Source organism: Streptomyces sp. 796.1 (genome assembly GCF_047525675.1).
Lineage (GTDB): Bacteria > Actinomycetota > Actinomycetes > Streptomycetales > Streptomycetaceae > Streptomyces.
This window is the reverse complement of sequence record NZ_JBLIWA010000002.1, coordinates 79,875-132,329: the sequence shown is the minus strand read 5'-3', so window position 1 is coordinate 132,329 and position 52,455 is coordinate 79,875. Positions and strand designations below refer to the sequence as shown.

Genomic DNA, 52,455 nt, shown 5'->3' with positions numbered 1-52,455 from the left:
CACCGCGAACGCGCCCACCACGGCCTCATCCCCGACGACGGCATCACCCGTACCGGCCCGCCGGCGGGGCCCCGGCCGCCATCCGAGCTGTGGCGGGCCGTACGCACCGTCGGCAGTACGGACTACCTCCGGCAAGCCGCTGTCCTCCTCGGTGCCGGGGTGCTCGTCGTCATGGCCCTGGCCGCGATCCTCCACTGAGGCACGACAAAGCCCCCGCCGCATCACTGCGGCGGGGGCCTCGTGCTGCCCGGGCTACGGCCGCCACTCCGGGTGGTAGCCGGGCCGGTCCGCGTACGGCAGAGCGAGCACGCGGACCGTCTCGCACCAGCCCCCTTGGCCGCTGTACTCCATGGAGTGCCCGCACTCCTCGCAGCCGTGCCCGAGGCCGTTACCGTCCTCGCCCTCCCAGCCGCCGACGACGTGATGCAGGTCGAGCAGCCGCCGCTTGGCATCGACCTCGCGCAGCACCCGCGCCGGATCCTGGGCGGCGATGAAAGTGGCGAGGTCGCGAGCGGCAGGGGTCCGCTCCATGGAGGCGATGTGCACCACGGACCAGAACGTTCGGGCCGTCTCGCCCTCGCGATCGTCTCCTACGGCATCCCACTGGTCGTAGGGCTGCCGCTCCGTCGCCGCCCGCGCGACTCGCTCGTCCTCGTCAAGCTGCTCACGTAGCCACTGCACCAGGTCATCCATCCTCGGCCTCCATCTCCGCACTCGCGACGCTAGCCGCCTACAACCTGCGCAGGTAGGCGCAGCGCCGGCACCTTGGGCTTGGGCAGAGGTCCCGGTTGCGGTTGTCCTTCCGCCAATCCGTGCACCCCGGCTCAGCCAAGGCCGCGATCTCGGCCGCAGTCAGCGGCCGGTCGGGGCTGGTACGGGCCGGCCGGGCGGACGCAGGTCGCGGCGTGGCGGTCTCCGCCGGCGGCTCGTAGCCGGCCGCACTCAAGTCGCGCACTAGGTCAGCCGCAGCGGGGGAACCGGTGTTCACCAAGGCCCACTCCTGCACGATCTGCAAGATCGCCTGGGCGTCTGCGCTCAGGCGGGATGCCCGTTCCGTAGTCATTGTTGTTCTCCTTCGCCGGCGGCCTTCCGGGGCCGGTCTTTGCCTGAGCCCGAGTAGCCACGCTCGATGTCCTGCACCGTCCCCAGGGACACCCCCAGGCGGGCAGCGATGGCCCGGTACGGCACCTTGTCCCGCCTGAGGGACAACACCAACTCTCGCCGCTGCGCCTTCCATGCGGCGGTGCGCTTCGCCTGGTCGACCATGACCCGGCTCATCGCTCGCGCCCGCGCCTCGGGGTCCCCGATGCGCTCGATCGCGTCGAGGGCTTCCATCACCCGCTGCACCTCCTCCTCGCTCATCCGGCCCCTTCGGGTTGGGCGGGCCGCTTGCCAAGAGTGTATGGGACCCCATACGCTCTTTGGAAGTAGCCCAGCTACTGATGCACAAAGACCCCGGCCCGGCGCTGGAACGCCATACGGGCCGGGGTCAGCCATCCACCTGCACTACCAGGACGGACAGCCATGACGGATCGTATCCACGCCACCCCTCCCGAGGACACCCGCCGGCTCGTCGCCATCGGCACCAGCAGGCCGGTCGCCGGCCGACGCCTGACCATCCGCGCCACCCCCGCCGGCATCACCGGCACCAGCCGGCCGGCCCAGCCCTCGCCCGCGCTGGCCGCCGCCCCCAACGCCAACATCCAGACCGTTCTCCAGGACCTGAACGCGACGATCCCGCACCTGAGGGGCGTGTCCCTGGCCAACGCGCTGGAGCTGCGCACCCGCCTCCAGACCGAGCAGCACCGCCGCGCGGTGACCCGATGAGCGCCACCCCGGCCGACACCCCGCCACTGCGCACCGACCTGGACGACTACCGCGAGGCCCAGGCCCGCGCCGAGCAGGACGCCGCCGAACGCCGCACCCTGCTCGGCCTCGCCACCAGCCACGGCAACGAGGCCGCCGGCAGCCGCTGAACCCGCGCCGGCCCGCCCCGCTACCCGGGGCGGGCCCCGACCGGAGACCCCACATGCACACGCCCGACCCCACGAACGCCCGCATTGCTGACGCCCACGCCGAGGTACGCGCCGAGATCGCCCGCGCCGACACCAAGAGCGCACTGCTCCTCGCCTACGACGCCGGCCTGGCCGCCGGCACCTGGGCCACCGCCCACGCCGGACACCCGGCAGCCACCATCACCGCCGGCCTCGCCGGAGCCGCGACCCTGGCCAGCGCCCTCCTGCTGCTCGCCGTCGTCCTCCCGCGCCTGCGCCCGCCCGGCAGCCAGCCCGCCGGCGGCTTCCCCCGCTGGGCCGGTCTCACCGCCCAGCAGTTCCGCACAGAGATGACCGTCGACCAGCGCGACCGCGACACCGTCGGCCTCGCCCGCCTCGCCGTCCGCAAGATGGCGCTCTTCGCTCACGCGGTGCGCGCCTCCGCCGCCGCCACCATCCTCCTCGCCGCAGCCGGCCTCCTGGCCGTCGCCCTGTAACCGACTCCACCCGATCACCGGGCCCACGCCGGCCCGTGCCCAACCATGCCCAGGAGCGCCCGTGAAGACCCGCGCCGAGACCCGCACACGCACCGTGCCGCACACCATCAACGGCGAGACCCGCATGGTCCCCGAGGAGTACACCGTCCGCGTCCCCGTCCCCCCACGAGACTGGGACCACACCGTCCTCGTCGGCGTCCAAGCCGGCGCCGCTGCGTTCGTCGCCGCCTCCGTCGCGTGGACCACCGCCAACGTCGGCGACCTCCTCGCCGCCACCGTCCCCGCACCCATCGCCTACACCGTCGCCGCCGGCTTCGACGTGCTGTGGATCGGCTGCATGGCCCTGGAGTGGCTCAGCCGCTACGACGCCGACCGCGCCCGGGCACCCCGCCGCGCCGGCCACGCCGCCCTGGGCATCGCGATGGCCGCCGTCATCGTCCACGGCCACATCGTCGGCGCCCTCGCCGCAGGCATCACCGGCGCCCTGGTCTCCGCCCTCGCCAAGGGCCTGTGGACCCTGGCGAACCAACACACCGCCCACCAGCTCGACCCGCGCTCGCAGCAATGGCTCGCCATCCGCCGCGCCGAGATCGGCGCCCGACTCGCCCTGGCCGGCGAGCAGCGGCAACTCGCGCGCCTCGACGCCCAGTACGCGGCCCTCGTCGCTTCACAGCAAGACACCCCGGACACCGACCCGGACAGGCCGGACACCCGCCCTGGACAGTCGAACACCGCTCTCTCAGGCCCCGCCCGGACGATGATCCTCGCCCGCGCCCGCACCATGCCCGACGCGACCGCCCAGGACATTGCCGGACATCTAGCCGGACACGGCATCCAGGTGGACACCGGCACCGTCCAGGCCGTCCTGGACAACGCAGACAACACGCTGCCGACCAGGCAGGACACCACTGTCCGGCCCCTGCGGCCGGCAGCGGGTGCCACCGTGTCCGACACCGTTCGCCAGGCCATCGCCACCGGCCTGTCCCGCGAGGAAACCGTGGCCCATGTCCGTGCTGTCCATGGACAGGACACGGCCCGGGACACCATCGTCCGGACCCACAACCGTCTCCTGGACAAGCTGGACAAGGGGGCGTCGTGAGCATCGACCCTGGGGCCGACGAGCTCCGCATCCGCGAACTCCTTGTACGGCGCGGCATCGGCCCCGACGCGCAGCCGACCGCCACCGCCACCGAGCCAGCCGACGAGCAGCCGCCGGAGGAACTGCCGGCAGAGACGCCGCCGACCGCCGGCCCGCCGGCCGACCCGGACGGCTGGTGGGACGAGATCTTCGCCGGGCCCGACGCCACCGCCATCACCACCCCCGCTCCACCGGCCGGCGGCGGCCGACTCCCGGCGCCCGGCGACATGATCGACCTCGCACCCGCACCAGAGCCGGACCCCGTACCCCCGGCCTGGGCAGCACCACCGGCGCCACCGGTGCCCCCCATCCCGCCGAGGCCGTCGACACCGCCCACACCCGCAAACACTCCGGCCGACGACACCGACGCCCTGGACCAGGACGAGCAGCCCCCCGGCGGGCGCTGGACCGTCTGGAAGAACCGCTACGCGCCCGACCAGCCACCAGCGCCGACCATGCAGCAGATCAGCATCGAGACCGTAGAGGAAGTCCACGCCGGCCTCACCCAGGCCACCCAGGCCACCGTGACCGACGCCGCCCAGCGGCAGCGCATCGCGCACGTCGCCCACGCCGGCAGCGCCGCCGCCCTCGGCTGGTACCTGGGCATCGGGCCCTGGATCCACGGCCGCCTGGAACACGCAGGCGAGACCGACCCCAGCGCCGGCACCGAACTCGGCCTCGCCGTCATCGCCCTCGCTGCCCTCGGCGAATGGGCCACCCACGGCTGGCGCGACCGCGAACGCCACCCCATCACCCGCATCGTCGGCTGGCTCGCCCGCATCCCCCTGGCCACCGCCGCCCTCGCCCTCGCCCTCTACGGCGGCGGCTCCACCGCCTGACCCCGAAGGACACCATCACCATGGACGTCAACCTGGCCGCCGACACTGGCGCCAACGCGCTCGGCGGGCTCGGCTCCGGCGGCGCAGCCCTCGTCCTCACTGCCATCCTCATCGCCGGCACCAAGGACAAGGGCACCGATCACGCTCTCAGCAAGAACGGGGCGGTCACCGTCGGGCTCGGCGCGGGCACCGCAGCAGCAGGCGCCGGACAGATGTGGGGCATGCCTTCAGACATCGTCCTCAGCGTCCTCACCTCAGCCGGTGTCGGCAGCGGTGACGGCTCGCTCGGCGACGTCACCATGCCGGCCGTCTCCCTCGTCTCCGTCCTGCTGACCTACATCCTCAAGCTCAAGCCGCGCACCGCCGGAGTCACCGGCTGGGCGATGGCCGTGATCTTCGCGCAATCCGGCGGCGCCTGGGCCGAGATCAGCACCACGATCGGGGAGATGATCGCCCAATGGGCCGGCTGACCCAGCACGCCCACCGTGTCGGCGCGCCGTTCCGTACGGCCTGGGACGGCGTACGCCCCGTCCTCCGCGTCGGCAACGTCCCCTGGACCCTCCTCTCCGGCTCCATCGCCATCGCCCGGCACGCCATCACCTGGTGTCTGAAGGCCACCGACCGGCCCGGTATCGCCTACCGCGTCCTCGGCCTCGTCATCGCCATCGGCACCCTCGGCAAGGCGATCACCCTTACTCCCATCCTGATGGCCCCCACGATGATCGTCTGGGGCGCCGCCGCGCTCGTCGTCCAGCCCCCGGAGAAGACCGTCGGCAACGCCAAGGCGAAGGGGAAGAAGGGGCCCGCACGGGCGGCAGCGAAGACCCTCCGCCGAAAGGCCACCAACACCCGATCGAAGGCCGCCGCGGACACCCCCGACGACGCCACCGAGGAGCCCCCCGCACCGGCCCCGTGGCCACCCTCCCGCGAGACCCTCCACGACCACATCCGACAGGCCGCCGGCCCCCACCCCGGAGCGCACCTCCGCACCCTCACCGCACACCTCCGCGAGAAGGGCGCTCCGGCCGGCTGGGGGATGGCCCAAACCCGCGCCCTATGCACCTCCCACGAGGTGCCCGTACGGGGCTCTCTCAGGGCCGCCGGAGCGGTGTCCCCCGGGGTCCACCTCGCCGACCTCCAGAGCCCCGGACAGCCCCTCCCCGAGAAGGAGCCCCAGGCCCCCGCTCAGGCCATGTAGCGCACCAACTACATGCGCCCTGACCTGCAACAACTACACGCCAGCTACACGGAACTACACACCCAACTACACCGCCAGGAGACGCCATGAACACGAACCAGGGCCTCAGCGACGCCGACATTGAGGCCCGGATGGCTGCCGCCGCCAGCGCCCACGCCGCCGGCCGGCACCGCGACGCCACGCACCTCTACGACCAGCTCGCCAGGGACATCCAACGCAGCCGCGGGCAGTTCGACCCCCACGCCCTCGACGCCTTCGAGGCGGTCGCACGCGTCATCGCGTCCCTCGGCAAGTAGACGCCCAGGCGGCCTGCAACAACTTCCGGACTACAACAGAGAAGAGAGCCCCATGGGCACCTACCACTGGATCATCACCCTGCAGTTCACCACAGCACAGGGCCTCGGCATCTACACCAACGACGGCGTCTACGACCAGCGTCTGGGTGCCTCGCGAGCCGAGGTCTACGAGGGCATCAGGCGCGACCTGGCTGCCCGCGACCCTCGCCTGGTCGACGCCAACACGCTCTTCTTCGCCCTCGAACCGAACGAGCTGTAGGAGGCGGCCCCCATGGAGTACTGCGAGGAGTGCGGCTGGTGGACCAAGCCGGACTGCGGCCATTCATTGACGGCAAGCTAGCCACCCGCCCGAACTCAGCTCGACGGAAGGACAACCCTTGATCATCACCGGACACGCCACCCGGGCAGGCACGAAGCCCCCCTCCGCAGACGGCCACCACATCCACCGCCGCGGTGAACGCGTCACCGCAGCAGTCGTGGACGGCGCCGGCCACCGCCCGGAGACCGTAGATCTCGCCCAGCACGCACCGCCCGTGATCGCCCTCACGGGCATGGTCATGGGCGGCCTCGTCGGCCTGATCACCGCCGGCCGGATGTGCGACGCCTACGACCAGCCACCGCACCTGTCCGCGATCTACGCCTCGGTGGAGCCGGACCTGCCCACGACCATCCATTGGGTGGGGGACTGCAGGGCCTACGGCTGGAACGGCCATCGACTCAAGCTCTACTCCACCGACCAGACCATGGGCCAATGGCTCCGGATCAACGGTGGTGCAGCCGTCGAACTGGCCGCCGAGGACCACGACAACTGGACGCGGCTCGGCCTAGGGCAGGCCACCGAAATGACCTGCCGGCAAGCTGAGATCCCCGAGGGCGAACGCCTCGTGCTGCTCGTCTCCGACGGCGTCTCCGACCAGGTGCCCCCGGAGGTCGCCGAGGCCCTGTGCCGGCAGCACGCCGACGACCCGCAGGCTCTCGCCGACGCGCTCGTCACCGCAGCCGAGGACGGAGAGGAGGACGGGGAGGTCTACCGCGACGACGCCACCGTGGTCGTCATCCGCCGCGAGACCGACTGACGCTGCCACACTGGCAGCACGCGCCGGGTCGCGCCCGGCAGGCCCCGCCCGCGCACCCCGTCGCAGGCGGGGCCACCCGTTGTCAGACCCCCGCCGTACCGTCGACAGTGCCCCCGCCCCGATGTCCCCCGGGCGGGGGCACCGGCATCTACAGCCCGCCCGACAACGCCTCCAACAGGTCCGCCAAGTCCACCAACAGGCCCAGCAGCCGCGCTACCCGAACCCTGTCGAATCTCCGTGCCGCCATGATCCACCTCTCAGCCGTGGAAGCCACAGATGGCTTCTCAGCTGTAGTGGGTGTGGCTGCGGCACATGTGACGGTTCGCAGACGAAGAGGTCGCACCAGCCGCTACGCTGCCGATCCCCCCACACGCCACGCCCGACGCGACCGCCCAGGGGACACGCATGCGCTACCGCACCGCCATCACCACCGCCGCACTCCTCGCCCTCCTCCCGCTCACCGCCTGCTCCGACGACAGCGGCGGCAGCGGCGACAAGGGCGCCCCGCACACGGAACCCGGGACCAGCGCCCCCGCCGACCCGTCGGCCGACACCAGCAAGGGCAAGGGCCTGCCCCTCGGCAAGGCCGCGCCCACCATCGGCGCCGGCGGCACCGGTAGCCTGGAGATCACCCCCACCGCCGTCACCTACACCCCCACCGCCAGTCAGGGCATGCTCAAGCCGGCCAACGGCCGGTACGCCGTGATCGCCTACAAGGCGCGCTCCGTCACCGCGGTCGCCGCCGACGAGACCGCGCCGGCCGACTCCGGCGGCTGGACGTGGACCGCACCCGACGGACAGTCCGTCACGACCCTCGACGGGGAGGCCACCTCCGTCACCCCGGCCGGCTACACCAACAGCGGCCCCGTGCAGCCGGGCGCCTACCAGTGGCGCAGCGTCGCCTTCGACCTCACCCCCGCCCAGGCCAAGGGCGGCCAGCTCGTCTACACCGACGGTGAGCAGAAGACCCACACTTGGACCATCCCCGCCACCGACAGCGGCCCCGAAGCGGACAAGCTCAAGAAGGCCGTCCTCGGCTGAGCTTGACCCAAGCGATCACATAGCCCATCATGGGCCGCAAGTCCGGCGTGCCCGGACACAGAAGCCACCGCAACGGCCCCCTCGCCTCGCTGCCAGGGGGCCGTTCGCATGCCCGCACACGCGCCCCCAGGGGCGCCCGCAGACCACCGTGGGGCTGGTGGAGGAGAAGGGGCCGCCCAGGCCGGGCACCCGGGCGGCCCCAACCACCCCAACCGCGACCCAGGGGGTAGACCGTGAACGATCTCGCGACGTTCCTGCGCACACGTCTGGACGAGGACGAAGCAGCAGCTAGGGCGGCAAGCCCTGGCCCATGGCACGTGAACGCTGAGGCCGACGAGGTCTTGGCGGTCGATGGGATCACCGTGTGCGACGGATTCGCACTCAGCGGCAGGCAACTCCGCGCTACCACCGAGTACATCGCCCGACACGACCCAGCGCGCGTCCTCGCCGAGGTCGATGCTAAGCGGCGCATCCTAGACATCCACCAGGTGACCAGCTACGACAACTCTGAGTCAGGCGCCGACGAGGGATACGGATGCCGCGAGTGCGGCTGGTCGGCCGAGTACAGCGACCAGGGCGGATGGTGCGAGACCCTGCGCCTCCTCGCTCTCCCGCACGTCGACCACCCCGACTACCAGGACACTTGGCGATCCTGATCCGAGGAGGTGCAGCCCATGCCCACCGCACCTCCCACACGCTGCACCGACCCCGAGTGCCACGACCTAGCCACCACGCGCGGCCGATGCGACGCACACCAGCCCATCCCCTGGGCAGGACGCGACGACAAGGCCAGCAGGTACGGCATCAGCTCAGGGACCTGGCGCAAGCTCAAGGGCAGGGCCACACGCAGGGACAACGGCTGCTGCTACGCCTGCGGGGCCGAACCCCCCGACGACCCCGACCAACCAGGGCACGTCCTCGACCACATCACGCCCATCAGCGAAGGCGGCTCCGTCACTTCCCTCGACAACCTGGGGCTGCTCTGCGTCACGTGCGACGAGGTCAAGAGCAAGGCCGAAGCCGCCAGGGGCAACGCCCGACGACGAGCCAGGAGGTGACCAACGTGCCCGAGATGACCACCGCGCAAGCCCTCAGCAGCTACTACCGCGAACTCACCCAGGGCGGAGTACCCCACGAGACCGCCCACGAACTCGTTCTCGAAGCCGGACACCAACTGCTGGGCGAGGGCGACCTGGTCGTGCGGACCACCGCGACCGGCGAGCTCCTCCGCATCACCACCCTCCCCACAGACACCTCCGAGGTGACCCCGTGACCGAGCTGACCATGCCCGTCCAGGTCGCCATCCACTGCACCGACGGACCCCCACCACCTGCACCCTGGGCGAGCTCACCCTCGCCAACGACTCCGGACAGGTCACCGAGACCGACGTCCGACACGCCCTGGGCAGCCTCCTCCAGGCCGCCGGCACCCACCTGACCACCAGCGGAACCACCCCCTCCGCACCCGGGGCAGAGCAGCCGACGCGGCCCAACCACGGCCCGTCGTCACCCTCCGTAGGGGTAGGGGTGTCGTCATCACGACCATGATCGCCAGGGGACCCGCCGCGGTTGCCTGGGATCGCGCACGCTCACCTCGCCGATAGGGGGTCTCCTGGGGCATCGTCGCAGGTCAGGGGGCTGTGGCCTGGTGGGGTGCTGGTGAGGGGGCCGGGGTGGGGTGTCGACGGGTGGCTGGCGACTGACGGAGGGGGTGACGGAGGGTGGCGAAGGCGGCGGCGCCGGCGGCGCTCAAGTTGATCAGTGGCCGATCCCCCGGGAGAGACAGCGGAGGCCGGCCGGTCAACCCTGGGCCGGCCTTCAAGCGGGTCCCGCCGGTCGCGCCGGAGTGGTTGAGCGAGGAGGCGCGGGCGGAGTGGGATCGGGTGCTGCCGGAGCTGTCCCGGCTGGACCTGGTGAAGGAGTCGGATCGGGCGGCGCTGGCCGCGTACTGCGAGGCGTGGGCCGTGTTCCGGTCGGCGACGGAGACGGTGCAGCGCGAGGGACTGACCATCGAGGCGAAGCAGGGCACCCTGGCGCACCCCGCGGTCGCGATCGCGCGCAACGCCGGCCGGGAGCTGCGGTCGTGGGCCAGCCACTTCGGGCTGACCCCCTCGACTGAGCAGGCTCTGGCTCGAAGCGGGGGCGACGACGATGACGACGAGGCGAACCCGTACGCCGGCTCCGGCTGAGCCGGCCGCCCTGGGCATCGCGCCGGAGATCGTCTGGTACCTGGAGTCGCGCGGCATCCCGCTGCCGGACTGCCCGCCGAAGGTGCAGACCCCGAGTCCGGGTGAGGCGCCGGGCGCGGTGTTCGACCCAGACCGCGTGGACCGCCTGCTGCGCAGCTTCCATCTGCTGCGGCACACCCAGGGCAAGTGGGCGGGCCGGCCGCTGGACCCGGACCCGTGGCAGGTGGCGTACATCCTGGCTCCCGTCTTCGGTTGGGTGCGGTGGGATGACGAGGCCGAGGGGTACGTGCGGATCGTCCGCAAGTTGTACGTTGACGTCCCCAGGAGGAACGGGAAGACGACGTTGTCGGGCGGCATCGCGGTGTACCTGATGGCGGCGGATGGTGAGCCGGGCGCCCAGGTGTACGCGGCGGCGACCAGCGAGAAGCAGGCGCGCTACACGTTCGATCCGATCAAGACGATCGCGGAGCGGGCGCCCGCGTTGAAGGGCAACGTCAAGGCGTTCACCAAGAAGATCACCCACCCGGCCAGCGGCTCGTACTTCACGGTCGTCTCGTCGGTGGCGGAGGCGCTGCACGGCGCGAACGTGCACGGCGGGATCATCGATGAGCTGCACGTCCACAAGTCGCCTGACCTGGTGGAGACGATCGAGACCGGTACCGGCTCACGCCGGCAGCCGCTGGTCGTCATCATCACGACGGCCGACGAGGGCAAGCAGGAGTCGATCTACGACCGGCGCCGGCAGTACGTGGAGCAGCTCGCTCGTGGGTCCCTGCACGACCCGGACACGTACGGCGTGGTGTGGGGTGCGGATGACGACGACGACCCGCATGCCGAGGCGACGTGGCGGAAGGCGAACCCTGGGTACGGGGTGTCGCCCTCCGCGGCGTACCTGCGGGGCGCGTCGGCGGAGGCGCAGCAAAGCCCGGCCGACTTGGCCAAGTTCCTCCGGCTTCACCTGGGGATCAGGACGAAGCAGTCCACCAGGTTCATCCGGCTGGAGGACTGGGACGCGAACGCGGGCATGGTGGATGAGCAGCAGCTCGCCGGCCGCGACGCGTACGGCGGCCTGGACCTGGCCAGCACGAGCGACCTGTGTGCGCTGTGCTGGCTGTTCCCCGACGATGCCACCGGCACGCTCGATGCCGTGTGGCGGTTCTGGACGCCGGAGGACAACCTTCGGGCGCTGGACAAGCGGACGGCCGGCGCGGCGTCGCGCTGGGTCCGGGAGGGCTACCTGGTCGCGACGCCGGGCAACGTGGCCGACTACGACTGGATACGCGAACAGATCCGCCGGGACCGGGACCTGTTCAAGGTGAGGAGCCTCGGCTACGACCCGTGGAACGCCTCCCAGTTGACGAACGACCTGGTGTCCGAGCGGGCCCCGATGGTCAAGGTTCGGCAAGGGTTCGCGACCATGAGCCCGGTCTTGAAGGAGATCCAGAGGCTCGTGCTCCAGGGCAGCCCGGAGGCGCCGGCGCTGCGGCATGGCGGGCACCCGGTGGTCCGCTGGTGCGTGGACAACCTCGCGGTGGCGATGGACCCGGCGGGCAACGTCAAGCCAGACAAGGCGTCGAGCGGCGACAAGATCGACGGGGTGTCGGCCCTGGCCACGGCGATGGCGGAAGTCGTCGCCCGCCCGCCGAGGCGCAAGAGCAGGTACGCGGACGAGGACGAGATCATGGTCGTGTAGCGGCCGGAGCGGGAGGTGGCCGTGTTCGCGTGGCGTCGTACGGCGGTCCGGAAGCGGGTCGTGGTGAACCTGGCCGAGCGCGCGTTCCGCGGCGTGCTGTGGGCGCAGCGGGGCCCGCTGCTGGTCCTGCGTGATGCGGAGCTACTGGAGGCCGGCCGCGAACCACAGCCTGTGGATGGCGAGGTCGTCATCGAGCGGGCGCGCGTGGAGTTCACGCAGGTGCTCGCGAGCGGGGGTGGCTGATCGTGGCGTTCGTCGTCTCCTCCGGCCGGCTCGCGGTGACGGGCGCCGGGGTGCTGCCGGGGTACGCGGCGGCGCCGTTGCCGGCGGCTCCGTGGGAGTACGAGACCATCTGGCGCACGCAGCCGCAGGTCCGGACGGTGGTGGGCTTCATCGCCCGCAATGTGGCGCAGCTCGGAATCCATACGTTCCGGCGGCTGTCGGACACCGACCGGGAGCGGCTGACCGATCACCCTCTGGCCCAGCTCCTGGCGGCGCCGCTCCCGGGGTTGACGCAGTACCGGTGGATCGAGCGCCTGGTGTCCGACGTCGCGCTGTACGACGACGCGTACGGGATCAAGCTCAAGCTCGACGGCCGGCTGCGCATCCTGCCGGTGCCGCCGACACTGATCCGCCCGTACGGCGGGACCTGGGTCGCGCCGGATCACTACGAGACGGCGGGCGGCCGGGACTTCGCGCCGGATGAGGTGGTGCACATCCACGGCTATCGGCCGGATGCGCTGACCCACGGGTCGTCGCCGATCGAGTCGTTGCGCGATCTGTTGCTGGAGTCGAGCGAGGCGGCGAAGCAGCGGTCGGCGATGTGGCGCGGCGGGGCCCGGCTGACGGGTGTCCTGGAGCGGCCGATGGACGCCCCGGAGTGGAGCCCGGCCGAGCGCCGCAGGTTCAGAGAGATGTGGCAGACGTTCTCCCAGGGCGGCGGTGCCGAGGGCGGCACGCCGATCCTTGAGGATGGGATGCGGTACTCGCCGGTCGGCTTCACTCCGGAGCAGGCGAGGTATATCGAAGCCAGGAAGCTGACCAGGGAGGAAGTGTCGGCGGCGTACTTCATCCCGCCGCCGTTGATTGGAATTCTGGATCATGCCACCTACAGCAACATTCGCGAGCAGCACTCCCATCTGTACCAGGACACGCTGGGTCCGTGGTTGGTGATGCTGGAGCAGGAGATCAGCGCGCAGATCCTGCCTGACCTGCCGGACAACCAGGACGTGTACGCGGAGTTCAACATCGCGTCCAAGCTGCGCGGCTCCTTCGAGGAGCAGGCCGCGGCGGCGAGCACGGCGACCGGGCGGCCGTGGATGACGGTCAACGAGACCCGGGCCAGGAACAACCTGCCGGCCGTAGATGGCGGCGACACGTTGATCGTGCCGATGAACGTGACCGAGGGCGGCCTGGCCAGTCCTCGGGATACGGCGCCGGACTCGGCCGGGGGCGCGGCCCCAAAAGCGGGTGGCCTGGTGCTGGCGAAATCGGCAGCCAGGCCGGCCGACCTGGGGGACTTCGGCTCGCAGCGGGACGCGCTGGAGACGTCGCTGTCGCGGTGGACTGAGCGCCAGACGGACCGGCTGCTGGCGCAGGCCGGCGCGAAGGCCGGCGGGGTGCCGGCGCTGGTGGAGATGTGGGCCGTCGGCCGTGACGATCGGTTGGCGCAGCTCGAAGCGCTGCTCGCCGACCACGGGTACCGGCTGGCGCAGGTCGGCGCGTGGGAGACCCTGGACCGTTGGAACCCCGAGGCGAAGGGGTGGACGCCGGACGCGATGCTCGCGTGGGTGCTGGCTGCCGCGGCGACGCATGCGGCGCAGCAGGAAGAGGCCGCGAGCGAGGCGATCGCCGAGGTGGAGGCGGAGCCGGGTGAGAGCTGGCAGGACACGCTGCGCGCGGCCGGCACGGGCCTGGTGGTCGCGGCGGCCGGCCGGGCGTTGACGGCGGCCACTGAGCTGCGGTCGTTCGGCGGGCATGATGCGGCCGGCGCGTCCGGGCTAGTACGGAAGGTCTGGCGAACCGGCGGCCCGGCCCCCCGGCCGACGCATCGGGCGCAGAACGGCGAGATCGTCTCGCTCGACGACGTGTTCTCCAACGGGGCCCGCTGGCCTGGTGATGGCCAGGTGAAGCTGTCCGAGAAGGCGAACTGCAAGTGCAGGCTCGACTACGACAGGGGGTGACCGGTGGCGATCACTGTGGTCGTCGGCCCCCCGTGCGCAGGGAAGAGCACCTGGATCGCGGCGCAGCGTACGGCCGGTGATGTGGTCATCGACTTCGACCAGCTCGCCCAGGCTCTCGGCTCGACCTCGCCGCACGCCGCGCCGCCGGCCGTGCGCGAGGTGGCGTTCGCCGCGCGGAAGTCGGCGATCGGCCGGGTGCTGCGCGGGGTGGACGCGGACGCGTGGCTGATCCACACCAATCCATGGCCGGGGCAGCTCGCGCGCTACGAGGAAGCCGGCGCCGCCGTGGTCGTACTGGACCCCGGCATGGAGACCTGCCTGGCCCGCGCCTCGGCCGATGGCCGGCCGGAGGGCACCGAGGACGCAATCCGGCAGTGGTACGACGCTCCGCCGCTGACCGACCTGGAGAAGAGGAGGACAGCGGTGCAGACCAAGGACTGCCCGGCCAAGGTGAAGGCCGCAGGGCCGGCCGACGGCCTGGCCGAGGGCGAGTTCATCGCCCTCGTATCCGTGTTCGGGAACGTCGACTCCGCCGGGGACAAGATGGTCCAGGGCGCGTTCACGGACACGCTCGCTGAATGGGCGTCACGAGGTGACCCCATTCCCACGATCTGGTCTCACGACTGGGGCGACCCGTTCTCCCACATCGGCATCGTCAAGGAAGCTCAACAGGTCGGGGCCGGCTTGCTGGTGCGCTCCCAGATCGAGGATCTGGACACGAACCCGACCGCCGCGCAGGTGTACCGGTTGATCAAGGGGCGCAGGGTCACCCAGTTCTCGTTCGCCTACGACGTGGTCGAAGGCGCCTGGGTCGAGGGTGAGGACGAGCAGGGCAACCCCACCAGCTACTACGAGTTGCGGAAGGTGAAGCTCTACGAGGTGGGGCCGACGCTGGTGGGTGCGAACCAGGAGACGCAGCTCCTGGCCGCGAAGGCGGCCACCCTGGCGCGCGGCGCGAAGGCCGGCCGCGTCCTCTCCCAGAAGAACTTCGAGGCGCTGACCAGCGCGTACGAGGCGATCGGCGAGGTGCTGACCAGCGCCACGCCGGAGAAGGCCGGCGCCACAGCCGGCAAGACCAGTGACACCGAGGTGCCCGGCCAGCCGGGTCCGGCGGCCGACGGCGACCAGCCCTCCGCCCAGCCGGACACGCCGCCCGCCCAGGACACCCCAGCCGACGACCAGACAACCGACAGCAGCACTGAGGACGAGACCACGCCGGACCCCCGCGAAGCGCCCGACCAGGGCGCCGCCAAGGCCGGAACCGACTCGCTCCGTCTGCGCCACGCCCTCCAGCTCCTGGAGCTGGAGGCCACGCTCACGGAATGAGGAGGGGCCAGATGGCCACCCTGACGGTGGAAGACCTGACCGGCCAGATGAAGCACGCACTCACTGAAGCGCGCGCGCTCGCGAAGAAGGCCGAGGACGAGGACCGCGACTTCACCCCGGAGGAGGCCGGCCAGCTCCGCGAGCACATGGCCAAGGCCACCGAGGCGAAGGCCGAGATCGAGAAGCGCAAGGGCAACGACGAACTCAGGAAGACGCTCGCCGACCTGGGCGACGACATCGCCCTGAACGCCAAGACTGACGACGACGGAAGCCGCCGGACCGCGTCCGGCTTCCAACTGCCGGACCGGAAGAAGAGCATCGGCCAGCAGTTCGTGGAGTCGGCCGAGTACAAGGGACTGATGGCCGCCGCCAAGTCCGGCCAGTTCGCGAAGAACCAGCGCGTGCAGTCGGAGATGTTCGGCGTGAAGTCGCTGGTCACCGGTGGTAGCGACACCTCCGCCGGCGTCTTCGTGCAGCCGGACGAGCGCGGTCTCCAGGTCGGCCTGGACGCCTTCCAGCGCCCGCTGCGTATCCGGGACGTGGTCACCAATGGGACGACCACGTCGGACACCGTGGAGTACGTGCGCTTCACCGGCACCACCAACAACGCGGCGCCGGTCGCTGAGGCCACGTCGTCGGCGGCGCCGACCGCGCCCGGCAGCGCCGGCCCGCTGGTCAACGCGACGGGCGGTGGGTACAAGCCGGAGTCTGGCCTGGCCCTGGCGAAGGTCAACACGGCGGTCAAGACGATCGCGCATTGGATGCCCGTCACGAAGAGGGCGCTCAGCGACGCCGCGCAAATCCGCACCTTGATCGACGCCTTCCTCCGGTACGGCCTGGAGGAGGAGCTCGAAGACCAGATGGTCCAGGGCGACGGTACGGGCGAGAACTTCGAGGGCCTCGCGAACGTGTCCGGCGTGCAGGCGCAGACGTACGACACCAACTTGCTCACCACCACGCGGAAGGCGAAGACGAAGGTCCGCCTCGTCGGGCGCAGCATGGCCAACGCCTACCTGCTCAACCCCGCCGACCTGGAGACGCTCGACATCCTCCAGGACAACGAGGCGAGGTACTACTTCGGCGGGCCGGCTGGCTCCGGTGGTGCCGGCACCCTGTGGGGCGTGCCGGTCATCGAGACCGAGGCCGTCCCTGCCGGCGTGGGCTATGTCGGGGACTTCCGCAAGGCCATCCTGTGGGACCGCGAGCAGGCGACCATCCAGATGACCGACAGCCACCTGGACTTCTTCGTCCGCAACCTGGTCGCGATCCTCGCCGAGATGCGCGCGGCGTTCGGCGTGGTCCAGCCGAACGCCTTCGTTGAAATCGACCTGACCCCCTGATCGGAGGCCACACCATGGCGTACCTGAACCCGGGCGCGGGCGCTGCCCGCGAGGGCCGGCAGGCTGCGGCCCAGACCGACATGCCGGCGGTCACCACGACGGCGGCGGCCGGCGCGAACCCGACGAAGGCCGAGTTCGACAAGGTCGTCACCGACCTGACGGCGGCCCGCAGTGCGATCAACGGCCTGCTCGCCAAGCTGCGCGCGGCCGGCGTCATCGCGTCCTGATGCTGTTCACGCGCCGGTCGGCGGGAGGGCGGTGTCCGTGCGGCGCCGAGCACGCGGCGTGCGGCCCGCCCTCCACGTCCGTGCCGGTGGACGAACGATTGGAGGTGGCCGTCGTGGGCGGCCCACTACGTAAGTACAAGGTCCGGTCGGCGGGCGGCGCCGAGACGACGCTGAAGCTGAACGCGAGCGATGCCGACGCGCGGGGGCTGACCGATGCCGACTTGGTGGAGGCGCGCCGTACCGAGGCCGTGTCGCTGCCGGCCGACAACGACGGCGCCGGCGAGGCGGACGGGGCGAAGGCCGCGGACGCCGCGCCGAACAAGGCCCGGTCGGCGGCGAACAAGGGGCGTGCGCCGCGGGGCAAGGGCGGTGCGGGTGGTGGCGGCTGACGACTACCTTGCTGACCCGGCCGAACTCGCCGTGTGGCTGGGCGTGCCGGCCGATGACCTACGGTTGCTGGCTGCGTTGACGGCCGCGAGCCGGCGGTTCCGTGGGGCGGTGGGCCACCGGGTCACTCTGGTCGCCGGCGACACGGTGACGCTGGACGGCGGCGGCCGGCGGTCGCTGCTGCTGCCGGTCTGGCCGACGATCGCGGTGAGCAGCGTCCGCCTGGACGACGTCGCCCTGGTGGACGGTACGGACTACTCGTGGTCGGAGTCGGGTGTGCTGCGGCGGCTGGGCTGCGGATGGCCGGATCGGCTGCGGTGCGTACGGGGGGTGTACGACCACGGCTGGGCCGTGACGCCGGAGGACATCCAGGAGGTCGTCCTCGACCAGGCGCGCACGATCTACACGGTGCTGCCGGGCATCCAGTCGAAGACCGTCGGCGGGCAGTCCGTCACCTTCGGCGCGCAGGCGGCGATCGGCGTGACCGACCAGTGGGCCAGGGCGGTCGCCCGGCACAAGGTCCGCACGAGCGGGGACGCGTGACCATGTTCTTCTTCGACACGGTGACGCGTGTGCGCGCGGGCGTGCGCATCGACCGGGGTGGCAACGCCGTGCCGGACTGGTCGGTCGCGACGCGGCTCGCCATTGGCCAGCTCAACGTCCAGCCGGCCACCCAGGTCGAGTCGGAGGACCCGACGCGTACGGCGGTGGTCACCGGGTGGCGGGTGCAGTCCGCGCCCGGCACGGCGCCGGATGTGCGGGCGGCCGACCGGATCGAGTGGGACGGCATGACGCTGGAGGTCCAGGGCGAGGTGGCCCGCTGGCCTGACCCCATCACCGGCGCCGTCCACCATGTCGAGTTCACCATGAGCCGCGCTACCGGATAGGGGGCCGCCGTGCTGCTGGAGAGCCTGACTCTGGACTACCAGGGCATCCGCGCCTACCTGCGTGGGCCGGCTGTGCGTGAGGCGATTGACGGGTACGCCGCCGCTGTTGCCACGGAGATCCGGGCTGCTGAGCCGCGCGCGACCGTGACCGTACGCAGCTACACGACGGACCGTGGTGGTGCGACGGTTGCGGTTGAGGACGTGCGGGCGATGGCCTGGCAGGCGCGTGATGGGCTGCTCACTAGGGCGGCTGGCCGGGCCGGTCTCGAAGTGAAGGCGTGGCAGCGATGACCAAGCCGTTGACCGTCTTCCCGGATGTGCAGTCTGCCGGGGCCGGCGTGCTGCGGGCGGCGCTGGCCGGCCGGTCGGAGCCGTACGTGGTGGGCGTGGCGGTGGGTACGCGGGTGCCGGGTGACCGGTCGCCGGAGACGCCGGACCTGCCGTACGTCATGGTCCGCAAGGACACCGACGCCCCCCACTCCAGCATGGCCAACGCGCGGTGCACGCTTCGCGTGACCGTGTGGCATGCCGATGCCGACCAGGCGCACGATCTGGCGATGCTCTGCCAGGGCGTGCTGCTGGTCCACTCCGGGCCCGTGATCCGTGGCTGCCGCCCGGCGACCGGTCCGCTTCCTGCTGTCGATGACGTGAGCGGCATCGACCTGAGCACGCTGACGGTGCTCGCCAACGTCCGGCCACAACTGGTCTGACCTGCACGACTGCTGAACCGCGACGCCTACTCACCCTGAACCGAGAGGAGGGCGCCGTGGCCGGCGACCCTACACGCGCGAATCTCTGGACCGACGCTGACGTCTACATCTCCACAAACCTGACTGCCGCGCTGCCCGCCGATGCGGAGACTCCGTTCGGTGTGGACTGGTCGCTCGTCGGCCTGCTCGACGGCGACGAGGGATTCCCCGAGTCCCGTGACGAGGACACGGATGACAAGTTCGCGTGGGGCGGCATCCTGGTCAGGACGTCGCGCCAGCACTTCAAGCTGACGAAATCGTTCACGGCGCTGGAGGACAACGCGACGACCTTCAGCTTGCTGTGGCCGGGGAGTACCGCGACGCGGATCAAGGTGCCGCGCCCGGCCCGGGTGAAGGTGGCGTTTGAGACCCGCGAGGGCTCCAAGGTTCGGAGGCTGGTTACCTCGCTGTACGCCGAGGTTGCCCTGGACGGCGACCACGGGGAGAACGAGACGGACCTGGAAGCCGCGACGTTCGCGTGCACGATCTTCCCGACGGCCGACGGGTACCTGTTCGAGAGGCAGACGACTCCGGTCCTGGAGTCGCTGAGTATCCCGGCGACGCTGTCGGTGGCGGACGGGGCGATCGGTTCGCTCGTGGCGACCGCGACGTACTCGGACGCGACCACGGCGGACGTGACGGCGGAGGCGTCGTGGTCGTCGTCGGCGCCGGCCAAGGCCACGGTGTCGGCCGGCTTCGTGACCGGCGTGGACCCGGGCTCCGCCACGGTGACCGCGACCTACCAGGGGCAGACGGACACCTGCGCCGTCACCGTCACCTGACCCTTGAGCGCCGGGGCGCGGGTGTTCGTCGCGGTTCGGCCGCGCCCCGGTACCACCCTCCCGAACCGTGACGAGAGGCGGTGCTCATGCTGGAGGTCACCGACGCCCAGGTCCGCGCCAAGGCCATCCAACTCGGCCTCATCGGCGCCGACGACGACCTGCCGCGCCACCTACGCAGCCGCATCGTGGCCGCCCTCACCCAGGACACCGCCGGCCCACCGGCCGACGACGAGCCGCCGCAGCCGCGCCTGGCCCGGGAGATCGTCGTGCAGCCGCGCGGCGTCGTCCTGGTCGATGGCCGGCCGTTCCCCTGGCTCGTGGCCGACGAGCCCATGGAGATCCACCTGTCCGGCGGCGGGCCGAGCACGGTCCGCCTGACCCTCCTGGCCGACTCCGTCCAGGTGCTCAAGAGCAGAGAGAGCGAGTAGCGATGACCACCCGAACCGCGACCAAGCGCACTGCCGATGACCAGCCGTTCCACTTCAATCTCGACGCCGTCCAGGCCGAGGCCGACCTCACCCCGTTTCGGGTGCACTGGGGCGGTCGGCGCTGGGAGATGCGGCACGCCGAGGAACTCGACGTGTGGAAGTTGGCGGAGGATGCGGACGCCGGCGACGCCGGCACAGTCCTGACCGTTCTGCGCATCGCCCTCGGGCCAGAGCAGTGGCCCGACTTCAAGAAGGTCGGGATGCCGCAGTACAAGATGAAGGCACTGTTCGATGCGTACAAGGCCCACTGTGGCCTGGGGGAATCGGGGGCCTCGTCCGACTCCTGAGGGAGCACGGCGAGGCCGTAGAGGCCGACCTCCGCGAGCACTACAACGTCCGGCTCTCCGATCTGTTCGCGCGGGACCCGGGCGGCCGGCCGCGACTGACGTGGCGGGAGCTGGGTGTTCTGGTGCGCCAGCTCCCGCCGGCCGCCCGTACCCGGCTTGCGACGGGCGATACGGACGGCGTGTGGGGGCTCCAGGAGCACCTCCAGGCGCTGACCGTGGACGCGCTGCTGGTGGCCAACTGGCAGCGGGCCAACGAAGGCCTGAAGAGCTCGCAGCAGTCGAAGCCGCCGGTTCCGCTGGAGCGGCCGGGCACTGGCCGGAAGCGGCAGGACAAGAACTCGCCTGAGCGACGGGCGAAGCGGCAGGCCGCGTTGAAGCGGGCTGCCGAGCGCCGGCAGGCCATCGCCGCCGGGCAGATCACCTGACAACTGCATAGCGAGCGCAAGGAGGTCCCATGCCCTCCGTCGGCTACGCCACTCTCCAGATCATCCCGTCCGTACGTGGCATCGGGGATGAGCTGCGTCGGCAGCTCATCGGCCCTGCCGGGGACGCGGGTGCGGATGCCGGTGAGGCGGCCGGCGGGGGGCTGCGGGACAAACTCAAGATCGGTGCGGCGGCTGCCGGCGTCGCTGCCGGCGCGCTGCTGGTGGCCGGGCTGTCGAAGGCCATCGACCAGGCCAACGTCACCTCCAAGTTGCAGGCCCAGTTGGGCGCGACGGGCAAGGACGCCAGCCGGTACGGGCGGATCGCCGGGGAGTTGTACTCGAAGGGCATCACCGAGGACATCCAGCAGGGCGCCGACACCATCCGCGCTGTCGTCAACGCGGGCCTGGTGCCGCCGGACGCGACGAACAAGCAGCTCAAGTCCATCAGCGCGCAGATGGCCGACGTGGCCAACACGTTCGGCACGGACATGTCGATGCAGACGCAGGCCGTCTCCGCGCTCCTCAAGAACAAGCTGGCGCCGGACGCGTCGAGCGCGCTGGACGTCATCACCGTCGGCATGCAGAAACTCGGCCCCAACGCCGAGGACCTGCTAGAGACCTTCCAGGAGTACCCGGTCCAGCTCCGGAAGCTGGGCATCGACTCGAAGATGGCGCTTGGCCTCTTCCAGCAGGGGCTCCAGGGTGGCGCGCGCGACACGGACATCATCGCGGACGCCTTCAAGGAGTTCAGCATCCGTGCGGTTGACATGTCGCAGGGGTCGCAGGACGCGTACAAGGCGCTCGGCCTCAATGCCGAGCAGATGTCGCTCCAGATCGCCAAGGGCGGCAAGGGTGCGACGGCTGGTCTCCAGACGGTCCTGGACAAGCTGCGTGCGATCAAGGACCCGGTCAAGCGCGAGGCCGCAGCGGTTGGACTGTTCGGTACCCAGGCCGAAGACCTGGGCGCGGCACTATTCAAGCTCGACCCGGGCAAGGCCCGGCGCGGCTTCCAGGACGTGGCCGGCTCGGCGGAGAAGCTCGGCAAGACCCTGCACAGCGGTCCGTCGCACGAGATCGAGGTCTTCAAGCGCAGCCTTGAGCAGGGCTTCGTCAACCTGCTCGGCGGGCAGGTGCTGCCGGTCATCGTGGCTGCTGGGCGTGCCGCGAACACCTACCTGCTGCCGCCGCTGCGCACCATGGGCGGCGTGCTGCTGGGCCTGATCGCCGGCGGCAAGGCGACGGTGGGGTGGTTGCGGGAGTGGGGCGTGTGGCTGCTGCCGGCGATCGTGCTGGTCGGGGGGTTGACGCTCGCGCTCAACGCCCAGGCCATCGCGACCGGCATCGTCACCGCGACGTTCAGCGTCTACCGCGCGGCGATCCTCATCGGCACCGCGGTCACTGGCGGCTTCACTGCGGCTCAGGCCGCGCTGAACGCGGTGATGGCGCTCAACCCGATCACGCTCGTCGTCATCGCCCTGGTGGCGTTGGCGACCGCGGTGTACATCGCCTGGCAGCGCTCGGAGACCTTCCGCGCTGGGGTGATGGCCACCTGGCAGGGCATCCAGACCGCGGCCCTGTGGGCGTGGCACAACGGCATCAAGCCAGCCCTGGACGGCTTCATGGTGGGACTGCGTGCGGTTGGTACGGCCGGGTTGTGGCTGTGGCGGACCATCCTGCTGCCTGCGTTCCAGGGCATCTCGGTGGCTGCGCGCGTGCTGTTCGCCGTGGTGGCGGTGGCCGTCCTGGCCCCGCTGCTGATCGTGTTCAAGGCAGTCGGCGGGATCGCTACGTGGCTCTGGCAGACAGCGATCCGGCCGGCGTTCGCGGGCATCGTCGCGCTGGCCCAGTTGTGGTGGGCCGGTATCTCGGCGGTGTTCGCCTCGGTCCGTGGCGGGTTCCAGCTAGTCGGCCAGAGTGCGATGTGGCTGTGGCGGAGTGCGGTGCAGCCGGCGTTCGCTGGAGTCACGGCCCTGGCGCAGTGGCTGTGGGGCAAGATCCAGATTCCGTTCGGGTATGTCCGGGCGGGCCTACGGCTGATGGGCGGGGTGTTCACGTGGCTGTGGAGATCGTCGGCTCAGCCGGCGTTCCAGGGTGTAGAGCACCTCGCCCGCTGGGCGTGGACCAGCATGAAGGTTGCGTTCGACCTGACGCGCGCGGGCGTGCGCGGGGTTGGCAGCGTGTTCACGTGGTTGTGGCGGTCGTCTGTGCAGCCCGCGATGTCGGGTGTGGGCGCGGCGGTGAGCATCGCGTGGCGGACCAGCATCAAGCCGGCCCTGGACGCTGGGAAGACGGCCGTCCGTCTGTTCGCCGACGCGTTCGGCGCGGCGAAGCGCAGCATCGAGGCGGCATGGAAGCAGCTCGAAGGCGTCACCAAGCGGCCTGTCAACTTCGTGATCGAGTACGTCTACACCAAGGGCATCAAAGCCGTTTGGGACAAGGTGGCTGGGATTGTCAAGCTGCCGAAGATGCCGCCTGGCCCGCAACTGCTTGAGGCCGGCGGCACGGTCGGTGGGGGCTTCGGCCCGGCCCGGCCGATGCGCGTCAACCGGCCGACCGCGATCGTCGGCGAGGGTAACCCCCGCCACCCCGAGTTCGTCATCCCGACCGACCCGAAGTACCGCGGCAGAGCCCGCTCGCTGTGGGAGGCCGCCGGTCAGCACCTGGCCGGGGGCGGCATCCTGGGCGACGCCAAGGACTGGGTGAAGGACAAGGCCAAGTCCGTCGGCAGCGGGTTCAGCGATGCTGCGGACTGGCTTGGCGACAAGATCGACTTCCTGACCGACCCGGGCAAGATCTGGGACAAGGCCGTCGGCCCGATCAAGGACCGGATCGCCAAGATCGGCGACTCGCAGTGGGCTGGGCTGCTGGCCAAGATGCCAGTGGCCTGGCTCAAGGCCGCCAAGGACAAGGTCGTCTCGAAGGCGAAGAGCCTCTTCGGCTTCGGCGGCGGGGGCGACATCGGCGGCCTCGGCGTCAAGCGCTGGAGCGGCGTCGTCCTCCAGGCCCTGGAGCTGGTCGGCCAGCCGGCCAGCCTCTTGCCGGTGGTGCTCCGCCGGATGAACCAGGAGTCGGGCGGTAACCCGCGCGCGATCAACAACTGGGACATCAACGCCAAGAACGGCGACCCGTCGCGCGGGCTGATGCAGACCATCGGCTCGACGTTCAACGCGTACGCAGGCAAGCTCCGGTCGCGCGGCATCTACGACCCGCTGGCCAACATCTACGCCTCGATGCGGTACGCCCTGTCGCGGTACGGCAGCCTGGCCAGCGCGTACAACCGGCCGGGCGGCTACGCCAACGGCGGCAGGCCGCGCGCCGGCGAGCTGGCGTGGGTCGGCGAGCGCGGACCGGAGTTGGTCCGCTTCCAGGGCGGGGAGGAGGTCTACGACCACCGCACGTCCATGAGCATGGCCGCCGGCCTGGACTCGCTGCGGGGCTTCGCGCGCGGGTCGTCGGCGGCGGCGCGGGCTCGCGCTCAGCGGGAACGGGAGCGCCGGGAGCGTGCGGCCAGGGCCGCGCGGGACCGCGCCCGCGCAGTCTCCGAGGTGCGGGCCGACACCGGCATCTTCACCTCCGCGCTGCGCAAGTCGGCTGGCGACATCAACAAGGCCGCCGGCGAGATGGCCAAGGACTTGAAGCGCGCCGGCGGCGCGGGCTCTTCGCTGGCGGCGGCGACGCTGCGGGCCTCGGCGAAGCTCCAGGGCCTGGCCAAGCGGCGGGATGCGGTAGCCGCGCGGATCGCGGAGGCGAAGGCGTTCGCCGGCGAGCAGAAGAAGAGCGCGGCCGACTACATCAGCCTGGCCTCGGTGCCTGAGCCGATGGACATCCAGGGCCTGATCGGCGGCCTTAAGGCCCGGCAGAAGACGGCCGGCGACTTCCAGAAGCGGATCAACACCCTGGGCAAGCGGGGCCTGAACCGCGACATGTTGGGCCAGTTGATCGCGGCGGGCCCGGACTCGGAGCTGGCGCGGATGCTGGGAGGGGCGAGCGCGGCGCAGATCGGGCAGCTCAACAAGCTGTCCGCCAGCGGCGCCAAGTTGACCACGTCGTACGGCAACACCATGGCCGACCACATGTACGACAGTGGGAAGCAGGCCGGCCGAGGGTTCCTCGCCGGGCTCCAGGCCCAGCAGAAGGATCTCCAGCGGGAGATGGACCGGCTCGGCGACGCGCTGGTCAAGTCCATCAAGAAGAAGCTCAAGATCCGCTCCCCCTCCCGGGTCACCTTCCGGGTCGGCCAGCAGACCGGGGCCGGTGTCGGCCTCGGTCTCGCGTCGACGGCTACCCAGGTGGCGGCGGCTGCGGCTCAGGTGGCCGATGCCGCGGTCCCGCCGGTCGCGCCTGTCGGCCCGGTGCCTGTGGCGGCCCAGGCCGCCGGCGGGTTCGCCGCGGGTCAGCGGCTGCGGCTGGTGGTGGGCGGCAGGGAGTTCGACGCGTACGTCGAGGATCTCGCCGACACCCGCGTGGCCGCCGGGTTCACCCAGGTCCGCCGCCGCGCGGCGGCAGGAAGCCGATGACGAGGAGGCCGACGTGCCGTTGATCGTGGACCCGCTGGCGCCGCCGGTCGTGCCGCCGACGCCGGCGGTGAGCCCGGACGGGTGGCTGACTGCGGTGGTGGACCCGGTGTACGCGGGGGTGGTGCTCGGGGTGGACTACACCGCGGGCACGCCCCTGGCCGGGGCCGCCGACGTACGGAAGATCCGGATCACCCGGCTCGACCCGGGCGCGGCCGGTGGGGCGCCGGTGCGGTCGGCCGACTCCGCGTGGGCGGTTGGCGGTGTGGGCGTGGCGTACGACCACGAGGCGCCGCTGGGCGTGGCCGTCGCCTTCTCGGTGACGCCGACGTTCGCCGACGGCAGCACGGGGCCGGCGTCGTCGGTGTCGGTGACGGTGCCCGCGCCGACCGCGCCGGCAGACGTGTGGATCAAGAGCATCGACACGCCGGACCTGGCCGCGCGGGTGACGGTGACTGCTTGGCCGAGCCTGGCCTGGGCCGCGCGCATCGACCAGGCCGACATCGCCGGCTCGGCGTTCCCGGTGACGAGCCAGGACGTGTACTCGGCCGCGGCGTCCGACATCACCATCGACGCCGACGGGCCGGCGATCGAGGTGATCCGGCGGCTGCTGACGACGCCCGGCGTACGGCTGATCCAGACCGTCGCGGGCTACCACCGGCCGGACATGTACGTGCTGCTCTCCGACCCGGCCGAAGGCATCGACACCACGCCGGACGGGGCGCGGACGTTCACGGCGGGGGTGGTGCAGGTCGCGCGGCCGAGCACTGCCGGCCAGCCCCTGCGCATGCCCGGCTGGTCATTCGACGTGGTGGCCGGGCAGTACGCCACCTTCGACGCGGTGGCCGCGGCGTTCTCGACCTTCGCGGCGTTGGCCACCAACGGCGCGGTGAGCTGATGTTGCCGATCGACGCGGAGGCGCTGGCCGCGCTCCCGCAGGCCCTGGGCCGGCCGTACCGGGCCGAGTGGTCCAACGACGGCGGGACGACCTGGGCCCCGTGCGGGCTGGCGGCGGGGTCGGCGCAGGTGACGGCCGAGCGCGGCGCGGAGGTCCGCTACAGCGCCCAGGCCGTCCTCACCGGCGTGCCTCACGGCGCTGCGGGCATCAACAGCATCTCCACGAACGTCCGGTTGTGGCAGGGCATCTCGCTGCCGCGGACCAACCCGGTGTGGCTGCCGGCCGGCCGGTACACCGTCACCCGCGCCGCACTCGGCCGCACCGGCATCCAGGTCGAACTCGACGGCCTGGAGGACGAGGTGCGGGCGGCGGGCTTCCCGACGGCGCGGACGGTCGGCCCGGGCCTGGCCCGGGACCTGGTCGCCGAACTCGTCGGCGAGGCTCTACCGGGCGTGCCGATCGCCTGGCGTGACGGGGTGGACCCGGATACGCCGGTGCCGCAGATCATGGCCACCGAGGACCGGTGGGGCGTGCTGGCCGCGGGCACGGACGTCTCCGGCACGGGCACCGGGATCGCCGCGGCGCTGGCCGGGGAGATCTGGGTGGACGCCCGGGGCGTGGTGACGGTGGGCCCGGTGCCAACGCTGGCGGACCCGGTGGTGTGGCGGGTCGGCCGCGGCGCGGGCGGAGTGTTGGTCGAGCCGCAGGAGGAGCAGAGCAGCGACGGCCTGATCAACCTCTGGGCCGTCAGCGGCGAGGCCGGTGACGGGGCGCCGGCGATCGGCCCGGCATACGCCTGGGACGACGACCCCAACTCACTCACCTACGCCGGTCCCGACCCGGTCGGCGATCCGCTCGCACCCCAGCGGCAGGGCCTGTACTGGGTGCGGCAGCGCGTCGGCCGCCACTCCTCGGCGCTGATCACTACGGCCGACCAAGCCGCGACGGTGGCCCGGTCACGGCTCGCCGACTCCCTGGGCGTGCAGTCCTCCCTGGCCCTGACCGCGGCGTGCAACGCCGCGTTGGAGCCGGGGGACGTGGTGGAGGTCGAGACGGCGCCCGGGGTGTGGGAGCGGCACCTGATCGACTCCCTGTCCTGGACGCTCGGCGCCGCCAGCATGTCCTGCCGTACGCGTACGACTGCCAGGAGGCTGTGATGGACGCTGCGGACCTGCTCGGCCAAGCCCTCGCGAAGGGCTCGGCGGCCGAGCGGCAGACCGTCTCCGGGCAGGTCGTCGACGTCACCGACACTGGGACGGTCAACCTCGACATCGAGGGGACGCTGGCCATCGACGTGCCGTGCGCTGACTCCTACCGCAACCGCGCGGCCGGCGACTGGGTGGCGGTCCAACTCGGCGCCCGGCCGGTTGTGAAGTGGCGGCTCGGCGGCGACCAAGCCCCGGTCGAACAGGCCGCGATGCAGGCCATCGCCGAGGACGTCGCCCTGGACGCACAGGTCGTCCGAGCCGCGACATGGGGCACGGCCGGCCCCGCCGGCTCGGGCTGGCAGCAGGTCCAGACGCTGTACCTGCGAAAGAACTCCGCGGGCAAGGTCGAGCTGTACGGGCAGTTGGCTTCTGAGACTGACCCGCCGCCGCCCCCGCCGCCGACTCGGCCGCCCAGGCCGGTGAGCATCAGCCCGACGGATGCCGGCACTTGGCGGGGCGGCCGGCCGGACGAGTATGCCGCCAGCCCCACCCAGGGCGACTGGACCGGTCGAGGCGACCGCCGCGGCGGCTGGTTCTACGGGACGTCGATCGCCGCCGCGTGCTCCGGCAAGACGGTGTCCTCGATGAAGGTCGCGTTCACCCGCCGCCGCGGCGCCGGCGTCAACGCCCGCCGACCGCTCCACCTGTACCTCCACGACTACACGGTCGCTCCCTCCGGCCAGCTCAACCTCGGCGACGGGCCCGAGGAACTGCTGAGCCTGAGCGTGGGCGCCACCGGCACCGCGACCCTGCCGGCCTCCTGGCGCTCCCAACTCGCCTCCGGTGCGGCCCGCGGGCTGGCCATCTACTCGCGCGGGTCCCGGGACTACATGAGCGTCACCGGCGGCCGGCTCACGATCACTTTCTCTGCATAGGAGGCGCCCCAGGTGGCCACCATCGGATACGAAACGCTGCCGGTCCCGGCCGGCGGGGACGGCCCGGACGTGCCGGCGTGGCTGGCAGACATGGCCACCGCGGTGGACCCGCACCTGGTCCACGACGTCACCAACCTCGCCGACCGCAACAGCCGGTTCGCCGGCGCCCCGCTGTGCACGCTGTGTGTGGCGGCTGACGGCACGACCTGGGTGAAGACCTCCGCCGCCGCCAACACGTGGGTCACGCTGTGGGAGCCACTGCCCGCGTGGCAGCCGGTCACCCTGGCAACCGGGTACACCGCGAGCGGCGGGTACACCCCCCAGGCCCGGCTCGTGGGCAAGCGCGTCTACCTCCGCGGGCGGATCGAGCGCAACGACGGGCAGGTCGTCCCCAACCAGGGCGTCAAGGTCGGCTCCGTGCCGTCCACGTGCATTCCGCAGGTGCAGATCGGAGCCTGGGCCGCGACCGGCTCACTCGCCGGCGACGTCACGATCGGCGTCGGCAAGCTGGAGGTGCTGGAGGTCGGCTCGGCGTCCGCGCTCGGCGTGGCCGGGGACATCACCTGGTGGTCGCAGGACGGACCGACCGCGGGCGGCACGCCGTGGATCGCCATCAACGGCTCCTACTGGATCGACTGAAAGGGCCGCTGTGGCGCTCTACACCTTCGGCGGAACCCCGGCTGACGTCATCGCCGACAGCGCGGGCAACGTCATCCCGAACTACCTGGTGCTCGTCTACCGGGCGGGGACCAACGAGTTGATCACGTCAATGTTCGAGGCGAACGGGACGACGCCGGTCAGTGAGCTGCGGTCCAACGCGGCCGGCTCGGCGACTCCGGGCGCGATCCGCCCGTTCAAGATCCCCGACGTGGTGGCCGTCGACTACGCGTACAACGCGCCGGGCGGCGGCACGGTGCGCTGGTACCAGGCCGCGCGCGAGGTCGCCCAGGAAGCCCTGTCGGCCGCCTCGGCGGCGCTGCCGACGGCGGGCGGCACGATGACCGGCACGATCACCTCCCAACTCGCCTCGGCCGCCGCGGTCGCCGAGGCGAGCTTGGTCGGCGCGGACACCTTCGACCGGTACCGGCGGTCGACCGACGGCGGTATGTCGTGGGGCTCCGGCACGGCCGCGCGAGATGTCTCCCTGGCCCGCTCGGGGCCGGGGGTGCTCGCGGTGACGGGGACGCTGACGGCGTCGGCCGGCGTGAGCCTGGCCGGCCAGAAGGTGTTCAACCCGCGCGAGTACGGCGCCCTGGGCAACGGCACGGCTGACGACACGGCGGCGGTGCAGGCGGCGCTGGCGGCGGCGAAGACGTCCGGCGGCTGGGTGCTCGCGCCCCCGGGAACGTACCGGCTGACCGCCACGCTGCGGATCTACGGCAACACCCGGCTCACGCTGCTGCCGGGGGCGGAGTTCCGTCGGGCCGGTGGCGACACGATGATCGTGAACGGCGACGCTAGCCAGTCCCTGGGCGGATACACCGGGCACGGCAACATCACCATCGAGGGCGGCCTGTGGAACATGCAGGGCACCGCATCCGGGCTGACCACCAACGCGTCCTGCATCATGATCGGCCACGCCCGCAACGTCACTGTGCGGGACCTGGAGATCCGGGACGTTCCCGGCTGGCACGGGATCGAACTGAACGCGGTGAAGGACGCCGTCGTATCCAACTGCCGGCTGCGCGGCTACTTCGACCCCGGCAGCCGGCCCGCCTCCGAAGCGATCCAGATCGACCTGGCCAAGGCCAGCTCGGTGTTCCCGCCGTTCGGCCCGTACGACCACACCCCCTGCGAGGACGTGACGATCCGCGACTGTTACATCGGCGCGTCGGGCACCGAGGGCACCGTGGCCTGGCCGCGGGGGATCGGCTCCCACTCGGCCACCATCGGCCGCTGGCACAAACGCATCCGCGTGACCGGCTGCACCGTGGAGGGCGGCGCGCAGTACGCGTTCGCCCCGTACGCGTGGCAGGACTGCCTGATCCAGGGAAACGCCGTGATCAGCCAAGGCGCCGGCGTGCACGTGTGGACCAACGACACCGCCGACCCGAACGCCACCACCAACGCTTCTGGTACCCAGACCAACGCCTCGCAGGAGACGAAGGGCGTCGTCGTCGTCGGCAACACCTTCCGCAGCATGGGCAACTACGACGACGTGCTCGGCGTCATCGGCGAACCGACCGGCCACCTGACCTCGGTGACCATCGCGGACAACGTGCTGGATACGCAGACCGGCGACGGGTCCCAGGGTGGCATCCGGCTGGAGTACGTCGACCAGGTGACCATCACCAGCAACGTAGTCCGCGCCGGCGCCGGGACGGGCATCAGCATCGTCAACTGCACCGGTGGCGCGGTCACCGGGAACCGGGTCTACACGGTGACCAACTCGGGGATCGCGGCGGCTACGTGTGCCGGGATGCAGGTCGTCGGCAACACGGTGCGGGACACGGGCAGCAACGGCATCCACGTCCAAGGCGGCAGCGACGCCCAGGTGGCCAGCAACTTCATCAAGGGCGCCAGCCGGACGGCAGGCGCGTTCGGCATCCGGGTGTCCTCGGCGGCTGACGGGGTGCTGATCACTGGTAACAAGGTGCGGCTGGCTGGGTCCGGCGCCGAGGCGGCGTACGGGCTGTCGATCGCGTCGGGCTGCACGGGGGTCCGCCGGTACGGCAACGACCTCGCCGGCAGCGGCAGTACGGGCCCGCTGGACGACCAGTCCACCACCCCGGACGCCAGCCCGCTGGACCTGGGCGTACAGACGTACACGCCCACCGTGACCGGCGCCGGAAGCGCGACGTTCACCACCGCGACCGGGGAGTACCAGCGGCTCGGCAAGCTCATCTGGATCAACATCGGCCTGGTCGTGAACGCGGCCGGCTCGGGGACCACCAGCGTCAGCGTGTCCCTGCCGACCACCCCCGCACGCGGTATCCAGCAGGCGCTCGACATGACCGCCGAGAGCGTGCGGGCCGCGACGCAGTCCACGAAGGGCAGCGCGGTCATCCTCATCACCGGGACCGGCGCGACGATCGACCGGCTTCGTACCCAGGTCGCGGCGGCCGGCGACGCCACCACGGACAACCGGCTGCTGAACGTCCAGGGCCAGCATCTGCTCGCGGGCGCGATCGTCACGATCACCGGCTGGTACCGCGAAGCCTGACCCGCCCCACCCCGTCCCGAACACCACGCCCCGAGCCACCCTGGCCGGGGCGTTTCGCACGTCAGGAGGCACCGGCATGAAGACCGGCCCCCAGAAGTACCCCGGCGCCAGCACTACGTACTGGTGGCAGTCGCGCTACGGCGGCACCGCGATGGAGTCCAACGTGGGCGTGATCCACACGACGGAGGGGTGGTCGGTGCCGGACTACGGTCGCGGTGCGTCGGCCCCCAACTTCACTGCCCTGCCGGACATCAAGGCGAAGCGGCTGGTCTGGCACCAGCACTTCGACTTCGACGTGTCCTCGCGGGCCCTGGTGAACCGGGCCGGCGGCGTGGAGACGAACCAGCTCAACGCGGTCCAGGTGGAGCTGGTGGGCACGTGCGATGAGCGGCACGCCGAGTCGTGGTCCGGGCGGAAGGCGGGCGTGGGCTACCTGTTCTGGCCGGAGGCGCCGGACTGGGCGCTCGCCGAGCTGGGCCGCTTCGTGCGCTGGGCTCACGATCACCACGGCATCAGGATGCAGTCGTCGGTGACGTGGAAGGCGTACAAGAAGGGCCAGGTCGGCGGCTCGTACGGCGCGAACAGCGTGCGCCTGACCGGCGCGCAGTGGCTCAACTACTACGGCTGGCTGGGACACCAGCACGTCCCGGAGAACTCGCACGGTGATCCCGGGGACATCGACTTCGCCCGCGTGCTGGAGCACGCCAAGGGCGCCCCTGGTGGCACGTCGTACGCCGTGCGGAAGGGCGACACGCTGTGGTCGATCGCCGCGTCGAAGCTCGGCGACGGCGCGCGCTGGCGGGAGATCGCCACGCTCAACAAGCTCCGTGACGCGGACGAGATAACTCCTGGTCAGAAGCTCAAGCTCCCCAAGAAGTGAGGCACGTTATGGCGAACAAGTCGGTCGAGAAGAAGGTCACCGCCAGTACGGCGGGGTCGTACATCGCGAGCACCGGGCTGATCGCCAGCCTGACGGCCGTCCACGACGACTCGCGGCTGGTGGAGTGGATGCCGGACGGCCTGACGCCGTTCGTCCTCGCGCTGATACCGGCGGCGATCACGTTCTTGTCGGGCTGGCAGGCGCGGCACACATACCGCAACCCGCCGGCCCCGCCGGTCCAGGGCCTGTAACCCGGCCTCACCCAGGAGGTATCCATGCCCGATGAGCCGACCCTCGGAGAAGTGGTCAGGCGCTTCGAGGATCGGCTCACCGACGTCCGCGATGACATTCAGCAACTCGGCCGTCGCATCGACAGCAAGGTCAGCCAGGACGTCTACGACTTGAGGCACGAGGCGTTGGCGCAGCGGGTGGCGACGTTGGAGACGCTGCGGGAGAAGGACGCGGAGAAGCTGGTGGCAACCAGGAGATGGCTGATCGGCGCGGTGATCGTGCCGCTGATCGGCGTGCTCCTGCCGGTGATCATCATGCTGACCCAGGGGGGCAGGTCATGAGCCGGCGCGGGCTGCGGGCGGAGGAGCGACGGTGGCGGCGCGGGGACGCGCTCGCGATCGGCGGGGCGCTGGTCTTGGGGCTGGCGCTGGCGTGGATCGTGTGGAGCGTGCAGCAACTCAGCACGGATCTACGGGACTCGAACCGCGCGCGGGATGCGCTGGCGCGGCAGGTGCAGGATCTGGGTGGGGACCCGGTGGCTGGTGAGCCGGGTAGCCGTGGGCCGGTCGGTGGCGTGGGGCCGCCGGGTGTGACTGGTCCGCCGGGGCCGGCTGGTGCGACGGGTCCGCGTGGTGAGCCGGGGGCGCGTGGCGGGGCTGGTCGTACGGGGCCGGATGGGGCGGATGGTGAGACGGGGCAGCGGGGTGTGGCGGGGCCGATCGGTTCGCCGGGGCCGGCCGGCGAGGATGGTACCGACGGTGCGGCGGGTGTTGATGGCGCGGCGGGTCCGCAGGGTGAGCCGGGGCCGGCGGGTGCCCAGGGGCCGGCCGGGCCGGCGGGTGAGCAGGGGCCGCGGGGTGAGCCTGGGCCGGCCGGGGAGCGCGGGCCGGCCGGTGCTGCGTGCCCGGCGGGGTACTCGCTCCAGCCGCTGGCCAGTGACCCGGCCGCGCTTGTGTGCCGGCAGGATGGCGCGCCGCCGCCGGAGCCGGTGCCGACGGCGCCCGGCTCGCAGGCCCCGGGGCTGGCACCGGACCGCCGGCGGTCGTGAACAGCATGGCCCCCTCGCTGCCTTCGGGCGGCGAGGGGGCCGATGCGCGTTCCCCGCGAGGGCGGGGCCGACTGTTCCGCTAAACGGAAGAGCGGGACATCCCCGCTGGGCGGGGCGTTCATCTCAGGTCCACTTCCTGTGATCCACCACACGGATCAACCCCGCAGCGCGGGGACTCGACGGCTCGATCCCGCCGGCTCACCTGGGTCGTGGATCAACCCCGCAGCGCGGGGCACATGTTGCCGTCCTTGCACGTTGCGTCGCAAGAACGGTTCACACTGTAGCGTGCGCGACCGGTGACGCCAACAGGCCCCCTGGTAAGGGATATTGGCGCCCAAATCGAACGTCAGTATCCGTCCGGGTTGGCGGCGTCTGCTGCCCACGCTTCCCGGATCGTGTCCGCCGCGTCGTCCGTGATGGTGATCCAGTAGTAGACGTTCAGGTCGCGAGGGTTGTCGTGGAGCAGGTTCGGCTCGATCGGCTCCTGCCTCAGGATGACGGCTTCCTCGCCGTCGATCTCCATGATCTGCCCCAAGAGGATGTGGATGCCCTCGTGTGCCTCACTGCGGCTGACGTCGTAGGTGCTCATGATCTCTTCGAGCAGTGGGTAGGGATAGATGGCGCTGCCGGGATTGAGGCTGGAGATGACGGCGCTCATGAACGGCTCCCTGTCCTGCGAGGCTGACGCCGGGACTCCCCGACATTGAAAATGTACATCGGGGCTCGATGTACATCAAGCCCCGATGCGCGTCCGCCCCTGATGCACATCGGGGCTTGACGGTAATCTCGCTTGCATGGACATCGAATCCGCAGATCAGCCCATCGCCCAGACCCGAAACAATCTCTCTGAGCTCCTTGCCAGCACGCGCTTGCTGCGCCGGGTGTACTTCCTGACGAGCCGAGGGAAGCGGCAGGTGGCCGTCGTGCCCTCGGACCTTGGTGAGCAGATCGAACGAGTAGGCGGCCCGGATGAGGCGGCGGCGATCCTGGCCGCCCACCTGACGACGGACGCCGCGCCACAGGACGGCTGACGCGATGGATGAGGAGCGGTGGCGTCAGGCGGGCCCCCGGGCGCGGGCGCGCATGCCTGACGGGCAGGAGCTGGACGTCGTGGTGACCGGCCGGGAGCGCATGCCGGACGGCACCTGGTGGTACATGGCGGACGCCATCCTGCCGGGCCGGGAGACCGGGCCGGCAGGGATCAGGCCGGTCGGTACCCCTACTCCGATCGTGCTGCCGGCCGACCGAGTCACCCCGATCCCGGGGCAGGACTACTCGGGGGTGCCGACGGGGGGTGCGCTCCCGGGGCGGCGGTGGCTGCTGGAGAAGGCGCGGGAGCGCGGGAAGGGCCCGTGGTGGCGGGCGCACCGGCAGGACTGCGGGCAGGCGCCGGCCGGGGCGGAGCGGGCGTCAGCCGACGCTGCCCGGGGTTTGCTGCGGAGTGGCGAGGCGATGCCGTGCGAGGCGTGTCGGCCGGACCGGGCGCTCTGAGCTGGCCCAGTGTTTCCACTGAACTGGAAACGGCCTGGTGGCAGGCGGCAGGGGTTTCCTATTCCAGGAAACACCTACCGGCCCGCGCACCGCAGCGGCAGGGTGATCGGCATGGACCCCATTCAGATCGCGCCCGGCCTCGTGCTGACCGAGGCGCAGTACGAACTCGCGGCGGCCGGCCTCACCGAGCACGCGCCGGATCTTGCCCTCTCCTGGGAGCGCTTCACCGCGCCAGCCGATTGGTGGCTCGTGCCCGACAAGGACGGCCGGTTGGCGAAGGCCGAGTTGGTGCTGGTCGAGGGCGCCGAGCGCACCGTGAAGATCAACCTGTGGCACCTGCCGGACCTGCGCTCCGGCCGCCCGATGCCGCACTCGCACCCCTGGTCTTTCCGGAGCCACATCCTGGCTGGTGGGTACGCGGAGGATCGGTACGCCGCGACGGGCGGAGTCGTGACCGCCACCCGGCACGACCACCTGGCCGACTCGGCCAACTCGGTCGACCGCGCGGTGTACCACGAGGTCGCGGCCCTGCATGCACCACCCGGGGAGACCATGACGCTGATGCTCTGCGGCCCGGGCACGCGTGGCATCTGGGGGTATCTCGACCCGGACACCGGTCGGCACAGCCCGCCGTCGGCCGACCCGGGGTTCGGGGCCCGGCTGCGCGCGTTGAACCCCCACCGGAGGGCCTGATGTCGTTCGAGATCCGCATCATCTGTGACCCTGAGGACGTGGAGCGGGTCACGGCTGCCATGGCCGCCACGTTCGTGACGGGGCCGGCCAGGGATTATCCGTCACGTGACGGCATCCGGCGCATGCTGTACCTGAACGGTGAGCTGGCCGATGGGTCGGCCGCGGTGGACTGACCGCTACGGCACCCCGGGTCAGGCGTCGGCCGGCTCGGGCTCGGGGTGCCGCACGGTCTTCTTCAGCGCCGCTTCGACGGCGTACCGGCTGGCGCTCTCGGCCTGGGCGTGGGCGGTGATGGCGGCCTGCACGGTCTCGGCGGCGGTGCGCCAGGTCTCCCACTGCTGCTCGTACTCGGCGCCGTACGGCAGGTCGAGGAGCCGCGCGTGCTCGGCGTCGGCAGCGGTCTGGAGCTGCATCAGGGAGTCGGGGAGGTCCACGCTGATGATGGTAGACGGCGGCCTACCCGCGGCTTGCGGCTACCTCTACTGCGCGTAGAGCCAGGTCCCATGGGTATGGGCGCTTCGTACCTGGGGGGTTCGGCACGAACCCGCCGTCGCCGTAGAGCACGTCTACGCCGGCTGCCCGTAGCGTCTCGATCGAGCGCGGCAACTGCGGGTGCTGGGCGTACGCGGCGTTCACGCACGGCATCGCGACCATGGGGATGCCCTTGCCGATGGCCTCGGCCACGACTCCCACTGGGAGCGAACTCGTCAACCCGAGGGCCCAGGCGTTGAGGCTGTTCATCGTGGTCGGCGCGAAGAGGATGACGTCCGCCCTGGGCCAGACGTCCGGCTCGCCCGGCCGCCGGTACCGCGAGCGTACGGGCCTGCCGGTCAACTCCTCCAACTCGGGCACCTGGTCGGCGAGCCAGTCGGCCGCCGCCGGCGTCAACCCGACACACACGTCCCACCCGTCGGCCTGCGCGCGGCGCACTACCTGGGGGAACTCCAGCACGGGCGGGGCCGCAGCGCCGAAGAGGTACAACACGTCGGTCATAGGCAGCAGTTCATCACACGCGTCCGCCCCCGAGCCGACGAGCCCGGGGGCGGAGACGAGTACCGTTCCGAGTGCCAGCACGGAACGGAGACCAGTATGCCTGACGATACCGACGTGCCCATTGGCGCACGGATCGCTGATCAGCGGAAGCGGGCCGGGCTCACCCAGCACGGCCTGGCCGGCCGTATCCCGTACTCGTACAGCACGCTCCGCCACGTCGAGTCGGGCCACCGCCGGCCCACACCCGACCTGGTCGCGGCGGTCGCGCGGGCCCTGCACATCGACATCGAGACCCTCACAGGACCACCAGTGCCCTCTCTCCTCCCCGCTCATGTCGCCCCGCTGATAAGGCCGATCCGGGAGGCGCTCGACCTCTATGATCTGCCGGCCGATGCGGGGCTGCGGCCCAGGCCCACGGCCGTGCTCGTTGCCGAGGCCGAGGCTGCGTGCGTCGGCGTCCGGCAGGGGCGCCTGCGGCAGGTGGCAGCGGCACTGCCAGCGCTGCTCGCCGAGCTGACGAACGTGTGCCTGGAGCGGCCGTCCGGCGAGGCGTGGCGGGCCCTGGCGTCGGTGTACCGCACCGCGCACGACGTGACGACCAAGTTGGGCAGCTACGACTTGGCAGCCCGATCGCTGGACCGGATGGGGTGGGCTGCCACTCACGCCGGCGACCCTGTGCTGTGCGCGATCCGCCAGTACAAGCGTGCGCTGGGGTACCGCAGCAGCGGGTCGGATCACGGGATCGGCCTGCGAATGGTCCGGGCCGGCCACGGCATCCTGTCGGCCGCCGAGCCGGGCATGGAGCGGTCGGCGGTGGAAGGACAGCTCCACCTGGGCGCGGCCGTGATAGCGGCCCGAGCGGCGGATCTATCGGCCACGGAGACGCATCTGGCGGAGGCAGCCGAGATCGCCCAGCGCACCGGTGAGGTCGGCCGGGTCCACTGGTTGTCGTTCGGCCCGGCGAACGTGGCGAGCCACGAGGTCTACGCGCGCCTTGCGCTGCGGCAGTACGGCCAGGCTCTGGTTGTGGCGCGGGCTCTGAGGCCGCCGCGCGGGTGGGCGCCATCGCGGAGGGCGGCGGCCTTGGTGGACCGGGCGTGGGCGGAGATGGAGACCGGCCGGACAGCCGCGTCCCTGGTGTCGCTCCAGGCGGCCCGGCGGCTGGCGCCCCAGCAGACGCGGTTGCATCCGCGGGTCGCGCAGACGGTGCGCGGCCTGCGAGCGGTCCGGCGGCGCACGCCGGATGACCTGAACCTCCTGGCCGCCTGGGTGGGGGTGTAGCCGTGTGACAGTTCAGTGACAGTTAGTCCCGCTCTCGCCCTCCACACTGCTGCTCGTCACCAACAGCGGAGGCGAGGATGAGGATGCCGGCGACGCTTGACTGGATTCCCCCGGGCGCTACGGTGCGCTGGACTGAGGTCGGCGCGCACGGCTGGCATGCCGTCAGCCTGCCGTTCCTCCTCGGCGCGTACGTCCTGACGGAGCTGGGCACGGAGTCCGGCGCCCTGATCCAGGACGAGGCCGCCAAACGACTGAGCTGGTTCATCCCTGCCAACGCTGCCGACGGGTACGAGCCGCCGACGGATGACGTGGTGGTGATCACCGACGGCGGCCGGTTGTATGTGCCGGGCCTGGCGCGCTGGGACGTCGTGTGGTGGTGTCTGCCACCTGACGGGACGAGGCCCGTATTCACGGCGCCGGAGATCCTGTTCCCTGCGATTGCCCTCGCCACCGAACGCTGGCTGGCATGAGCGCCGCCGAGCCGCCCTACGTGGCGCCGGCGTGCCGCCTCGCCCAGGACCGGCCGCAGCAGGCGGACGCGCATGAACACTGCCCCGGCCCGTACGAGGTCCGGACCCCGGACGGCGTGCTGGTGCTCACGGGCGACTGCGCCTGCACCTGCCACCAGAACCGCTCATGACCTGGGCCCCGCCGGACGGCGCCGGCCGGGCCGTCCTGCCACTGGGCCTCGGCGCCCCGTGGGTGCTGGTCCGGGCGCCCGCCGGCATTCACCACTGGATGGTGTGCCACAGCACGGAGCCCATGATCCGTGCCCCCGGCGGCGCCTCCGCCTGGTTGCTGGACGCCGCGGCCCTGGCCGGCTGGGAGCGCCGGTACGAAATGCTGCTGCCCCACATTCGTCTGGTCACCAGCGGCACGGCCGTGGTCCCCGGTGCCGGGTGCACCCGCGGGCCCGGCCTGCACTGGGTACGGCCCCGGGGTCTACCGCCCGAGCAGTGGGTAGCGGATGTTCTCTGTCTCGCGGACGATCTCGCGACGGCGTGCGTCGTGCGGGGCTGGCCGCTGGGCCCTCTGCCCCCGTGAGCCGGCAGACCGCGGCACGCGAGGCGACCCCGTTGCGCCCGTGCTGCGGTCTGTCACCGGCCGCCGCCGGTACGCCCCCACGGGCCGGCGGCGGCCACCCCGGCGGGGCCCTCCGCGTGGAATCCGCAAGATGCATGACTGCGTGCATACATCTTCCGTGTATGTCTCCGCGCTGGGAGCATGCTGTCCAGGCTCGTCCTGGCCCAGGTCTACGCGCGAAACCGGACCACCCACCGATCCATCGGGAGGATCAAATCCGCTGTCGAAACCGGGCGCCCACAGTCATCCAACCGAGTCCGCACGACTCGGTATGCGGCCGTATCTACCGTGAGCCCCAGCGCGTGCGCCTGTTGCTCGGGCAGGAGCACTGTCTCCACCTCACAGACCGCGGTCGCATGCGGGCGTCGAGCGCCAGGCCACCAGGTCGTCATCAACATGGCCGACCTTCCATCTGGGTCCCAGCACTCACAGGACTCGTACCGGACCATTGCCCCGACCGGCACGGTGAGGCGCTCCGCGAGTTCGGGTGTTGCAGGGCATGTGCCGCCCGCGATGATCTCGGTGTTGTGAGGCCAGTCCGCGTCCGGCCGGATGAGCGCGCGCACAGCCGGAGGGTAGGCGACGGTGAGCCGGGCGCGCTGTGCTCCTTCCAAGATCCCCTGCCGGCGCAAGAGGGCGACTGCCAGGCGTACGGTCTGCTCATGCACGCCGTATATGGAGGCAAACTCGCGGCGTGACGGCATCTGGTCGCCTGGCCGCCAGTGCCCTGCTCGAACTCGGGCCTCGATAGCGGCAGCGATGCGGCGATATGCCGCCCGGTCTGACATCGCAGCCCCAGCAGGTGATCTTCGAATGAGATCGTCAGGCTAGGGATGCGGCTAGGTCTTGATATATCAAGATGGGTGGATGTCTCGCCCTCCCGTGGTCGCCGGGCCCGGGGCGCAGGTTCACCTCCCAAGTGAGCGCCCCGGGCCCGGCTCTTCTCTGTCGCTGAGTGGGAAACAGGTGGGAAATCTCGCCCGCAATCCGCTCCTCACGTCTACGAGAATCTGCGAGTTACTGCGAACAAGTGAGTTCGGGCGGCAAGCCGACTTCCGCGCCCCCCGCCCACGCCCCACCGAGCACTCCAGCGGCCTTCAGCCCTGCCAGGCATCCGCTGGCGCTCCAGAGAGCGCCCCCATCTGCGGCTTTGTCAGAGCGCCGCGCCTCCGGGCTTGACCATGCCGCGCACGGTGCGCGAGTCGACGTACTCGCCCATCGCCGTCATCTCCCATTCGCCGCTGAACTGGCGGATGAGCTTGGCCATCATCACGCCCGTGCGGGGCTCGGCGTGCGTGAGGTCGAAGCGGACGAGCTCTTCGCCGGTGCCCGCGTCCAGCAGCCGGCAGTACGCCTTCGCCACGTCGGTGAACTTCTGGCCGGAGAACGAGTTGACCGTGAAGATCAGCCCGGTGACCTCCGGCGGCAGCCCGCCGAGGTGCACCGTGATGACCTCGTCATCGCCGCCACCCTCACCGGTCAGGTTGTCGCCCGAGTGCTGGATCACGCCGTTGAGGATGGAGAGCTTGCCGAAGAAGCAGGCGTCGATCTTCTTGCGGTTCGCCCCGTACGCGATGACGGACGCGTCCAGGTCGATGTCCTTGCTGCGGAACGCGGGCTCCCAGCCGAGGCCCATCTTCACCGAGGTCAGCAGCGGCCGACCGCCCTTGACCAGCGAGACCGTCTGGTTCTTCTGGAGGTTGACCCGGCCCTTGTCGAGGTTGACCTTGCCGGTGCCGGCCGGCGGTGGCGGCGGGGCCGCGGGGGCGGTGTGCGGCGCCGGCGGCGGGGCCATTACCGGGGGCGCGGGCGGAGCGGGCGGCGCGGCCGGGAAGCCGGCCGGGGGAGCGGGCGGGGCCGGCGGCGCCACGGGCTGTGCCGCGGGGGCCGCGGGCTCCTCCACGCTGACGCCGAAGTCGGTGGCGATGCCGGCGAGACCGTTGGCGTACCCCTGGCCGACCGCGCGGACCTTCCACGCGCCCGCGCGCCGATAGACCTCGACCACGACCAACGCGGTCTCCGTGCCGAGCTGCGGCGGGGTGAACGTCGCGATGACCGAACCGTCGTCGGCGCCGCGCACGGTGGCCGTCGGCTCGGTGCCGGCGAAGGTCGCGCCCGGGGCGTCGAGGCTGGCCGTCACCACGACCTTGTCGATGTCGGCGGGCACGGCCGAGGTGTCCACGGTGATCGAGTCGCCGGCGCCGCCGGCCGCGGCGCGGTGGCTCACGCCGGGCCCGGTGGGCTGGTTGTAGAAGACGAAGTCGTCGTCGGAGCGCACCTTGCCGCTGGCGGTGAGGAGCAGGCCCGACACGTCGAGCCGCACCGGAGCGGTGACGTCCACCGTCACGCGTGGCACGGAGAGAGGGAGGTTCGAGCCGGGTGTCATAGCGGTCATGCCTCGGGTAACGACCGGGCCCGCTTTACGGTTCCTTGACCAGCTCACGGGGCCGACCCGTGGCCTGCCGCCGGGCGCCCACGGGGTACTCAAGCCCTGCACACGGTCCCGGGAAGAGGGGTGAAAGGGCTGGTCAAACGGTGTCCCTGGGCTGAGCTGCGGCCTGCCAGGTGCCAGCGGGAACCGCTGGTTGTGGACTGCGTGCCACCGGCGCGGGATGTGGACCTCGCGCGGCTCGGCGCACGCCGTGCCCAGCGCAACGGTGGTCCGGCCGAGGCCGACGAAGAGGCCGGTGCCGCCGACATCGAGACAGCAACCGCATCGGAAACCGACACCGGGCGTGGCACCCGGGGCCCCGCGGCTCGGCCGCGTTCACCTGCGCGTACGCCAGTGGCGGCGGCCACGGCACCGCTCCGGGCACGGGCGGCGCCACCGCTCCAGCAACGTCCCCGGCCCCGCCCCGGCACCCACCCCGCTCCAGCACCCGATCCACCCACCCCAGGCGTCGTTCCGCTGGCCGGATCTCGTCCGTGTCGGCCGGGGCCGGAAATAGTCGCTCGGTGCGGTGTGCTGACTGCGGGTGTCCGGGTTGCTGCCCAGGTCCCGCAAGGAGTGCCGCATGCCGCTGTCCCTCGAAGAGCGTCAGGATTTTCTCGCCGAGCCGCACGTGGCGGCGTTGGCCGTGACCGCCGCCGGCGGGCGCGGGCCGCTGAACGTGCCGGTGTGGTACGCCTACGAGCCCGGCGGCGAGGTCCAGGTGATGACCGAACGCGGCTCGCGCAAGGCGCAGTTGATCAGGGCGGCCGGCCGGTACTCGCTGCTGGTGCAGCAGACCGAGCCGACCTACCGGTACGTCACCGTGGAGGGCCCGGTGACCGCGGCGGACCCCGTGACGGAGGAGGAGTTGCGTGCGATCACCGCCCGCTACCTGCCGGCCGAACGGGTCGAGGAGTACGTGACGCGGGTCCTGCCCGGCATCGATGAGCTGGTCAACTTCCGACTACGCCCCGAGCACTGGCTTTCGGCCGATGTGAGTGCCTGACCGGCGCCCGTGCCCCCTGCCGCCTCCGTGCCCCCGCACCCGCCCATCCGTCAGGCGCGCCAGACCAGCCGTTCCCGGCCGGCCACCCGCCGCTGCCCACCGTCCCGGCAGCCACCTCCGCCGGCAACCCCCGCCGGTCGGCTCCCTCACCCCCGTCGGGTCACCAGCGCCAATGCGTCGCGGGCCGTGTGGAGGGCGGCGGTGATGGTGCGTTCGTGGGCCGGGGTCAGCCGGGCCGCCGGGATGGAGCAGCTCAGGGCGTCGCGGGCGGGGGTGCGGTATGGGACGGCCACGCCGAAGCAGTGCAGGCCGAGGGTGTTCTCCTCGCGGTCCACCGCGTAGCCGCGCTCGCGCACCTGGTGCAGTTCGTCGACGAGCCGTTCCCGGTCGGTGATGGTGTGCTCGGTCAACCGGTCGAGCCGTGGCGGGAGCAGGTCGCGCACCCGGTCGTCGGCGTACGTGGCCAGCAGCGCCTTGCCGAGCGCGGTGCTGTGCGCGGGCAGCCGGCGGCCGACCCGGGCGAAGGGGCGCAGGAAGTGCGGTGCGGGGCGGATGGCGAGGTGCACCACGCTGGTCCCGTCGAGCCTGGCCAGGTGGATGGTCTCGGTGGTGTCGGCGCACAGCCGGTCGAGCGTGGGCCGGGCGGCGGCAACGACCTCGTCCCCGTCGACGTAGGAGGTGCCGACCAACAGGGCGCGCACCCCGATGCCGTACCGGGTGCCCGTCGCGTCCGTCTCCACCCAGCCGAGCTCGACCAGCGTCCGCAGCAGCATGTAGAGGCTGGACTTGGGGTAGCCGACCGCCTCCTGGACGGAGGCGAGGCTGTGCGTGCCGGGACGGGCGGCGAAGTACTCCAGCAACTCCACCGTACGAACAGCGGACTTGACCTGCGCACCACCTGCGGCAGCCACTGACATGTGCCCTTGACCCCTTTGAATCGACAGACCTAGAGTCCCCGGGTAGTTCACGTTCTGAGTCGATGTCCCAGCCGATGTCCCCGTCGACGTCACGGTCGGTAAACCAGTCGACAGGCCAGTTGACGAAACGGTCGGCGTCGGGTTCGACAGGCGGTCGATGTTCAGCGTAGCGAACAGCGCCGGAGGTGCGGCGCGCGAGTACACCGGGAGGGGCCCGCCGTGCCGGCACCAGTGTGGAGCGTCGATCCGCGGACCGGGAAGCAGCGGGAGCAGGTCGCGCTGGAGTCCGACGAAGCCGCCGTGGACCGTGCGGTGCGCGCCGCCCACGCCGCACGCGGTGACCTCGCCGACCGCACCACCCGGGCCGCCTTCCTGCGCACCGCGGCGGCGCTGCTTGAGGCGGACGGCGCCGCGGTGGTGGCCCTGGCCGACGCCGAGACCGCGCTCGGCACCGGCCGGCTCACCGGTGAACTGGCCCGTACCGCCTACCAGTTGCGCGCCTTCGCCGACGTCGTCGACGAGGGCCGCTATCTCGACGTCACCATCGACCACGCGCTGGACTCGCTCACCCCGCCCCGGCCCGACCTGCGCCGCTACCGCATTCCGCTCGGCGTCGTCGCGGTCTACAGCGCCAGCAACTTCCCGCTGGCCTTCTCCGTGCCCGGCGGCGACACCGCGAGCGCGCTGGCGGCCGGCTGCCCCGTCGTCGTCAAGGCCCACCCCGACCACCCGGCCACCTCCGAGCGCTGCGCGCAACTGCTGCGCCGCGCCGCCGAGCAGAGCGGGCTGGCCGCCGACATCGTCACCCTCGTGCACGGCTTCGCCGCCGGCACCGCCCTGATCAACCACCCGCTGGTGCGCGCCGCCGGCTTCACCGGTTCCATCCGCGGTGGCCGCGCCCTGTACGACGCCGCAGCCGCCCGCCCGCACCCCATCCCCTTCTACGGCGAACTCGGCAGCCTCAACCCGGTGGTGATCACCGAGGCAGCCGCCGTGGAACGGGCCGCGGAGATCGGCGGCGGGCTGGCCGGTTCGGTGACGCTGGGCGTCGGGCAGTTCTGCGTCAAGCCCGGGCTGGTCCTCGCGCCTGCCTCCGAGGCCGGTGACCAGGTGCTGGCCGCGCTCGCCGCGGCGGTCGCCGCCGTCCCGCCCGGTGTGCTGCTCGACGCCAGGATGCGGGACGCGTACCTCGCGGGCGTACGGGAGCGGGCCGCGCTACCGGCGGTGCGCAGTGCCACACCGGCCCCGGACGACGCCGTACCGGCCCTGATCAGCACCGATCCCAGCGCGGACGCCGCGACCGAGCACGCCCCGGACGACGCCGCCGAGCCCCCGGCGGACGCCGCGGCCGACCCCACGCCGGCCCGCACCGCGGACGCGTCCCCCGCCGGCCAGCCCGGGGCCACCCCGGCCGCCGGCCGGGAAGCCGACGGCCTGGTCCGCGCCGCAGTGCTCACCGTGCCCGCCGCCGAACTCGCCCGGCAGGGCCCGTACGACCTGCTGCTCGAAGAGTGCTTCGGGCCGGTCACCGTCGTCGCGCGGTACGCGCACGAGGACGAGATCGGGGCGGTGCTGCGCCGGCTGCCGGGCAATCTCACCGCGACCGTGCAGCTCAGCGCGGCCGAGTGCGCGGGCGACGACGCCGCGCCGACGGCCGGCGGGGACGCGGCCGGCGAGGGCCGCGGCGCGCGGCTGCTCGCCGAGCTGACCCCGCTCGCCGGGCGGCTGCTGGTCAACGGCTGGCCCACCGGTGTCGCCGTCGCCCCCGCCCAGCACCACGGCGGGCCCTATCCGGCCACCACCTCCACCACCACATCGGTCGGGGCGGGCGCCATCGACCGCTGGCTGCGCCCGGTGGTCTACCAGGACACCCCGCCCGCGCTGTTGCCGCCCGAACTGCGCGCCGAGAACCCGCTCGGCCTACCGCGACGGGTGGACGGCCGCGGCGCCCCTGACCAACAACAGCGCCCCTGACCAACAACGGCGCCCCTGCCCAACGGCGCTGACCGGCCGCTACCGCCTCCGACGTACCGCTGCCACCGCGCGGTGCGTGCCGCCGGCCGCGGCCCGGCCGCACCGCCGTTACGCCACCGCGCGCAGGGCCTTGGCGCAGGCCAGCGCCGTACGGCCGGGGCACAAGACGGCGCCGCCGTGGCATGGACGCGCCGGGCGGGCGGCCCGCATAGTGAGGTCATGGAGAGCCTGGCAACGGAACGCACGGTCCGCCAGCAGTTCGCGGCCGAGACCACCTACCTCAACACCGCATCCACCGGCGTGCTGCCCCTGGACGCCGCCGAGGCCGTCCGCACCGCCCTCACCGAGTACAGCACCGGTCGGCCCTACATCAAGGAGGGCTTCGACTCCGTCGAGGAGTCCCGGGCGTTGTTCGCCCGACTGGTCGACGTGGACGTCCGGCGGGTCGCGGCCGGCGCGTCGGTCGCGGTGTACGCGGGGCTGCTGGCCACCTCGCTGCCGGCCGGCGCCGAGGTGCTCGTCGTCGACAACGACTTCAGTTCCCTGGTCAACCCGTTCGTCGTACGCGCCGACCTCAAGGTGCGCAGCGTGCCGCTGCCCGAGTTGGCCGACGCGGTACGGCCCGGCACCGACCTGGTCGCGGTCAGCGCCGTACAGTCGGCCGACGGTCGGATCGCCGACCTCGCCGCGGTGCGGGACGCGGCCCGCGCGCACGGTGCCCGCACCCTCATCGACGCCAGCCAGGCCGTGGGCTGGCTGCCGCTGCGCGCGGACGACTTCGACTACCTGGTGGCGGTGGCCTACAAGTGGCTGCTGGCGCCGCGCGGTGCGGCGTTCCTGGTCACCCCCGAGGACCGCGACCACATCTCGCCGATCTTCGCGGGCTGGGTGGCCGGCGAGGCGCCGTGGGACTCCTGCTACGGGCCGGTCACCGAGCTCGCGCACGCCGCGCGGCGCTTCGACGAGAGCCCCTGCCTGCTCGCGTACAGCGCGGCCCGGCACTCGCTGGCGCTGCTCGACCGGCTCGGCCCCGAGCGCATCGGCGCGCACAACGCGGCGCTCGCCGACCGCTTCCGGGCCGGCCTGGTGGAACTCGGCCACCAGCCGATCCCGGCCCCCGGTTCGGCGATCGTGTCGGTGCCCGGCCTCGACCACCTGGCGGAACGGCTGGCCGACGCCGAGGTGTTCCTCTCCAGCCGGGCCGGCAACTTGCGGGCCTCCTTCCACCTGTACAACACCGAAGCGGAGGTGGACCGGGCGCTGGCCGCTCTCGCCGGCTGACCGCGCGCCGGCCGGGACCTGGCGGGAGCCCCGGACCCGGCCGTACCGCGGGCCACCCGGTCGCCGGCCCCCCGGCACACCGGGCCAGAACGCGCCGCGGGGCGGCAGTGGCCGGGCCACCGCCGCCCCGTCGGGCTGCTTCCGGAGCTAGCGCACCGGCGTGAACGGCGGCCGGGCGCCGATGAACTCGGGGCGCGGCACCGGGGCGGCGAACGGCTCCACCGCCGGGTTCTCCATGCTGTTGAAGACGATGAAGACGTTGCTGCGCGCGTACGGGGTGATGTTGTCCCCGCTGCCGTGCATGCAGTTGCAGTCGAACCAGGTCGCCGAGCCCGCCTTGCCGGTGAACAGCCGGATGCCGTGCGCGTCGGCGAACTGGGTCAGGGCCGCGTCCGACGGGGTGCCGGCGTCCTGCATCTGGAGCGACTTCTTGTAGTTGTCCTCGGGCGTGGCACCCGCGCAGCCCAGGAACGTACGGTGCGAGCCGGGCATGATCATCAGCCCGCCGTTGGTGGCGTAGTTCTCGGTCAGGGCGATCGAGACGGACACCGTCCGCATCCGCGGCAGCCCGTCCTCGGCGTGCCAGGTCTCGAAGTCGGAGTGCCAGTAGAAGCCGGAGGCGCCGAAGCCGGGCTTGACGTTGATCCGGCTCTGGTGCACGTACACCTCCGAACCCAGGATCTGCCGGGCGCGGCCCACCACCCGCGGGTCGCTGACCAGCTTGGCGAAGACCGGGCTGAGCTCGTGCACCTCGAACACCGACCGCACGGCCTGCGACGCGGGCTCGACGATCGAGCGCTCATCGGCCCTGATGGCCGGGTCGGAGACGAGCCGGTCGAGTTCGGCACGGTAGCCGGCGACCTCATCGGGAGTGATCAACTGATCCACCGTCAGAAAGCCGTCGCGCTCGTAACCGGTCAGCTCGGCGTGGTCGATGGGCCCCTGTGCCCATCCGCCGTCCGGCATCGCCCACACCACCGGGTCCTGCCGCGGGGTCGACACCTCGGTGGCCCCACGGGTCGGGTACAGGTCGGCGATGCGCTCGGGTGCGGTGGTCATGGTGTTGCCTTCCTCTCCTCTCGTACGGTCCGTGCGTGGCGGGCCGCAGCACCGGTAGTGGCCGGCGGGCGGCCTAGACGCCGCCCGCGCGTCAGGCGTCCGCGGGCTCCGTCAGCAGCGGGTACACGCCGTTCTCGTCGTGGTCCTCGCGGCCGGTGACCGGCGGGTTGAACACGCACACGCAGCGGAAGTCGGTCTTCGGCCGCATCGTGTGCTTCTCGTGCCCGTCCAGCAGGTACATCGTGCCGGGGGTGATCCAGTGCTTCTCGCCGGTCTCGTCGTTGGTGAGTTCGGCCTCGCCCTCCACGCACAGCACGGCCTCGATGTGGTTCGCGTACCACATCGACGTCTCGGTGCCTGCGTACAGGACGGTCTCGTGCAGGGAGAAGCCCACGCGCTCCTTGGCGAGCACGATGCGCTTGCTCTCCCAGGTGCCCGACGCGGCCTTCACGTGCCGGTCGGTGCCTTCGATGTCCTTGAACGAACGGACGATCACGGTGAGTCGGTGCCTTTCTCTAGCGCGCCCCACGGGGCGCGGCCGGCCGGCCCCGCGGCGGGTCGCCGCGGGGCGGGGGATGGGGGTCAGACGGTCTCGCGTACGGCGCGGGCCAGCGTGCGCAGGCCCTCGTCGAGCTCCTCGGGGCTGATGGTCAGCGCCGGCAGCAGCTTGACGACCTCGCTCTCCGGGCCCGACGTCTCGATCAGCAGCCCGAGTTCGAAGGCCCGGCGCGCCACGGCGGTGGCCCGGTCCTTGTCGGTGAACTCCAGGCCCCAGACCAGGCCGCGGCCCCGGTACTCGGCGCCGAGCCGGGCGTGTTCGTCGCAGATGGCGCGCAGCGCCTCCTCCACCTGCTCGCCGCGGGCCAGGGTCTGCTTCTCCATCTGGCCGTCGGCCCAGTAGGTGTCGAGCGCGGCGGCGGCGGTGACGAAGGCCGGGTTGTTGCCGCGGAAGGTGCCGTTGTGCTCGCCCGGCTCCCACACGTCGAGCTCCGGCTTGAACAGGGTCAGTGCCAGCGGCAGCCCGTACCCGCTGATCGACTTGGAGACGGTGACGATGTCCGGGACGATGCCCGCCTCCTCGAAGGAGAAGAAGGCGCCGGTGCGTCCGCAGCCCATCTGGATGTCGTCCACGATCAGCAGCATGTCGCGCCGCTTGCACAGGTCGGCCAGGCCGCGCAGCCATTCGGTGCGCGCCACGTTGATGCCGCCCTCGCCCTGCACGGTCTCCACGATCACCGCGGCCGGCTGGTTGAGCCCGGAGCCCTGGTCCTCAAGGAGACGTTCGAACCACAGGAAGTCGGGAACCCGGCCGTCCAGGTAGTTGTCGAACGGCATGGGGGTGCCATGCACCAGCGGAATGCCCGCACCGGCGCGCTTGAAGGCGTTGCCGGTGACGGCCAGCGAGCCGAGGGACATGCCGTGGAAGGCGTTGGTGAAGGACACGATCGACTCGCGGCCCTTGACCTTGCGCGCCAACTTCAGCGCGGACTCCACCGCGTTGGTGCCCGTCGGGCCCGGGAACATGACCTTGTACGGCAGGTCCCGCGGGCGCAGGATCGTCTGCTGGAAGGTCTCAAGGAAGGCGCGTTTGGCGGTGGTGCTCATGTCGAGGCCGTGCGTGACGCCGTCGCGCTCGATGTAGTCGATCAGGGCGCGCTTGAGCACGGGGTTGTTGTGCCCGTAGTTGAGCGACCCGGCCCCGGCGAAGAAGTCGAGGTAGGTGTGGCCGTCCTCGTCGTACATGTGGCTGCCCTGGGCGCGGTCGAAGACGGTGGGCCAGCTTCGGCAGTAGCTGCGCACCTCCGACTCCAGGGTCTCGAAGACGCTCAGGTCCGGCTGGGTGATGGTCACAGCATGCTCCTGGGAGATGAGTGGCGCGGGTGGCGGCAGGGGGGAAGTGCTTCGTTTGCGGTGCGGTGCGGTGGCCGGCTCAGCGGTCGGCTGCGGGTGGGGCCAGTGGCCCGATGCGGTACAACACCTCGGGCTCGTGGCTCCCGTCGGGGAACATCTGCCCGTCGAACAGCACCTCACGCTCGACCGCTGCCCCGTGCCGCTCGGCGAACGAGGTGAACAGCCGGTTCGATGCGGCGTTGTCCGGCGTGATGGTGGTCTCCACGCGGCGCACGCCACTCTCGGCGGTGACCCGCGCGGTCAGTCCATCAAGCAGTGCTCCCGCGAGCCCTCGGCCGCGGCAGGCGTCGTCGACGGCGACCTGCCAGACGACGAGGGTCTGCGGGCGCTCAGGGCGGATGTATCCGGTGATGAAGCCGACTGGCGCGCCGTCGTCGGCGCGCGCCACCACCGATGTGGCGGCGAAGTCGCGACACCACAGGAGGTAGCTGTACGAGGAGTTCAGGTCCAGTGCCTTCGAGTCGCGGGCGATGCGCCAGATCGCGGCTCCATCCTCGACGCTCGGTGAGTCGAGCTTCAGTCCCTCCGGTATTTCCAGGAATTCGCTGTGGGCACGTGCAAGGTCTGCTTGTGCGGCGGTCATGCAAATTGAATTTACCTAGCTGAATCGGAAATTGCATCGCGAGGAGGGGTTACCTAGGAGTGGGGTCTTGTGGTAACGCGCAGGGACGCGCGTGCGCGCGACCGCTCGACGGAAGGTGACGGTTTGACCCGTATTTTTGCGACGAAACGGGCGCGCTGTGGCTTCTGTCACAGATGCATAACGGCCTTGAGCTGCCGCGGAATTGCGTACTCACCGCTCGCAAAATCTTGGCGTTTAGGCCCGAAAAAAGCGGGCAGGAGAATATGGGTTGCTGAGCTGAATAAGTAAGTTCCCAGCGTTAGGAATTCATTAGCATAAGCGCAGAGTCGGAGCTTCGGTTGAGCGTTCACCGGAGTTCCGGCGGGCTCGTGTGGCGGGCGGTCCGGGGCCGCCTTAGGGTGACTCGTAGAGTGCGCCCATGAGCGAGAGCGCGGTGCTGCACATCAAGGGGCGGGTACTGGCCGGGCCGGCCGCCGACGAGGACGTTCACGACGAACTCTGGGTGGTTGACGGGAGGATCACCTTCGACCGCCCGACCGGCGCGCGGGACGTGCGCGTCGTCACCGGATGGGCGCTGCCCGGTCTGGTGGACGCCCACTGCCACGTCGGGCTCGACGCCCACGGGCCGGTGGACGAGGCGACGAGCGAGAAGCAGGCCGTCACCGAACGGGACGCCGGGGTCCTGCTGTTGCGGGACGCGGGCGCGCCGTCCGACACCCGCTGGATCGACCACCGTGACGACCTCCCCCGCATCATTCGTGCGGGCCGCCACATCGCCCGCACCCGTCGTTACATCCGTAACTACGCACACGAGATCGAACCCGAAGATCTGGTCGCCTACGTGGCCGCAGAGGCGCGTCGCGGCGACGGCTGGGTAAAACTCGTCGGCGACTGGATCGACCGCGAACACGGTGACCTGGCGGCCTGTTGGCCGCGCGGCGAGGTGGCGGCGGCCATCGCCGAGGCGCACCGGCTCGGCGCCCGGGTGACCGCCCACTGCTTCGCCGAGGAGAGCCTCGCCCCGCTGGTGGACGCGGGCATCGACTGCATCGAGCACGCCACCGGGCTGACCGAGGACACCATCCCGCTCTTCGCGGAGCGCGGCGTGGCCATCGTCCCCACCCTGGTCAACATCGCGACCTTCCCCGACCTGGCCGCCGGCGGCGAGGCCAAGTTCCCGACCTGGGCGGCCCACATGCGCCGCCTGCACGAGCGCAGGTACGAGACCGTACGGGCCGCCTACGACGCCGGGGTGCCCATCTACGCCGGCACCGACGCGGGCGGCTCGCTGGCGCACGGGCTGATCGGTGACGAGGTGGCCGAACTGGTCAAGGCCGGCATCCCGGCCGTCGACGCGCTCTCCGCCGCCACCTGGGGCGCCCGCACCTGGCTCGGTCGCCCCGGCATGACCGAGGGCGCCGCCGCCGACCTGGTCGTCTACGACAGCGACCCGCGCGAGGACGTCCGGGTGCTCAAGGCGCCGCGCCGGGTGGTGTTGCGGGGGCGGGTGGTCGGCTGAGGGGTACGGGTCGGGGGCGGCCGGGCCCGGAGGAGGGGCTTGGTGGGTCTGGGGCGGGGCTGGGGGTTGGGCCTCGGTTGGGGCCCGGGCGGAGTCGGGTGGGCGGGCGCGGGTGAAAAAGTGGCGCGGACTCACCCGATGCGGTGAATGCACGTCCCGTAGGCGTTCGTTCACCCTTCGTACGTCAGCATGGCGGAACCGGCGCCGCCGGCGTCTGCGCACGCACGCAGCCGGCCGGCGACCGCCGCCTCCTGTTCGACGTCTCCCGTGGGGGTTCCCTCCGTGTCCCGTTCCACCTCTTCCTTAGCCGTGCCGCTGCGGCGCGCCGCGGCCGTGCTCGCGACCTGCTCGGCGCTGGTCGCCGGCGCGGCCGGC

At 71.6% G+C, this 52,455-nt stretch carries 64 protein-coding genes (1 of these 64 cut by a window edge); 52 read left to right on the top strand and 12 right to left on the bottom strand.

Annotation, left to right across the window (positions count from 1 at the left end; genetic code table 11):
• Positions 1–198, top strand: the 3' portion of a protein-coding gene (locus tag ACMA1D_RS02050; RefSeq protein WP_414722098.1) for a hypothetical protein. The gene continues 87 nt to the left of window position 1, outside the view; only the last 198 of its 285 coding nucleotides appear in the window; its start codon lies off the left edge, out of view; it ends in the stop codon at positions 196–198.
• Between the two features lie 54 nt (positions 199–252).
• Here ACMA1D_RS02050 and ACMA1D_RS02045 read toward each other — a convergent pair whose 3' ends face one another.
• Together ACMA1D_RS02045 and ACMA1D_RS02040 are read right to left on the bottom strand one after the other, a co-directional pair.
• Entirely contained in the window at positions 253–693 is a 441-nt protein-coding gene (locus ACMA1D_RS02045) for a DUF6221 family protein (protein ID WP_414722097.1), read from the bottom strand.
• A gap of 366 nt (positions 694–1,059) precedes the next feature.
• A complete protein-coding gene (locus tag ACMA1D_RS02040) occupies positions 1,060–1,362 on the bottom strand; it encodes a helix-turn-helix domain-containing protein (protein WP_414722096.1) in 303 nt (100 codons plus the stop codon).
• 162 nt (positions 1,363–1,524) lie between these two features.
• Between ACMA1D_RS02040 and ACMA1D_RS02035 the strand changes: the two genes are divergently transcribed.
• The 39 genes from ACMA1D_RS02035 (at position 1,525) to ACMA1D_RS01845 (ending at position 33,151) form a co-directional block, all read left to right on the top strand.
• A complete protein-coding gene (locus tag ACMA1D_RS02035; RefSeq protein ID WP_414722095.1) occupies positions 1,525–1,827 on the top strand; it encodes a hypothetical protein in 303 nt (100 codons plus the stop codon).
• Positions 1,824–1,976 carry a hypothetical protein gene (locus tag ACMA1D_RS02030; RefSeq protein ID WP_414722094.1) on the top strand — a complete coding sequence of 51 codons (153 nt, stop codon included), beginning with the start codon at positions 1,824–1,826 and terminating at the stop codon, positions 1,974–1,976. Before ACMA1D_RS02035 ends, ACMA1D_RS02030 begins: the two co-directional genes overlap by 4 nt.
• A 53-nt stretch (positions 1,977–2,029) precedes the next feature.
• Positions 2,030–2,491, top strand: a complete 462-nt coding sequence (locus ACMA1D_RS02025) for a Pycsar system effector family protein (protein ID WP_414722093.1) — start codon at positions 2,030–2,032, stop codon at positions 2,489–2,491.
• A 61-nt stretch (positions 2,492–2,552) separates the two neighbouring features.
• The gene (locus tag ACMA1D_RS02020) at positions 2,553–3,590 is read left to right on the top strand and encodes a hypothetical protein (RefSeq protein ID WP_414722092.1); all 1,038 of its coding nucleotides are present in this window, start codon (positions 2,553–2,555) and stop codon (positions 3,588–3,590) included.
• Positions 3,587–4,468 (top strand): hypothetical protein, encoded by an 882-nt coding sequence (locus ACMA1D_RS02015; protein WP_414722091.1) that lies wholly within the window; start codon positions 3,587–3,589, stop codon positions 4,466–4,468. The genes ACMA1D_RS02020 and ACMA1D_RS02015 overlap by 4 nt, the downstream gene beginning before the upstream one ends.
• Positions 4,469–4,488: 20 nt before the next feature.
• Positions 4,489–4,938: a hypothetical protein gene (locus tag ACMA1D_RS02010; RefSeq protein ID WP_414722090.1), complete on the top strand. Its 450-nt coding sequence runs from the start codon at positions 4,489–4,491 to the stop codon at positions 4,936–4,938.
• Entirely contained in the window at positions 4,926–5,666 is a 741-nt protein-coding gene (locus ACMA1D_RS02005; RefSeq protein WP_414722089.1) for a hypothetical protein, read from the top strand. Before ACMA1D_RS02010 ends, ACMA1D_RS02005 begins: the two co-directional genes overlap by 13 nt.
• 86 nt (positions 5,667–5,752) lie before the next feature.
• Positions 5,753–5,962 carry a hypothetical protein gene (locus ACMA1D_RS02000; RefSeq protein WP_414722088.1) on the top strand — a complete coding sequence of 70 codons (210 nt, stop codon included), beginning with the start codon at positions 5,753–5,755 and terminating at the stop codon, positions 5,960–5,962.
• Between the two features lie 52 nt (positions 5,963–6,014).
• Positions 6,015–6,221 carry a hypothetical protein gene (locus ACMA1D_RS01995; RefSeq protein WP_414722087.1) on the top strand — a complete coding sequence of 69 codons (207 nt, stop codon included), beginning with the start codon at positions 6,015–6,017 and terminating at the stop codon, positions 6,219–6,221.
• Positions 6,222–6,339: 118 nt separating this feature from the next.
• Complete coding sequence (locus ACMA1D_RS01990) at positions 6,340–7,038, top strand: PP2C family protein-serine/threonine phosphatase (RefSeq protein ID WP_414722086.1); 699 nt, start codon at positions 6,340–6,342, stop codon at positions 7,036–7,038.
• 405 nt (positions 7,039–7,443) lie between these two features.
• Positions 7,444–8,079, top strand: coding sequence for a hypothetical protein (locus tag ACMA1D_RS01985; protein ID WP_414722085.1), 636 nt, complete (start codon positions 7,444–7,446; stop codon positions 8,077–8,079).
• Positions 8,080–8,312: 233 nt separating this feature from the next.
• Entirely contained in the window at positions 8,313–8,735 is a 423-nt protein-coding gene (locus ACMA1D_RS01980) for a DUF6221 family protein (RefSeq protein ID WP_414722084.1), read from the top strand.
• An 18-nt stretch (positions 8,736–8,753) separates the two neighbouring features.
• Positions 8,754–9,137, top strand: coding sequence for an HNH endonuclease (locus ACMA1D_RS01975; protein ID WP_414722083.1), 384 nt, complete (start codon positions 8,754–8,756; stop codon positions 9,135–9,137).
• 14 nt (positions 9,138–9,151) lie between these two features.
• Positions 9,152–9,352 carry a hypothetical protein gene (locus ACMA1D_RS01970; protein ID WP_414722082.1) on the top strand — a complete coding sequence of 67 codons (201 nt, stop codon included), beginning with the start codon at positions 9,152–9,154 and terminating at the stop codon, positions 9,350–9,352.
• A 576-nt stretch (positions 9,353–9,928) separates the two neighbouring features.
• Complete coding sequence (locus ACMA1D_RS01965; protein ID WP_414722081.1) at positions 9,929–10,267, top strand: phage terminase small subunit P27 family; 339 nt, start codon at positions 9,929–9,931, stop codon at positions 10,265–10,267.
• Entirely contained in the window at positions 10,230–11,960 is a 1,731-nt protein-coding gene (locus tag ACMA1D_RS01960; RefSeq protein ID WP_414722080.1) for a terminase large subunit, read from the top strand. The genes ACMA1D_RS01965 and ACMA1D_RS01960 overlap by 38 nt, the downstream gene beginning before the upstream one ends.
• Positions 11,961–11,981: 21 nt before the next feature.
• The gene (locus ACMA1D_RS01955; protein ID WP_414722079.1) at positions 11,982–12,203 is read left to right on the top strand and encodes a hypothetical protein; all 222 of its coding nucleotides are present in this window, start codon (positions 11,982–11,984) and stop codon (positions 12,201–12,203) included.
• Between the two features lie 2 nt (positions 12,204–12,205).
• Positions 12,206–14,143 carry a phage portal protein gene (locus tag ACMA1D_RS01950; RefSeq protein WP_414722078.1) on the top strand — a complete coding sequence of 646 codons (1,938 nt, stop codon included), beginning with the start codon at positions 12,206–12,208 and terminating at the stop codon, positions 14,141–14,143.
• A gap of 3 nt (positions 14,144–14,146) precedes the next feature.
• Positions 14,147–15,469 (top strand): HK97 family phage prohead protease, encoded by a 1,323-nt coding sequence (locus ACMA1D_RS01945; RefSeq protein WP_414722077.1) that lies wholly within the window; start codon positions 14,147–14,149, stop codon positions 15,467–15,469.
• Positions 15,470–15,480: 11 nt separating this feature from the next.
• Entirely contained in the window at positions 15,481–16,809 is a 1,329-nt protein-coding gene (locus ACMA1D_RS01940) for a phage major capsid protein (protein WP_414722076.1), read from the top strand.
• A gap of 14 nt (positions 16,810–16,823) precedes the next feature.
• Positions 16,824–17,036, top strand: coding sequence for a hypothetical protein (locus ACMA1D_RS01935; RefSeq protein WP_414722075.1), 213 nt, complete (start codon positions 16,824–16,826; stop codon positions 17,034–17,036).
• Positions 17,037–17,122: 86 nt separating this feature from the next.
• The gene (locus tag ACMA1D_RS01930; protein WP_414722074.1) at positions 17,123–17,425 is read left to right on the top strand and encodes a hypothetical protein; all 303 of its coding nucleotides are present in this window, start codon (positions 17,123–17,125) and stop codon (positions 17,423–17,425) included.
• Entirely contained in the window at positions 17,412–17,966 is a 555-nt protein-coding gene (locus ACMA1D_RS01925; protein WP_414722073.1) for a mobile element protein, read from the top strand. Before ACMA1D_RS01930 ends, ACMA1D_RS01925 begins: the two co-directional genes overlap by 14 nt.
• Complete coding sequence (locus ACMA1D_RS01920) at positions 17,963–18,310, top strand: hypothetical protein (protein ID WP_414722072.1); 348 nt, start codon at positions 17,963–17,965, stop codon at positions 18,308–18,310. Before ACMA1D_RS01925 ends, ACMA1D_RS01920 begins: the two co-directional genes overlap by 4 nt.
• A gap of 9 nt (positions 18,311–18,319) precedes the next feature.
• Entirely contained in the window at positions 18,320–18,601 is a 282-nt protein-coding gene (locus tag ACMA1D_RS01915; RefSeq protein WP_414722071.1) for a hypothetical protein, read from the top strand.
• Entirely contained in the window at positions 18,598–19,020 is a 423-nt protein-coding gene (locus ACMA1D_RS01910) for a hypothetical protein (RefSeq protein WP_414722070.1), read from the top strand. The genes ACMA1D_RS01915 and ACMA1D_RS01910 overlap by 4 nt, the downstream gene beginning before the upstream one ends.
• A 56-nt stretch (positions 19,021–19,076) precedes the next feature.
• Positions 19,077–19,841 carry an Ig-like domain-containing protein gene (locus ACMA1D_RS01905; protein ID WP_414722069.1) on the top strand — a complete coding sequence of 255 codons (765 nt, stop codon included), beginning with the start codon at positions 19,077–19,079 and terminating at the stop codon, positions 19,839–19,841.
• A gap of 86 nt (positions 19,842–19,927) precedes the next feature.
• On the top strand, positions 19,928–20,269 hold the full coding sequence (locus tag ACMA1D_RS01900) for a hypothetical protein (protein WP_414722068.1): 342 nt from the start codon (positions 19,928–19,930) through the stop codon (positions 20,267–20,269).
• 2 nt (positions 20,270–20,271) lie between these two features.
• A complete protein-coding gene (locus tag ACMA1D_RS01895) occupies positions 20,272–20,616 on the top strand; it encodes a hypothetical protein (RefSeq protein ID WP_414722067.1) in 345 nt (114 codons plus the stop codon).
• Between the two features lie 122 nt (positions 20,617–20,738).
• A complete protein-coding gene (locus tag ACMA1D_RS01890) occupies positions 20,739–21,041 on the top strand; it encodes a hypothetical protein (RefSeq protein WP_414722066.1) in 303 nt (100 codons plus the stop codon).
• 29 nt (positions 21,042–21,070) lie between these two features.
• A complete protein-coding gene (locus ACMA1D_RS01885) occupies positions 21,071–25,558 on the top strand; it encodes a phage tail tape measure protein (protein ID WP_414722065.1) in 4,488 nt (1,495 codons plus the stop codon).
• Positions 25,559–25,571: 13 nt separating this feature from the next.
• Positions 25,572–26,453: a hypothetical protein gene (locus tag ACMA1D_RS01880; RefSeq protein ID WP_414722064.1), complete on the top strand. Its 882-nt coding sequence runs from the start codon at positions 25,572–25,574 to the stop codon at positions 26,451–26,453.
• On the top strand, positions 26,453–27,610 hold the full coding sequence (locus ACMA1D_RS01875) for a phage tail protein (protein WP_414722063.1): 1,158 nt from the start codon (positions 26,453–26,455) through the stop codon (positions 27,608–27,610). Before ACMA1D_RS01880 ends, ACMA1D_RS01875 begins: the two co-directional genes overlap by 1 nt.
• Entirely contained in the window at positions 27,610–28,536 is a 927-nt protein-coding gene (locus tag ACMA1D_RS01870) for a hypothetical protein (RefSeq protein ID WP_414722062.1), read from the top strand. Before ACMA1D_RS01875 ends, ACMA1D_RS01870 begins: the two co-directional genes overlap by 1 nt.
• 12 nt (positions 28,537–28,548) lie before the next feature.
• Entirely contained in the window at positions 28,549–29,175 is a 627-nt protein-coding gene (locus ACMA1D_RS01865) for a hypothetical protein (RefSeq protein ID WP_414722061.1), read from the top strand.
• Between the two features lie 10 nt (positions 29,176–29,185).
• Complete coding sequence (locus ACMA1D_RS01860; protein WP_414722060.1) at positions 29,186–31,699, top strand: NosD domain-containing protein; 2,514 nt, start codon at positions 29,186–29,188, stop codon at positions 31,697–31,699.
• Between the two features lie 76 nt (positions 31,700–31,775).
• Entirely contained in the window at positions 31,776–32,579 is an 804-nt protein-coding gene (locus tag ACMA1D_RS01855; protein ID WP_414722059.1) for a LysM peptidoglycan-binding domain-containing protein, read from the top strand.
• A gap of 8 nt (positions 32,580–32,587) precedes the next feature.
• Positions 32,588–32,830 carry a holin gene (locus tag ACMA1D_RS01850; RefSeq protein WP_414722058.1) on the top strand — a complete coding sequence of 81 codons (243 nt, stop codon included), beginning with the start codon at positions 32,588–32,590 and terminating at the stop codon, positions 32,828–32,830.
• A 24-nt stretch (positions 32,831–32,854) separates the two neighbouring features.
• A complete protein-coding gene (locus tag ACMA1D_RS01845; RefSeq protein WP_414722057.1) occupies positions 32,855–33,151 on the top strand; it encodes a hypothetical protein in 297 nt (98 codons plus the stop codon).
• A gap of 1,053 nt (positions 33,152–34,204) precedes the next feature.
• Here the strand turns inward: ACMA1D_RS01845 and ACMA1D_RS01840 are convergent.
• Entirely contained in the window at positions 34,205–34,516 is a 312-nt protein-coding gene (locus ACMA1D_RS01840) for a hypothetical protein (RefSeq protein ID WP_414722056.1), read from the bottom strand.
• 136 nt (positions 34,517–34,652) lie between these two features.
• Between ACMA1D_RS01840 and ACMA1D_RS01835 the strand changes: the two genes are divergently transcribed.
• From ACMA1D_RS01835 to ACMA1D_RS01820, 4 genes are all read left to right on the top strand, one after another.
• Positions 34,653–34,889 carry a prevent-host-death family protein gene (locus ACMA1D_RS01835; RefSeq protein ID WP_414722055.1) on the top strand — a complete coding sequence of 79 codons (237 nt, stop codon included), beginning with the start codon at positions 34,653–34,655 and terminating at the stop codon, positions 34,887–34,889.
• Positions 34,890–34,941: 52 nt separating this feature from the next.
• Positions 34,942–35,349 (top strand): DUF6233 domain-containing protein, encoded by a 408-nt coding sequence (locus ACMA1D_RS01830; protein WP_414722054.1) that lies wholly within the window; start codon positions 34,942–34,944, stop codon positions 35,347–35,349.
• A 111-nt stretch (positions 35,350–35,460) separates the two neighbouring features.
• Entirely contained in the window at positions 35,461–36,042 is a 582-nt protein-coding gene (locus ACMA1D_RS01825) for a hypothetical protein (protein ID WP_414722053.1), read from the top strand.
• Entirely contained in the window at positions 36,042–36,215 is a 174-nt protein-coding gene (locus tag ACMA1D_RS01820; protein ID WP_414722052.1) for a hypothetical protein, read from the top strand. The genes ACMA1D_RS01825 and ACMA1D_RS01820 overlap by 1 nt, the downstream gene beginning before the upstream one ends.
• Positions 36,216–36,233: 18 nt before the next feature.
• Here ACMA1D_RS01820 and ACMA1D_RS01815 read toward each other — a convergent pair whose 3' ends face one another.
• Together ACMA1D_RS01815 and ACMA1D_RS01810 are read right to left on the bottom strand one after the other, a co-directional pair.
• Positions 36,234–36,476, bottom strand: a complete 243-nt coding sequence (locus ACMA1D_RS01815; protein ID WP_414722051.1) for a hypothetical protein — start codon at positions 36,474–36,476, stop codon at positions 36,234–36,236.
• Positions 36,477–36,498: 22 nt separating this feature from the next.
• Positions 36,499–37,035 carry a flavoprotein gene (locus ACMA1D_RS01810; RefSeq protein WP_414722050.1) on the bottom strand — a complete coding sequence of 179 codons (537 nt, stop codon included), beginning with the start codon at positions 37,033–37,035 and terminating at the stop codon, positions 36,499–36,501.
• Between the two features lie 96 nt (positions 37,036–37,131).
• Between ACMA1D_RS01810 and ACMA1D_RS01805 the strand changes: the two genes are divergently transcribed.
• The 4 genes from ACMA1D_RS01805 to ACMA1D_RS01790 all read left to right on the top strand — a co-directional run bounded on the left by ACMA1D_RS01805 (position 37,132) and on the right by ACMA1D_RS01790 (position 39,360).
• Positions 37,132–38,316 carry a helix-turn-helix domain-containing protein gene (locus ACMA1D_RS01805; RefSeq protein ID WP_414722049.1) on the top strand — a complete coding sequence of 395 codons (1,185 nt, stop codon included), beginning with the start codon at positions 37,132–37,134 and terminating at the stop codon, positions 38,314–38,316.
• 83 nt (positions 38,317–38,399) lie between these two features.
• Positions 38,400–38,786, top strand: coding sequence for a hypothetical protein (locus ACMA1D_RS01800; RefSeq protein WP_414722048.1), 387 nt, complete (start codon positions 38,400–38,402; stop codon positions 38,784–38,786).
• Positions 38,783–38,956, top strand: coding sequence for a hypothetical protein (locus ACMA1D_RS01795; protein WP_414722047.1), 174 nt, complete (start codon positions 38,783–38,785; stop codon positions 38,954–38,956). Before ACMA1D_RS01800 ends, ACMA1D_RS01795 begins: the two co-directional genes overlap by 4 nt.
• Positions 38,953–39,360 (top strand): hypothetical protein, encoded by a 408-nt coding sequence (locus ACMA1D_RS01790; RefSeq protein ID WP_414722046.1) that lies wholly within the window; start codon positions 38,953–38,955, stop codon positions 39,358–39,360. The genes ACMA1D_RS01795 and ACMA1D_RS01790 overlap by 4 nt, the downstream gene beginning before the upstream one ends.
• A 209-nt stretch (positions 39,361–39,569) precedes the next feature.
• Here the strand turns inward: ACMA1D_RS01790 and ACMA1D_RS01785 are convergent, their stop codons facing one another.
• Both ACMA1D_RS01785 and ACMA1D_RS01780 read right to left on the bottom strand, forming a co-directional pair.
• Positions 39,570–40,187 carry a GntR family transcriptional regulator gene (locus ACMA1D_RS01785; protein ID WP_414722045.1) on the bottom strand — a complete coding sequence of 206 codons (618 nt, stop codon included), beginning with the start codon at positions 40,185–40,187 and terminating at the stop codon, positions 39,570–39,572.
• Between the two features lie 365 nt (positions 40,188–40,552).
• The gene (locus tag ACMA1D_RS01780; protein ID WP_414722241.1) at positions 40,553–41,785 is read right to left on the bottom strand and encodes a TerD family protein; all 1,233 of its coding nucleotides are present in this window, start codon (positions 41,783–41,785) and stop codon (positions 40,553–40,555) included.
• 628 nt (positions 41,786–42,413) lie between these two features.
• On the opposite strand from ACMA1D_RS01780, the gene ACMA1D_RS01775 reads away from it, so the two are divergent.
• Positions 42,414–42,836, top strand: a complete 423-nt coding sequence (locus tag ACMA1D_RS01775) for a pyridoxamine 5'-phosphate oxidase family protein (protein WP_414722044.1) — start codon at positions 42,414–42,416, stop codon at positions 42,834–42,836.
• A gap of 146 nt (positions 42,837–42,982) precedes the next feature.
• Here ACMA1D_RS01775 and ACMA1D_RS01770 read toward each other — a convergent pair whose 3' ends face one another.
• Positions 42,983–43,753 carry an IclR family transcriptional regulator gene (locus tag ACMA1D_RS01770; protein ID WP_414722043.1) on the bottom strand — a complete coding sequence of 257 codons (771 nt, stop codon included), beginning with the start codon at positions 43,751–43,753 and terminating at the stop codon, positions 42,983–42,985.
• Between the two features lie 219 nt (positions 43,754–43,972).
• On the opposite strand from ACMA1D_RS01770, the gene ACMA1D_RS01765 reads away from it, so the two are divergent.
• Together ACMA1D_RS01765 and ACMA1D_RS01760 are read left to right on the top strand one after the other, a co-directional pair.
• Complete coding sequence (locus tag ACMA1D_RS01765) at positions 43,973–45,727, top strand: aldehyde dehydrogenase family protein (protein ID WP_414722042.1); 1,755 nt, start codon at positions 43,973–43,975, stop codon at positions 45,725–45,727.
• A gap of 219 nt (positions 45,728–45,946) precedes the next feature.
• Positions 45,947–47,008, top strand: coding sequence for an aminotransferase class V-fold PLP-dependent enzyme (locus ACMA1D_RS01760; RefSeq protein ID WP_414722041.1), 1,062 nt, complete (start codon positions 45,947–45,949; stop codon positions 47,006–47,008).
• 147 nt (positions 47,009–47,155) lie between these two features.
• Here the strand turns inward: ACMA1D_RS01760 and thpD are convergent, their stop codons facing one another.
• The 4 genes from thpD to ectA form a co-directional block, all read right to left on the bottom strand.
• Positions 47,156–48,067, bottom strand: coding sequence for an ectoine hydroxylase (gene thpD / locus ACMA1D_RS01755; RefSeq protein WP_414722040.1), 912 nt, complete (start codon positions 48,065–48,067; stop codon positions 47,156–47,158).
• A gap of 91 nt (positions 48,068–48,158) precedes the next feature.
• On the bottom strand, positions 48,159–48,563 hold the full coding sequence (locus tag ACMA1D_RS01750) for an ectoine synthase (protein ID WP_349993677.1): 405 nt from the start codon (positions 48,561–48,563) through the stop codon (positions 48,159–48,161).
• 86 nt (positions 48,564–48,649) lie between these two features.
• Positions 48,650–49,918 carry a diaminobutyrate--2-oxoglutarate transaminase gene (ectB, locus tag ACMA1D_RS01745; protein ID WP_414722039.1) on the bottom strand — a complete coding sequence of 423 codons (1,269 nt, stop codon included), beginning with the start codon at positions 49,916–49,918 and terminating at the stop codon, positions 48,650–48,652.
• A gap of 79 nt (positions 49,919–49,997) precedes the next feature.
• A complete protein-coding gene (gene ectA / locus ACMA1D_RS01740; RefSeq protein ID WP_414722038.1) occupies positions 49,998–50,561 on the bottom strand; it encodes a diaminobutyrate acetyltransferase in 564 nt (187 codons plus the stop codon).
• 418 nt (positions 50,562–50,979) lie between these two features.
• Here ectA and ACMA1D_RS01735 point away from each other — a divergent pair, with 418 nt between their 5' ends.
• Positions 50,980–52,080, top strand: coding sequence for an amidohydrolase family protein (locus ACMA1D_RS01735; RefSeq protein ID WP_414722037.1), 1,101 nt, complete (start codon positions 50,980–50,982; stop codon positions 52,078–52,080).
• Positions 52,081–52,455: the final 375 nt, after the last annotated feature.

What these genes read in the sequence shown, in the direction of transcription:
- ACMA1D_RS01835 (WP_414722055.1), top strand. Translation starts at nt 34,653, where the DNA reads ATGGACATCGAATCCGCAGATCAGCCCATCGCCCAGACCCGAAACAAT.
- ACMA1D_RS02030 (WP_414722094.1), top strand. Translation starts at nt 1,824, where the DNA reads ATGAGCGCCACCCCGGCCGACACCCCGCCACTGCGCACCGACCTGGAC.
- ACMA1D_RS01825 (WP_414722053.1), top strand. Translation starts at nt 35,461, where the DNA reads ATGGACCCCATTCAGATCGCGCCCGGCCTCGTGCTGACCGAGGCGCAG.
- ACMA1D_RS01900 (WP_414722068.1), top strand. Translation starts at nt 19,928, where the DNA reads ATGCTGGAGGTCACCGACGCCCAGGTCCGCGCCAAGGCCATCCAACTC.
- ACMA1D_RS01975 (WP_414722083.1), top strand. Translation starts at nt 8,754, where the DNA reads ATGCCCACCGCACCTCCCACACGCTGCACCGACCCCGAGTGCCACGAC.
- ACMA1D_RS01935 (WP_414722075.1), top strand. Translation starts at nt 16,824, where the DNA reads ATGGCGTACCTGAACCCGGGCGCGGGCGCTGCCCGCGAGGGCCGGCAG.
- ACMA1D_RS01895 (WP_414722067.1), top strand. Translation starts at nt 20,272, where the DNA reads ATGACCACCCGAACCGCGACCAAGCGCACTGCCGATGACCAGCCGTTC.
- ACMA1D_RS01985 (WP_414722085.1), top strand. Translation starts at nt 7,444, where the DNA reads ATGCGCTACCGCACCGCCATCACCACCGCCGCACTCCTCGCCCTCCTC.
- ACMA1D_RS01760 (WP_414722041.1), top strand. Translation starts at nt 45,947, where the DNA reads ATGGAGAGCCTGGCAACGGAACGCACGGTCCGCCAGCAGTTCGCGGCC.
- ACMA1D_RS02035 (WP_414722095.1), top strand. Translation starts at nt 1,525, where the DNA reads ATGACGGATCGTATCCACGCCACCCCTCCCGAGGACACCCGCCGGCTC.
- ACMA1D_RS01960 (WP_414722080.1), top strand. Translation starts at nt 10,230, where the DNA reads ATGACGACGAGGCGAACCCGTACGCCGGCTCCGGCTGAGCCGGCCGCC.
- ACMA1D_RS01790 (WP_414722046.1), top strand. Translation starts at nt 38,953, where the DNA reads ATGACCTGGGCCCCGCCGGACGGCGCCGGCCGGGCCGTCCTGCCACTG.
- thpD (WP_414722040.1), bottom strand. Translation starts at nt 48,067, where the DNA reads ATGACCACCGCACCCGAGCGCATCGCCGACCTGTACCCGACCCGTGGG.
- ACMA1D_RS01800 (WP_414722048.1), top strand. Translation starts at nt 38,400, where the DNA reads ATGCCGGCGACGCTTGACTGGATTCCCCCGGGCGCTACGGTGCGCTGG.
- ACMA1D_RS01770 (WP_414722043.1), bottom strand. Translation starts at nt 43,753, where the DNA reads ATGTCAGTGGCTGCCGCAGGTGGTGCGCAGGTCAAGTCCGCTGTTCGT.
- ACMA1D_RS01795 (WP_414722047.1), top strand. Translation starts at nt 38,783, where the DNA reads ATGAGCGCCGCCGAGCCGCCCTACGTGGCGCCGGCGTGCCGCCTCGCC.
- ACMA1D_RS02045 (WP_414722097.1), bottom strand. Translation starts at nt 693, where the DNA reads ATGGATGACCTGGTGCAGTGGCTACGTGAGCAGCTTGACGAGGACGAG.
- ACMA1D_RS01885 (WP_414722065.1), top strand. Translation starts at nt 21,071, where the DNA reads ATGCCCTCCGTCGGCTACGCCACTCTCCAGATCATCCCGTCCGTACGT.
- ACMA1D_RS02000 (WP_414722088.1), top strand. Translation starts at nt 5,753, where the DNA reads ATGAACACGAACCAGGGCCTCAGCGACGCCGACATTGAGGCCCGGATG.
- ACMA1D_RS02010 (WP_414722090.1), top strand. Translation starts at nt 4,489, where the DNA reads ATGGACGTCAACCTGGCCGCCGACACTGGCGCCAACGCGCTCGGCGGG.
- ACMA1D_RS01735 (WP_414722037.1), top strand. Translation starts at nt 50,980, where the DNA reads ATGAGCGAGAGCGCGGTGCTGCACATCAAGGGGCGGGTACTGGCCGGG.
- ACMA1D_RS01840 (WP_414722056.1), bottom strand. Translation starts at nt 34,516, where the DNA reads ATGAGCGCCGTCATCTCCAGCCTCAATCCCGGCAGCGCCATCTATCCC.
- ACMA1D_RS01830 (WP_414722054.1), top strand. Translation starts at nt 34,942, where the DNA reads ATGCCTGACGGGCAGGAGCTGGACGTCGTGGTGACCGGCCGGGAGCGC.
- ACMA1D_RS01775 (WP_414722044.1), top strand. Translation starts at nt 42,414, where the DNA reads ATGCCGCTGTCCCTCGAAGAGCGTCAGGATTTTCTCGCCGAGCCGCAC.
- ACMA1D_RS01855 (WP_414722059.1), top strand. Translation starts at nt 31,776, where the DNA reads ATGAAGACCGGCCCCCAGAAGTACCCCGGCGCCAGCACTACGTACTGG.
- ACMA1D_RS01845 (WP_414722057.1), top strand. Translation starts at nt 32,855, where the DNA reads ATGCCCGATGAGCCGACCCTCGGAGAAGTGGTCAGGCGCTTCGAGGAT.
- ACMA1D_RS01850 (WP_414722058.1), top strand. Translation starts at nt 32,588, where the DNA reads ATGGCGAACAAGTCGGTCGAGAAGAAGGTCACCGCCAGTACGGCGGGG.
- ACMA1D_RS01810 (WP_414722050.1), bottom strand. Translation starts at nt 37,035, where the DNA reads ATGACCGACGTGTTGTACCTCTTCGGCGCTGCGGCCCCGCCCGTGCTG.
- ACMA1D_RS01820 (WP_414722052.1), top strand. Translation starts at nt 36,042, where the DNA reads ATGTCGTTCGAGATCCGCATCATCTGTGACCCTGAGGACGTGGAGCGG.
- ACMA1D_RS02005 (WP_414722089.1), top strand. Translation starts at nt 4,926, where the DNA reads ATGGGCCGGCTGACCCAGCACGCCCACCGTGTCGGCGCGCCGTTCCGT.
- ACMA1D_RS01875 (WP_414722063.1), top strand. Translation starts at nt 26,453, where the DNA reads ATGTTGCCGATCGACGCGGAGGCGCTGGCCGCGCTCCCGCAGGCCCTG.
- ACMA1D_RS01805 (WP_414722049.1), top strand. Translation starts at nt 37,132, where the DNA reads ATGCCTGACGATACCGACGTGCCCATTGGCGCACGGATCGCTGATCAG.
- ACMA1D_RS01910 (WP_414722070.1), top strand. Translation starts at nt 18,598, where the DNA reads ATGACCAAGCCGTTGACCGTCTTCCCGGATGTGCAGTCTGCCGGGGCC.
- ACMA1D_RS01785 (WP_414722045.1), bottom strand. Translation starts at nt 40,187, where the DNA reads ATGTCAGACCGGGCGGCATATCGCCGCATCGCTGCCGCTATCGAGGCC.
- ACMA1D_RS01940 (WP_414722076.1), top strand. Translation starts at nt 15,481, where the DNA reads ATGGCCACCCTGACGGTGGAAGACCTGACCGGCCAGATGAAGCACGCA.
- ACMA1D_RS02040 (WP_414722096.1), bottom strand. Translation starts at nt 1,362, where the DNA reads ATGAGCGAGGAGGAGGTGCAGCGGGTGATGGAAGCCCTCGACGCGATC.
- ACMA1D_RS01870 (WP_414722062.1), top strand. Translation starts at nt 27,610, where the DNA reads ATGGACGCTGCGGACCTGCTCGGCCAAGCCCTCGCGAAGGGCTCGGCG.
- ACMA1D_RS02025 (WP_414722093.1), top strand. Translation starts at nt 2,030, where the DNA reads ATGCACACGCCCGACCCCACGAACGCCCGCATTGCTGACGCCCACGCC.
- ACMA1D_RS01970 (WP_414722082.1), top strand. Translation starts at nt 9,152, where the DNA reads ATGACCACCGCGCAAGCCCTCAGCAGCTACTACCGCGAACTCACCCAG.
- ACMA1D_RS01780 (WP_414722241.1), bottom strand. Translation starts at nt 41,785, where the DNA reads ATGACACCCGGCTCGAACCTCCCTCTCTCCGTGCCACGCGTGACGGTG.
- ACMA1D_RS01995 (WP_414722087.1), top strand. Translation starts at nt 6,015, where the DNA reads ATGGGCACCTACCACTGGATCATCACCCTGCAGTTCACCACAGCACAG.
- ectA (WP_414722038.1), bottom strand. Translation starts at nt 50,561, where the DNA reads ATGACCGCCGCACAAGCAGACCTTGCACGTGCCCACAGCGAATTCCTG.